Source organism: Hahella ganghwensis DSM 17046 (assembly GCF_000376785.1).
Classification (GTDB): Bacteria; Pseudomonadota; Gammaproteobacteria; order Pseudomonadales; family Oleiphilaceae; genus Hahella; species Hahella ganghwensis.
Genome location: NZ_AQXX01000133.1, coordinates 1 through 57,671, shown reverse-complemented (window position 1 = coordinate 57,671; position 57,671 = coordinate 1). Strand labels below are relative to the sequence as shown.

General features: G+C 50.2%; 51 protein-coding genes, 1 rRNA gene and 1 other RNA gene (1 of these 53 running past the window's edge). 15 read left to right on the top strand and 38 right to left on the bottom strand.

Annotation, left to right across the window (positions count from 1 at the left end; translation table 11 throughout):
- Positions 1–2,038, bottom strand: partial view of a preprotein translocase subunit SecA gene (secA, locus tag F566_RS0122640; RefSeq protein WP_020409319.1) — the 5' portion only. Its footprint begins 716 nt before the window's first position; 2,038 of the gene's 2,754 nt are visible here — the first part of the coding sequence; it begins with the start codon at positions 2,036–2,038; the stop codon falls past the left edge of the window.
- A 450-nt stretch (positions 2,039–2,488) separates the two neighbouring features.
- A complete protein-coding gene (locus F566_RS0122635; protein ID WP_020409318.1) occupies positions 2,489–3,430 on the bottom strand; it encodes a M23 family metallopeptidase in 942 nt (313 codons plus the stop codon).
- A 298-nt stretch (positions 3,431–3,728) separates the two neighbouring features.
- Here F566_RS0122635 and F566_RS33790 point away from each other — a divergent pair, with 298 nt between their 5' ends.
- Positions 3,729–4,160, top strand: a complete 432-nt coding sequence (locus tag F566_RS33790; RefSeq protein ID WP_020409317.1) for a DciA family protein — start codon at positions 3,729–3,731, stop codon at positions 4,158–4,160.
- 55 nt (positions 4,161–4,215) lie between these two features.
- Here the strand turns inward: F566_RS33790 and lpxC are convergent, their stop codons facing one another.
- The 18 genes from lpxC to rsmI form a co-directional block, all read right to left on the bottom strand.
- Entirely contained in the window at positions 4,216–5,124 is a 909-nt protein-coding gene (gene lpxC / locus F566_RS0122625; RefSeq protein WP_020409316.1) for a UDP-3-O-acyl-N-acetylglucosamine deacetylase, read from the bottom strand.
- Between the two features lie 89 nt (positions 5,125–5,213).
- Positions 5,214–6,371, bottom strand: a complete 1,158-nt coding sequence (gene ftsZ, locus F566_RS0122620; protein ID WP_020409315.1) for a cell division protein FtsZ — start codon at positions 6,369–6,371, stop codon at positions 5,214–5,216.
- 170 nt (positions 6,372–6,541) lie between these two features.
- The gene (ftsA, locus tag F566_RS0122615) at positions 6,542–7,774 is read right to left on the bottom strand and encodes a cell division protein FtsA (RefSeq protein WP_020409314.1); all 1,233 of its coding nucleotides are present in this window, start codon (positions 7,772–7,774) and stop codon (positions 6,542–6,544) included.
- A 40-nt stretch (positions 7,775–7,814) separates the two neighbouring features.
- Positions 7,815–8,645 (bottom strand): cell division protein FtsQ/DivIB, encoded by an 831-nt coding sequence (locus F566_RS0122610; protein ID WP_020409313.1) that lies wholly within the window; start codon positions 8,643–8,645, stop codon positions 7,815–7,817.
- Positions 8,646–8,651: 6 nt separating this feature from the next.
- A complete protein-coding gene (locus F566_RS0122605; protein WP_020409312.1) occupies positions 8,652–9,614 on the bottom strand; it encodes a D-alanine--D-alanine ligase in 963 nt (320 codons plus the stop codon).
- A gap of 77 nt (positions 9,615–9,691) precedes the next feature.
- Positions 9,692–11,098 (bottom strand): UDP-N-acetylmuramate--L-alanine ligase, encoded by a 1,407-nt coding sequence (murC, locus tag F566_RS0122600; protein ID WP_051085417.1) that lies wholly within the window; start codon positions 11,096–11,098, stop codon positions 9,692–9,694.
- 65 nt (positions 11,099–11,163) lie between these two features.
- Positions 11,164–12,237: an undecaprenyldiphospho-muramoylpentapeptide beta-N-acetylglucosaminyltransferase gene (murG, locus tag F566_RS0122595; RefSeq protein WP_020409310.1), complete on the bottom strand. Its 1,074-nt coding sequence runs from the start codon at positions 12,235–12,237 to the stop codon at positions 11,164–11,166.
- Positions 12,237–13,409 carry a putative lipid II flippase FtsW gene (ftsW, locus tag F566_RS0122590; protein WP_020409309.1) on the bottom strand — a complete coding sequence of 391 codons (1,173 nt, stop codon included), beginning with the start codon at positions 13,407–13,409 and terminating at the stop codon, positions 12,237–12,239. Before ftsW ends, murG begins: the two co-directional genes overlap by 1 nt.
- On the bottom strand, positions 13,406–14,746 hold the full coding sequence (gene murD / locus F566_RS0122585; RefSeq protein WP_020409308.1) for a UDP-N-acetylmuramoyl-L-alanine--D-glutamate ligase: 1,341 nt from the start codon (positions 14,744–14,746) through the stop codon (positions 13,406–13,408). Before murD ends, ftsW begins: the two co-directional genes overlap by 4 nt.
- Positions 14,747–14,799: 53 nt before the next feature.
- Entirely contained in the window at positions 14,800–15,882 is a 1,083-nt protein-coding gene (gene mraY / locus F566_RS0122580) for a phospho-N-acetylmuramoyl-pentapeptide-transferase (RefSeq protein WP_020409307.1), read from the bottom strand.
- 90 nt (positions 15,883–15,972) lie between these two features.
- Positions 15,973–17,325: a UDP-N-acetylmuramoyl-tripeptide--D-alanyl-D-alanine ligase gene (locus F566_RS0122575; RefSeq protein ID WP_157497019.1), complete on the bottom strand. Its 1,353-nt coding sequence runs from the start codon at positions 17,323–17,325 to the stop codon at positions 15,973–15,975.
- Positions 17,322–18,854: a UDP-N-acetylmuramoyl-L-alanyl-D-glutamate--2,6-diaminopimelate ligase gene (locus tag F566_RS0122570; protein ID WP_157497017.1), complete on the bottom strand. Its 1,533-nt coding sequence runs from the start codon at positions 18,852–18,854 to the stop codon at positions 17,322–17,324. Before F566_RS0122570 ends, F566_RS0122575 begins: the two co-directional genes overlap by 4 nt.
- A 2-nt stretch (positions 18,855–18,856) precedes the next feature.
- A complete protein-coding gene (locus F566_RS0122565; protein WP_020409304.1) occupies positions 18,857–20,632 on the bottom strand; it encodes a peptidoglycan D,D-transpeptidase FtsI family protein in 1,776 nt (591 codons plus the stop codon).
- The gene (ftsL, locus tag F566_RS0122560) at positions 20,629–21,024 is read right to left on the bottom strand and encodes a cell division protein FtsL (RefSeq protein ID WP_020409303.1); all 396 of its coding nucleotides are present in this window, start codon (positions 21,022–21,024) and stop codon (positions 20,629–20,631) included. Before ftsL ends, F566_RS0122565 begins: the two co-directional genes overlap by 4 nt.
- Complete coding sequence (rsmH, locus tag F566_RS0122555; protein WP_020409302.1) at positions 21,021–21,959, bottom strand: 16S rRNA (cytosine(1402)-N(4))-methyltransferase RsmH; 939 nt, start codon at positions 21,957–21,959, stop codon at positions 21,021–21,023. Before rsmH ends, ftsL begins: the two co-directional genes overlap by 4 nt.
- Positions 21,959–22,510, bottom strand: coding sequence for a division/cell wall cluster transcriptional repressor MraZ (mraZ, locus tag F566_RS0122550; protein ID WP_020409301.1), 552 nt, complete (start codon positions 22,508–22,510; stop codon positions 21,959–21,961). Before mraZ ends, rsmH begins: the two co-directional genes overlap by 1 nt.
- A 355-nt stretch (positions 22,511–22,865) precedes the next feature.
- Positions 22,866–23,239: RNase P RNA component class A (gene rnpB, locus F566_RS35735), an RNA gene on the bottom strand.
- 59 nt (positions 23,240–23,298) lie between these two features.
- Positions 23,299–24,150 carry a 16S rRNA (cytidine(1402)-2'-O)-methyltransferase gene (gene rsmI / locus F566_RS0122545; RefSeq protein ID WP_020409300.1) on the bottom strand — a complete coding sequence of 284 codons (852 nt, stop codon included), beginning with the start codon at positions 24,148–24,150 and terminating at the stop codon, positions 23,299–23,301.
- Positions 24,151–24,386: 236 nt separating this feature from the next.
- Between rsmI and F566_RS0122535 the strand changes: the two genes are divergently transcribed.
- Genes F566_RS0122535 through F566_RS0122525 form a run of 3 tightly spaced genes read left to right on the top strand, consistent with a single transcriptional unit; the run spans position 24,387 to position 27,270 of the window.
- Entirely contained in the window at positions 24,387–26,270 is a 1,884-nt protein-coding gene (locus tag F566_RS0122535; protein WP_157497015.1) for a penicillin-binding protein activator, read from the top strand.
- Positions 26,267–26,644, top strand: a complete 378-nt coding sequence (locus tag F566_RS0122530; protein ID WP_020409298.1) for a YraN family protein — start codon at positions 26,267–26,269, stop codon at positions 26,642–26,644. Before F566_RS0122535 ends, F566_RS0122530 begins: the two co-directional genes overlap by 4 nt.
- A gap of 32 nt (positions 26,645–26,676) precedes the next feature.
- The gene (locus F566_RS0122525; protein ID WP_026180242.1) at positions 26,677–27,270 is read left to right on the top strand and encodes a phosphoheptose isomerase; all 594 of its coding nucleotides are present in this window, start codon (positions 26,677–26,679) and stop codon (positions 27,268–27,270) included.
- A gap of 55 nt (positions 27,271–27,325) precedes the next feature.
- Here F566_RS0122525 and F566_RS0122520 read toward each other — a convergent pair whose 3' ends face one another.
- The 9 genes from F566_RS0122520 to prfC all read right to left on the bottom strand — a co-directional run bounded on the left by F566_RS0122520 (position 27,326) and on the right by prfC (position 34,892).
- Positions 27,326–27,739 carry a ClpXP protease specificity-enhancing factor gene (locus F566_RS0122520; protein ID WP_020409296.1) on the bottom strand — a complete coding sequence of 138 codons (414 nt, stop codon included), beginning with the start codon at positions 27,737–27,739 and terminating at the stop codon, positions 27,326–27,328.
- Positions 27,740–27,744: 5 nt separating this feature from the next.
- Positions 27,745–28,377, bottom strand: coding sequence for a stringent starvation protein SspA (sspA, locus tag F566_RS0122515; protein ID WP_020409295.1), 633 nt, complete (start codon positions 28,375–28,377; stop codon positions 27,745–27,747).
- 110 nt (positions 28,378–28,487) lie between these two features.
- The gene (locus tag F566_RS0122510; protein ID WP_020409294.1) at positions 28,488–29,243 is read right to left on the bottom strand and encodes a cytochrome c1; all 756 of its coding nucleotides are present in this window, start codon (positions 29,241–29,243) and stop codon (positions 28,488–28,490) included.
- Positions 29,243–30,475, bottom strand: a complete 1,233-nt coding sequence (locus tag F566_RS0122505) for a cytochrome b (RefSeq protein WP_020409293.1) — start codon at positions 30,473–30,475, stop codon at positions 29,243–29,245. Before F566_RS0122505 ends, F566_RS0122510 begins: the two co-directional genes overlap by 1 nt.
- Positions 30,475–31,056, bottom strand: coding sequence for a ubiquinol-cytochrome c reductase iron-sulfur subunit (petA, locus tag F566_RS0122500; protein ID WP_020409292.1), 582 nt, complete (start codon positions 31,054–31,056; stop codon positions 30,475–30,477). Before petA ends, F566_RS0122505 begins: the two co-directional genes overlap by 1 nt.
- 295 nt (positions 31,057–31,351) lie before the next feature.
- Positions 31,352–31,744, bottom strand: a complete 393-nt coding sequence (rpsI, locus tag F566_RS0122495; RefSeq protein ID WP_020409291.1) for a 30S ribosomal protein S9 — start codon at positions 31,742–31,744, stop codon at positions 31,352–31,354.
- A 12-nt stretch (positions 31,745–31,756) separates the two neighbouring features.
- A complete protein-coding gene (rplM, locus tag F566_RS0122490; protein WP_020409290.1) occupies positions 31,757–32,185 on the bottom strand; it encodes a 50S ribosomal protein L13 in 429 nt (142 codons plus the stop codon).
- A gap of 194 nt (positions 32,186–32,379) precedes the next feature.
- Positions 32,380–33,156: a TatD family hydrolase gene (locus F566_RS0122485; protein ID WP_020409289.1), complete on the bottom strand. Its 777-nt coding sequence runs from the start codon at positions 33,154–33,156 to the stop codon at positions 32,380–32,382.
- Positions 33,157–33,305: 149 nt separating this feature from the next.
- Positions 33,306–34,892 (bottom strand): peptide chain release factor 3, encoded by a 1,587-nt coding sequence (gene prfC, locus F566_RS0122480; protein WP_020409288.1) that lies wholly within the window; start codon positions 34,890–34,892, stop codon positions 33,306–33,308.
- A 418-nt stretch (positions 34,893–35,310) separates the two neighbouring features.
- On the opposite strand from prfC, the gene F566_RS33785 reads away from it, so the two are divergent.
- Positions 35,311–36,033, top strand: coding sequence for a 4'-phosphopantetheinyl transferase family protein (locus tag F566_RS33785; protein WP_020409287.1), 723 nt, complete (start codon positions 35,311–35,313; stop codon positions 36,031–36,033).
- Between the two features lie 67 nt (positions 36,034–36,100).
- Here the strand turns inward: F566_RS33785 and F566_RS0122470 are convergent, their stop codons facing one another.
- Entirely contained in the window at positions 36,101–36,781 is a 681-nt protein-coding gene (locus F566_RS0122470) for a hypothetical protein (RefSeq protein WP_020409286.1), read from the bottom strand.
- Between the two features lie 493 nt (positions 36,782–37,274).
- Here F566_RS0122470 and F566_RS0122465 point away from each other — a divergent pair, with 493 nt between their 5' ends.
- Positions 37,275–38,111 carry a MurR/RpiR family transcriptional regulator gene (locus tag F566_RS0122465; RefSeq protein ID WP_026180241.1) on the top strand — a complete coding sequence of 279 codons (837 nt, stop codon included), beginning with the start codon at positions 37,275–37,277 and terminating at the stop codon, positions 38,109–38,111.
- A 103-nt stretch (positions 38,112–38,214) separates the two neighbouring features.
- Here F566_RS0122465 and F566_RS0122460 read toward each other — a convergent pair whose 3' ends face one another.
- From F566_RS0122460 to F566_RS0122450, 3 genes are all read right to left on the bottom strand, one after another.
- Positions 38,215–39,210: an ABC transporter permease gene (locus tag F566_RS0122460; protein ID WP_020409284.1), complete on the bottom strand. Its 996-nt coding sequence runs from the start codon at positions 39,208–39,210 to the stop codon at positions 38,215–38,217.
- Between the two features lie 94 nt (positions 39,211–39,304).
- Positions 39,305–40,852 (bottom strand): sugar ABC transporter ATP-binding protein, encoded by a 1,548-nt coding sequence (locus tag F566_RS0122455; protein ID WP_020409283.1) that lies wholly within the window; start codon positions 40,850–40,852, stop codon positions 39,305–39,307.
- A 184-nt stretch (positions 40,853–41,036) separates the two neighbouring features.
- Positions 41,037–41,975, bottom strand: coding sequence for a sugar ABC transporter substrate-binding protein (locus F566_RS0122450; protein WP_020409282.1), 939 nt, complete (start codon positions 41,973–41,975; stop codon positions 41,037–41,039).
- A gap of 586 nt (positions 41,976–42,561) precedes the next feature.
- Between F566_RS0122450 and F566_RS0122440 the strand changes: the two genes are divergently transcribed.
- The 8 genes from F566_RS0122440 (at position 42,562) to iolB (ending at position 52,527) form a co-directional block, all read left to right on the top strand.
- Entirely contained in the window at positions 42,562–43,389 is an 828-nt protein-coding gene (locus F566_RS0122440; RefSeq protein ID WP_020409280.1) for a TIM barrel protein, read from the top strand.
- A gap of 93 nt (positions 43,390–43,482) precedes the next feature.
- Positions 43,483–44,187, top strand: a complete 705-nt coding sequence (locus F566_RS33780; protein ID WP_020409278.1) for a Gfo/Idh/MocA family protein — start codon at positions 43,483–43,485, stop codon at positions 44,185–44,187.
- Positions 44,188–44,505: 318 nt separating this feature from the next.
- On the top strand, positions 44,506–46,425 hold the full coding sequence (locus F566_RS0122425; RefSeq protein WP_020409277.1) for a bifunctional 5-dehydro-2-deoxygluconokinase/5-dehydro-2-deoxyphosphogluconate aldolase: 1,920 nt from the start codon (positions 44,506–44,508) through the stop codon (positions 46,423–46,425).
- Between the two features lie 51 nt (positions 46,426–46,476).
- On the top strand, positions 46,477–48,336 hold the full coding sequence (gene iolD / locus F566_RS0122420; protein WP_020409276.1) for a 3D-(3,5/4)-trihydroxycyclohexane-1,2-dione acylhydrolase (decyclizing): 1,860 nt from the start codon (positions 46,477–46,479) through the stop codon (positions 48,334–48,336).
- A 78-nt stretch (positions 48,337–48,414) separates the two neighbouring features.
- Entirely contained in the window at positions 48,415–49,314 is a 900-nt protein-coding gene (gene iolE, locus F566_RS0122415) for a myo-inosose-2 dehydratase (RefSeq protein ID WP_020409275.1), read from the top strand.
- Between the two features lie 29 nt (positions 49,315–49,343).
- On the top strand, positions 49,344–50,846 hold the full coding sequence (locus F566_RS0122410) for a CoA-acylating methylmalonate-semialdehyde dehydrogenase (RefSeq protein WP_020409274.1): 1,503 nt from the start codon (positions 49,344–49,346) through the stop codon (positions 50,844–50,846).
- Positions 50,847–51,141: 295 nt separating this feature from the next.
- The gene (locus F566_RS0122405; protein ID WP_020409273.1) at positions 51,142–51,345 is read left to right on the top strand and encodes a hypothetical protein; all 204 of its coding nucleotides are present in this window, start codon (positions 51,142–51,144) and stop codon (positions 51,343–51,345) included.
- 381 nt (positions 51,346–51,726) lie between these two features.
- A complete protein-coding gene (gene iolB / locus F566_RS0122400) occupies positions 51,727–52,527 on the top strand; it encodes a 5-deoxy-glucuronate isomerase (RefSeq protein ID WP_026180237.1) in 801 nt (266 codons plus the stop codon).
- Positions 52,528–52,595: 68 nt separating this feature from the next.
- Here iolB and F566_RS0122395 read toward each other — a convergent pair whose 3' ends face one another.
- From F566_RS0122395 to F566_RS0122380, 4 genes are read right to left on the bottom strand one after another with little or no spacing between them, the layout of a single operon-like run.
- A complete protein-coding gene (locus tag F566_RS0122395; protein ID WP_020409271.1) occupies positions 52,596–53,258 on the bottom strand; it encodes an energy-coupling factor ABC transporter permease in 663 nt (220 codons plus the stop codon).
- A 12-nt stretch (positions 53,259–53,270) separates the two neighbouring features.
- Positions 53,271–53,747 carry a ribosomal protein S18-alanine N-acetyltransferase gene (gene rimI, locus F566_RS0122390; protein WP_026180235.1) on the bottom strand — a complete coding sequence of 159 codons (477 nt, stop codon included), beginning with the start codon at positions 53,745–53,747 and terminating at the stop codon, positions 53,271–53,273.
- On the bottom strand, positions 53,740–54,498 hold the full coding sequence (locus tag F566_RS0122385) for a hypothetical protein (RefSeq protein WP_157497013.1): 759 nt from the start codon (positions 54,496–54,498) through the stop codon (positions 53,740–53,742). The genes rimI and F566_RS0122385 overlap by 8 nt, the downstream gene beginning before the upstream one ends.
- 25 nt (positions 54,499–54,523) lie before the next feature.
- Entirely contained in the window at positions 54,524–56,068 is a 1,545-nt protein-coding gene (locus F566_RS0122380) for a 2-isopropylmalate synthase (RefSeq protein ID WP_020409268.1), read from the bottom strand.
- 296 nt (positions 56,069–56,364) lie between these two features.
- On the opposite strand from F566_RS0122380, the gene F566_RS0122375 reads away from it, so the two are divergent.
- The gene (locus F566_RS0122375; protein ID WP_020409267.1) at positions 56,365–57,114 is read left to right on the top strand and encodes a type 1 glutamine amidotransferase; all 750 of its coding nucleotides are present in this window, start codon (positions 56,365–56,367) and stop codon (positions 57,112–57,114) included.
- Positions 57,115–57,449: 335 nt separating this feature from the next.
- Here F566_RS0122375 and rrf read toward each other — a convergent pair.
- Positions 57,450–57,563 (bottom strand): 5S ribosomal RNA (gene rrf / locus F566_RS0122370).
- Between the last annotated feature and the right edge of the window lie 108 nt (positions 57,564–57,671).

The window sequence follows — 57,671 nt, the reverse complement described above, 5'->3', positions numbered from 1 at the left end:
GCACTGCCGTAATCATGTCGGAGATGTCATCTCTGGCCATGACCTCATTTCGCTGCTCGTAAACCACTCGACGTTGATCGTTGGCTACGTCGTCATACTCAAGAAGCGATTTCCGAATATCGAAGTTTCGGCCTTCCACCTTACGCTGGGCTTTTTCGATCGCATTGCTCACCATACGGTGTTCAATTGCCTCACCCTTTTGCATGCCCAAAGCCTGCATGATGTTCTTGACGCGGTCAGATGCAAAGATCCGCATCAGGTTGTCTTCCAGAGACAAATAAAAGCGGGTGGACCCTGGATCTCCCTGGCGACCGGAACGGCCACGCAGCTGGTTATCGATACGGCGGGACTCGTGTCGCTCAGAACCGATCACATGCAAACCACCGGAACTGATAACCATCTCATGGCGCTTTTGCCAGTCAGCTTTAATCTTATCAATTTGTTCCTGGGTTGGATTTTCCAGGGAATGGATTTCCTCCTCCCAGTTTCCCCCCAGTACGATATCGGTACCACGACCGGCCATATTGGTAGCAATGGTCACCGCTCCCGGCTGACCGGCCTGAGCGATAACATGAGCTTCACGCTCGTGCTGCTTGGCGTTGAGAACGTTGTGATCAATGTTCTCTTTCTTAAGCATCGCAGAAAGGTATTCAGAAGCTTCAATGGACGCGGTACCCACCAGAACAGGACGATTCTGGGAAACAGTATCTTTGATATCGTCAATAACCGCCTGGAACTTCTCTTCTACTGACAGGTAAACCAGATCGTTATAGTCGATACGTTTGACCTGCTTGTTGGTTGGAATCACGACAACATCCAAGCCGTAAATCTGACGGAACTCAAACGCCTCGGTATCGGCGGTCCCGGTCATACCGGCAAGTTTCTCATAAAGACGGAAGTAATTCTGGAAAGTAGTCGATGCGAGCGTCTGGCTTTCAGCCTGGATATTGACCCCTTCTTTGGCTTCAATTGCCTGATGAAGGCCTTCACCCCAGCGCCGTCCCGGCATGGTTCTACCGGTGTGCTCATCGACGATCACAATCTGCTCATTCTGCACAATGTATTCGACATTACGCTGATAGAGATGGTGAGCCCTCAAGCCGGAGTTAATGTGGTGCAACAGTCCCAGGTTGGAAGGCGCATACAGACTGTCCCCTTCCTCCAACAGATCGTTTTGAACCAGAAGTTCCTCAACATATGCGTGGCCTGATTCAGTCAGTTCCACACCGCGACTTTTTTCGTCAATGGTAAAGTGGCCGTCTACCGCTGGTACACCTTCACTTTCTTCAATTGCTTTTTTGAGAAGCGGAATCAGCTTGTCGATTTTGCGGTACATTTCCGAACTGTCTTCAGCCGGGCCACTGATAATCAGTGGTGTACGTGCCTCATCGATCAGGATCGAGTCAACCTCATCCACGATAGCAAAGTGATGCCCTCGCTGAACTTTGTCTTCGATACTGAACGCCATGTTATCGCGCAGATAATCAAAACCAAATTCGTTATTGGTTCCGTAGGTGATATCACAGGCATAGGCGCTGCGCTTGGCTATTGGATCCTGCCCACTGACAACCACGCCGATGGACAATCCGAGATATTCGTAGAGAGGACGCATCCAGTCAGCATCACGCTGCGCCAGATAGTCGTTGACGGTAACAACGTGAACACCTTTCTCTGTCAGTGCATTGAGGTATACCGCTAGAGTTGCCACCAGGGTTTTACCCTCACCGGTCCGCATCTCCGCAATTTTCCCGTTATGCAGGGTCATACCGCCAACCAACTGCACATCGAAATGTCGCATCCCCAATACTCGTTTACCCGCTTCGCGCACGACAGCAAAGGCTTCTGGCAGTATCTGATCCAGGGATTCCCCTTTGGCCAGGCGTTCCTTGAACTCCTGGGTCTTGGCTTTAAGTGCCGATTCGTCCAGAGCACTGATCGCTTCTTCCTTTTGAGTAATGGAATTAACGACCCTACTTAGACGCTTAACTTCACGGGCGTTTTTGCTGCCGAAAATTTTCTTGGCGATGGATGCAAACATAACTGACCAAAATACCTTTTTATATGTACGCGTTCTTCTTGGGCGGAATTACGACTTGATTGCTCAGTGACAACAGGCACTGTTGGTAAGCCTGTGCAAAAGCCTCATCAAAGCCGCAGCCAACGATGGAAACAGTAAAAAAATAAGGCTTTCGCACAGACTCCCTGTCAGAGCTTCAGGATATGCCGTCGAGAGGGAGCCTAAATCCAAGCTCCGCATTCTAACCCCAACTTGTTACAGCAATAAAGGGATTAGTGCACACTTGTTACGCCAAGTAACAATATAGGCAGAGAATTAAAATTAAAAGTCTCTTTGGAAGGAAATATTGATATTGAAGAGAAAAATTTTGCCTAGTGAGCAATTTTCCCTAAGCTCGTCAGCAAACTGAAAGTAACCAGCCGGCAGAATCCGGCCAGTCACAACATAGAAGTGTGTCGAGACAGATCAATCTCAGCGACTGGCCCGATGAATAAATTTGGCTGGATCCATAGGCTTGCCGTTTTTACGAACCTCAAAGTGAACATGAGGTCCTGTAGACCGCCCGGTACTGCCCATCAACGCAAGTGCCTGCCCTTTCTGAACAACATCCCCCACAGCTACCAAAATTTCCTTGCAGTGAGCATAACGTGTAACCAGGCCTCCGCCATGATTGATCTCGACAAGTTGACCATAGCCATAGCGCTCACTGGCGTGTGTCACCACCCCTCCAGCAACCGCAACGATGTCACTACCTTCTTTACCTGCAAAATCAACACCGGCATGCCAGGCACGCTTGCCTGTGAACGGATCTGAACGGTAACCGTAATAGGAGGACAGCCACCCTTTCAGAATAGGGCGTCCGGCAACAAATTGCTCACGCTGGAATTTCTGATTTACAAACAGTTCATCCATCAAACGCAACTGCTGCTCTCTGGATTCTGCCTGTTGCTCAATCATTTCCAAAGCCGCCGTCAGCTCAGGTACGGCATAAGACTGTTCCACGCCCACTTCCTCAGGACCACCCAGGGCCGGTGTGGACACAAAATCGAATTCACCTTCATCCAAACCAGCCACATCAGTAAGCCGTTGCCCTAGCGCATCCAACCTCAGCAGGCGAGCCTGAAGCTCCCCCATACGCAAGGTCAATGCATCTATATGCTGGGAAGATCTGACTTTGTAGTCGTCAATCTGCCGGGACTGGTCTTCCAACTTCCCTTCCCAATTCTTGATGACATCACTGCTGACGAGATCTGAGGATGACGCTGAGTGCATAGACGTGCCGAAGTGATAACCCAGGTAGGCAACGCCTCCAAAAGCACTCAGGAAGAAACAAAGTATACCGAAAACGACCAGCTTACTCAGCGTGAGGGATCGCGATCGGTCGTGGCGGCGGTTAAGAACAATAATGTCCATAGCAGTTTCGTGGATTCGTAAGTGCCCTATCTGAGGCTGATTGTGAAATATCGTAAAATAACAAACGAGCGAGAGTATCCAATTTCATTATAGAAGTAAATGCGCTAATGCAATGTGGTTTATATTCAGGTTTTTGTTACAGGATGTTCTAATACTCCAGCATTTTGTGCTCAAATCCCGTAAAATCAGCCCTTAACGAGCAGCACAAAAAACAACCAGATGTCAAATATCACAAATTTAGCACCTGATGCTCTAAATGACAGTTTTGTTAACAACAAAATGGCCCAGCCGAAACGCTATGCGCAAACAGATATCTGATATTTTATCCAACTCAAGCTCAGCCCTTGGCCAACTGATTGACCGTGCAAGCTCTCTATATCAGCTTCAAAGGCGATTTTCGGGGGTACTTCCGGAAGATCTAAAGGAAACAGTGCAATTTGCGAGCGTTCAGAATGGCAGGATAACCGTTATCGTACCAAATGCCCTGTCGGCCAATCTGGTACGCATGAGACAGCACGAAATATTGAGGGATCTCCGACAGTTTAAGGAGTTTGAGTTTGTGTACCAGATACTTCCGAAGGTTAAGCCTCAAGTAGAGAAAGCCAAACCTAAAAGGCAGGTGAATCCGGTTTCAAAACAAAATGCCGAACTCCTGATGCAGGAAGCCCGGCATTGTGATGATGAGGAACTACGTAAAGTGTTGGAATCCTTGGCTTCTCATACAAAGTAAAAAGGCAGGACCCGAGACGGATCCTGCCTTTCAATTCCAACAACCGACGCCGAACTTAGGCGAGAATCGGTTTCATAAACGATATTGGAGCATCCTGAGTATCTTCCAGAGTCACAATCTCCCAAGCATCCTTTTGGGTTAACAATTCGCGGAGAAGTTTATTGTTCAGACCGTGACCGGATTTATGCCCTCGGAATTCTCCAACCAGGCTTTTACCTAGTAGGTAAAGATCACCAATTGCATCCAACACCTTATGCTTGACGAACTCATCGTCATAACGCAAGCCGTCTTCGTTCAGTATTTTGAAATCATCTACTACGATGGCATTATCCACACTGCCACCCAGCGCCAGATTCATAGCCCGCAATTTCTCAATATCGCGCATAAACCCGAATGTCCGGGCCCGACTTACTTCCTTAACAAAAGACGTACTGGAGAAGTCCACCGTTGTCTCCTGAGACCGACCTTTGAAAACCGGGTGGTCAAAGTCGATGCTGAAGGTGACTTTAAAGCCGTCAAACGGCAGGAAGGTCGCTTTCTTATCATCTTCTGTGACGGTCACTTCACGCTTGATGCGGATAAACTTCTTGGGCGCCTGCTGCTCTTCGATCCCCGCAGACTGGATCAAAAAGACAAAGGGCCCTGCGCTACCATCCATGATAGGCACTTCCGCAGCACTCAGTTCCACGAAACAGTTGTCGATACCCAGACCTGCTAACGCAGACAGTAAGTGTTCAACTGTGGCGACTTTCACTCCGTTCTTGACCAAAGTCGTCGAAAGCAGGGTTTCCCCAACATTCTCCGCTCGTGCCGGAATTTCCACGACCGGGTCAAGATCCGTTCGACAGAAAACAACACCAGTGTCCACGGGTGCCGGCTTCAAAGTGAGATAGACTTTCTCACCCGAGTGCAGCCCCACCCCCGTCGCACGGATGATGTTTTTTAAAGTGCGCTGTTTAATCATTGCGGCGATTCACCAAAACTGGACGAAATTCGGCCAAATCATACCAGAAAGCCGTTAGGGCCTCCAACCTAAATGACCGAACCGTCAAATTAATCGGCTTGACGACGCAGAAACGCTGGAATATCAAGATATTCAACGCTTTGCTCATCTCCCACTGCGCGGCGATCCACTGCAGCATTACCAACGGTAGAAGTACGCTTCCGCATAACGGTTGGACGCTCCAACTGGTGGTAATCTGTGGTGCCGTTTACCTGGCGCGAATTATCGACCACTTTCGTCGGCTTGTCATGCAAACCGCCCAAACCAGTAGCCACAACTGTGACCCGCAGCTCATCTTTCATTTCTGGATCAATAACAGTACCGACAACGACTGTCGCAGAATCCGAGGCGAACTCTTCAATGGTGTTACCCACTTCAGAGAATTCTCCCAGAGACAGATCGATACCAGCCGTAATATTGACCAGAATACCACGTGCGCCCTGCAGATTGATGTCTTCCAGCAATGGGCTGCGAACTGCACGTTCTGCGGCCTCGCGGGCACGAGTGTCACCGGAGGCAACGCCGGTTCCCATCATGGCCATTCCCATTTCTGACATCACAGTGCGAACGTCTGCAAAGTCGACGTTGATCATACCTGGACGGATGATCAGATCCGCAATCCCCTGAACAGCACCCAGCAATACATCGTTGGCTGCAGCAAAAGCATCCAGAAGGCTGGTGTTTTTGCCCATGACACTCAACAACTTCTCATTGGGAATCGTAATCAGGGAATCAACATGCTGAGACAATTCTTTCAGGCCTGCCTCAGCAATTTTCATCCGCTTTCCACCTTCAAATGGGAATGGACGAGTAACAACTGCCACCGTCAGAATCCCCATTTCACGGGCAATTTCCGCCACAACAGGCGCGCCACCAGTACCGGTTCCGCCACCCATACCAGCCGTAATGAAGACCATATCAGCACCTTTCAGTGTCTCCGCGATACGATCACGATCTTCCATGGCCGCCTGGCGACCAACTTCCGGGTTGGCTCCCGCACCAAGACCTTTAGTGATAGTGCCGCCCAGTTGAATAACATGCTTGGCGTCAACATCACGCAGTGCCTGAGCATCTGTGTTCGCACAGATAAACTCAACACCATCTACAGAACATTCCAACATATGACGAACGGCATTTCCGCCTCCGCCCCCAACTCCTACGACCTTAATGACCGCATTCTGTGGTACGTTATCGACTAGTTCAAACATCCCCTTCTCCTTTCACTCATTTCTTTGTCTGCGTTTATAGTCATACATCTTCCAGACCAGACATTGTCCCTAAAGCCTGTCCGGAGAAGCGCTGATTGACTCAGCGTTATTTGGTGGCACTTCTGATACCACCCCCGAACCTTTCCCTAAGGGATTGGCTCGTTGTTTCCCTAGAAATTCCCCATAAACCAGTTCTTGACTCTTTCGAACATGTTCACGGCTTGCTCAGTTTTGCGTGAAACTCCCAGCCCTAATTCCTGTTGTTTAAAGCCATATAGCAGCAGCCCCACCGCGGTTGAATACATCGGGTTATTCACTACGTCGCTCAGACCGGTCACTGACTGGGGTACAGCAAGGCGCACAGGTGCATGAAATATCTCTTCAGCCAGTTCCACGACCCCCTCCATACTGGAGGTTCCACCTGTCAGCACGATTCCGGCTGCAATCAGGTCTTCATATCCGCTACGCCTCAATTCAGATTGAATCAAGGTGAACAATTCCTCGTAACGAGGCTCCACGACCTCTGCCAGAGCCTGGCGACTCAGATCCCGGGCTGGACGATCACCGACTCCCGGTACCTTGATCGTTTCTTCAGCACCTGCCAGTTGCGTTAACGCACAGGCATATTTGATTTTGATTTCCTCTGCATTCTGCGTCGGAGTGCGTAGCGCCATTGCGATGTCGTTAGTCACCTGATCCCCGGCGATGGGAATCACCGCGGTATGACGAATGGCACCACCGGTAAATATGGCGATATCCGTGGTTCCACCGCCGATATCCACCACACAGACGCCGAGCTCTTTCTCGTCGTCAGTCAGTACCGCATAACTCGACGCCACTTGCTCGAGGATGATTTCATCCACCTCCAGACCACAGCGCTTTACGCACTTCTCAATGTTCTGATAGGCATTCACCGCACAGGTGACCAGATGAACCTTGGCTTCCAGGCGCACCCCGGACATTCCCAACGGCTCCTTGACCCCCTCCTGATTGTCGATCACATACTCCTGCGGAATAACGTGAAGCACTCTCTGGTCCGCAGGTATGGCCACCGCCTGTGCGGCATCCAGGACTCTGTCCAGATCCGCCTGTACCACTTCTCTCTCACGAACAGCCACAATCCCATGTGAGTTCATGCTGCGGATATGACTGCCCGCGATACCTGCATAGACTGAGTGAATCCGGCATCCCGCCATCAGCTCAGCCTCTTCAATAGCTCTCTGGATGGCCTGCACCGTGGTTTCGATATTCACCACCACTCCACGCTTCAAACCACGCGACTGATGGGAACCAATACCGACTATTTCAATATCACCTTCGTCGTTTTTCTGACCGACAATCGCAACCACCTTGGAGGTGCCTATATCCAGTCCTACGATCATATTCCCACTCAAACTCGCCATATTGTCAGACTCTGTGTTTGCTTATGTTCCAATAATTGCATCAGCTTGATTCCGGGGTATCGGTCTCTTTCCATGTCACAGCCACCCCCCTGGTGTAACGGGCGTCTACCGCAGCAATGCGCTCCCGCTCCAGGTGTAACTTCTTTACAAACAAGGTGGTGAAGCGGTTCAAACGATCTTCAACATCCTGCTTGCCCAGATTCAGCTCCCATCCGTCGGAAAATCCGATGCGCCACGCACCCCGGGATTCCATCGAGACTCTGGAGACTTCCAGCCCTATGGCATTCAACTCACTTCGCCACATATTGAACCGGTTAAACACTTCCCCAGCTTTATGCTCAGGACCCGCCAACTGAGGCAAGTCCAACATTTCCTCTTGCTGCTCCGGTCGAAAAACCTGCCCCGAAACATTGATAAATCCATCCTGGTTCCAGCGAGCAACGGCTTCTTCTTCAACCAGTTGCACCCGCAGAGTACTCGGCCACTTACGTGACACAGCTGCCACCCTGGTCCAGGGCGCCTGCTCCAGTTGCTCTCTGATCTGCACCAGATCCACTGTAAAAAAACTTTTTTGCAGATTGGCCGCCAGTACCGCTTCAACATCGGCCTTACGGGTGTGCACCAGGTCACCCGCCACTTCTATCTTTGTTATTGGCTGATCCAACCAGCCAACGCCGTAGGAAAAACCACTCAGAAGCGCCAGCCAGAAAACAAAAATGCCTACGTGTATTCCCATTTTTGCCCATGGCAGTCGGGCCAGCTTTTTCCCAATTCCTGTTCCGCCCACCGAAGGACGTTTGCTCTTTGAAGGAGCGGCACTTGCCCCCCGACGCGGGCTAACCTTGGTGTTTCTGCTCCCCTTCCGCATCATGAGCCACTAACCTCCAGCACGTTTGTCCAGAGTGGTTGACAATATGGCCACCACCATTTCCTGGAAACTGAATCCGGCCTGTCTCGCTGCCATGGGAACCAGACTGTGGTCAGTCATACCCGGTACGGTATTCACTTCCAACAACCAGGGTTTTCCGTCAGCGTCCACCATCAGATCAACGCGTCCCCAACCTTCACAACTCACCGCGCGATAAGCCTCTTCTGAGAGCTTTTTGAATGCCGCTTCAGTCGCCTCAGGCAACCCACAAGGCAGTAGGTAACGGGTGTCATTAGCAATATATTTGGCGTCGTAATCATAGAAATCATGATGTGTTTGCAACCCGATTACAGGTAACGCTGACTGCTCCAGTATGCTGACGGTGTATTCGGCTCCTGTGATCCAGGTTTCAGCAAACACGAGAGAGTCATACTTTGCCGCTTCCTGATAGGCATCTCTTAGTTCCTGTGCCGACGAGACTTTGCGCATTCCGATACTGGAACCTTCATGGGCCGGCTTCACCATGGCGCAACCATTAAGATCCCGGATAGCCGCCTCCCAATCAGTGGACTCTTGCAATACACAGTAAACAGGAGTTGCCAGTCCCATGGATTCCCAGATCTGCTTGGTCCGCAGCTTATCCATTGCCAGAGCAGAGGCCAGCACACCGCTACCGGTATAAGGTTTCCCCATCAACTCCAGAACGCCCTGCATGGTGCCGTCCTCTCCTCCACGGCCGTGCAACACAATAAATGCTCGGTCAAATTCAGCTTCGACCACACTGGAAATACCATTTACAGGATCCAGGGCAAATGCCTGCACACCCGCTGCAAGCAGCCCTTCCAGAACCGCCTTGCCGCTTTTCAGTGAGACTTCCCGTTCCGCAGAAGCTCCGCCAAACAACACGGCAACGCGTCCGAACGCATTCACGTCCAGGGAATCAACACGTTGTTTGAGTTGCTCGATAGTCATTTCCGCTTCGTCTCTTCAATTAAATTGCTCATCATCACAGCACGACCACTTCATTTACTCTGACACCTTGTTTCGGGTCAGTCGTCTTCTTCCGGAATCAACCCGGTTTCTGCGAGCTTTCCGGCGATTGCCCCAATATCCCCAGCACCCTGGGTCACCAGAAGATCTCCATCCTGCAACACTCGACTGAGCACCACACGAACGTCTTCACCCCGTTCGACAAAAATGGGATCTATACTTCCTCTCTGGCGAATTGAACGGCACAGGCTGCGCCCGTCTGCCCCCGGAATTTCCTTTTCACCGGCCGGATAGACATCCAACAACACCAGGACATCCACTTTCGACAACACCTGCACAAAATCTTCGTAGAGATCTCGCGTCCGGGTATACCGATGGGGCTGAAAGACAACGACCAGACGTTTGTCTTTCCAGCCATCGCGAATAGCGCTTATCGTTGCACCAACTTCTCGGGGGTGATGTCCATAGTCATCAACCAGCATGACCTGACCACCACTGACAATCCGGTAATCACCATAAACCTGAAACCGACGCCCAACGCCTTCGAAACGGGCCAGACCTTCAACAATCGCCTGATCTGCGATGCCTTCATCAGAGGCAACAGCAATGGTAGCCAGAGCATTCAGTACGTTATGGCGCCCCGGCATGTTCAGCCTGATATTCAGATCCGCATAACCCGCAGGGCGTTTTGCGACAAAGCGAGTTTCCTGCTCATGCTGAGTCAAATCTTCGGCACGTATATCCGCGTCTTCAGAAAAGCCATAAGTGATCACAGCCCTGCCTACACGGGGTATCACTTCTCTAACCACCGGATCGTCCACACACATGACCGCTGTCCCGTAAAAAGGCAGGTTGTGCAGAAAATCAATGAATGTCTGTTTCAGCTTTTCAAAATCACCGCCATAGGTATGCATATGATCCGCATCGATATTGGTGACAATGGATACCATAGGTGTCAGGTGCAAAAAGGAAGCGTCACTTTCGTCCGCCTCTGCCACCAGAAACCGGGAAGCTCCCATCTTGGCATTGGTTCCGGCACTGTTAAGCCGGCCACCGATCACAAATGTTGGATCCAGGCCTGCCTCAGCAAATACTGAAGCGACCAGACTGGTCGTGGTCGTCTTACCATGGGTTCCAGCAACTGCAATACCGTGCCGGTAACGCATGATTTCAGCCAGCATTTCCGCCCTGGCAATCACCGGTATCCGTTGTGCCTTGGCAGCCACCACCTCCGGATTGTCCTGCGCTACAGCGCTGGAAATCACCACGACATTGGCATTGCCGATATTCTCAGCTTTATGACCGAGCATGACATTCGCCCCCAGGCGACGCATATGCTCCGTTACCGTCGATTCCTTAATATCGGAACCACTGATGTCATACCCCTGGTTCAATAACACTTCAGCAATACCACACATCCCGGAACCGCCGATTCCGACAAAGTGAATTTGCCGGACGCGGCGCATCTCAGGCGGCTCCCATAGAACCTTGGTGGCTTCTTCTGCTGATACTGTTGTCACTTTTTCTTTACTCACGCACAAGCCTCCAGGCAATAACGTACGACATCCTGAGTTGCCTCTGGCTGTGCCAGTTCTCTGGCCTTATCGGCCATTTCCTGCAGCTTTTCGGGCTGCGCCAATAATTGGCTGATACTGTCTGCCAATTTATCCACCGTTAATTCTGCTTGTTGAAAAATGATCGCCGCGCCTGCTTGCTCCAGGTACCGGGCATTTGCGGTTTGATGATCATCTACCGCATAGGGATATGGCACCAATATGGCTCCCACTCCCACAGCGGTCAGTTCTGTCAGAGTCAAGGCTCCTGCCCGGCAAATCACCAGATCGGCCCGAGCATAGATATCCTGCATGTCAAGCAGGAAGTCGAACACCTGCGCTTCAACTTTTAACTCTCTATATAAAGCCTGACAGGCTTCCTCTTTACCGGCGCCGGCTTGATGAATGATCGCCGGACGCTGCTCTTCACCTATTTTTGCCAGTGCCGCGGGTACCATTTCGTTTAATGCCAGAGCGCCGCGACTGCCTCCCAATATCACCACCGTTGGCTCACGCTTGCCCACGCCACGCTCGACAGGTGCAGGCAGGCTTGCCAGCTCAGCTCTCACCGGATTACCCACAGTGTGCACATTTCCCTTTCCTATGAAGGCTCCCGGAAATGCCTGCAATACGGTTCTGGCCCATTTCGCCAGCCAACGGTTCGTCATCCCCGCGATCGCATTCTGCTCATGAATCACCAGGGGTGTTCTGGTCAGCATGGCCACAATTCCACCGGGACCAGCGGCAAAGCCGCCCATTCCCAGCACACAGTCCGGAAGCTCACGACGATAAACCTTGTAGGCCTGCCACAAAGCTCGTAACAGGTTCAGTGGGGCTTTCACCAGGATCAGCAAACCTTTCCCTCTGAGCCCACCGATGCTCAGTAACTGCATCGGAATATCTGTATTGCCGATAATGCGTTCTTCCATACCACCGGCTGAACCGAGCCACACCACCCTGGCACCGCGTTGCTGCAGTGCCTGAGCTGCCGCTAATGCCGGGTAAACATGTCCGCCCGTACCACCAGCCATTACCAGGAAGGTCTTTTGCATTACGCTCCCTCCTGTGACTTATTCTTTGACTTCTCTTCTGCGCCCAGTTCTGCACGGATTCGCAATAAAATCCCTACACACAGACAACTAATGATCAAGCTGCTGCCACCATAACTGATCAGCGGAAGTGTCAGCCCTTTCGTGGGAAGAAGACCTGTATTCACGCCAAGGTTAATCAACGCCTGAACACCTAAGAGCAAAGTGATGCCATAGCCCACGTATGCATTGAATAATTGTCCTGACCGTTCTGCGGATTTGGCGATTGACATGCCACGCCACAACAGCAGACCGTATAATCCCAAAGTCACCAAAACGCCAATCAGGCCCAGCTCTTCGCCGATAATGGCAAACACAAAATCCGTATGTGCCTCTGGCAAATAGAACAATTTCTGGACACTATTCCCCAATCCTACGCCGGTCAGCTCTCCGCGCCCGAAGGCAATCAGGGACTGAGTCAACTGATACCCGGAATTAAACTGATCAGCCCAAGGATCGGTATATGCCGTCAATCGTTTCAATCGATATGGCTGTGAAACCGCCAGTAAAGCCACACTGGAAACACACATAATCAGCAGAGCACCGAAGTGCTTCAGGGCTACACCACTCAGAAAGATCATGCCGACAACCGCCGCCATGATGACCACCAGAGCACCAAAGTCTGGCTCCATCAGCAGCAGAAGGGCCACGATCATCAATACCAGCAGTGGTTTGATAAACCCCCACCAGCTTCCCCTGACCTCATCCATTCTCCTTACCAGATAACTGGCCGTGTAGATCACCATACATACCTTGGCGATTTCAGAGGGTTGCACATTGATAATACCCAGACTGATCCAGCGGGTACTCCCGTTAACCGTTTTGCCAATACCGGGAATCAGTACCGCAAGAAGGACTGTCATTGCGATCGCCAGCAACACCCAGCTCTGTTCATGCCACCACCTCAGGGGTACTCGCAACATCACGAAACCGCAGAACAGCCCGATAAGAATGTAAGCGCTGTGACGCCAGAAATAGAAGAGTGCTTGTTGGTTTCGAACTTCTGCCACATCAATAGATGCGGAAGTAACCATCACCAGCCCAAAGCAAAGAAGCGCAAAAGCAGCACCAAGCAGTGGAAGGTCCACTTCCACCGCATGCTGTATCCGATGATGACTAAGCGTCATTGTTGTCATAACGCCTTCACCCATCGCTTGAATTCCTCACCCCGTTCCATGTAATTACGAAACATGTCCAGACTGGCACACGCCGGTGACAGCAGTACCAGATCCCCTTCCTGACTAATCGCTGCGGCAGCTGCAACCGCTTCTTCCAATGTGTTGACTTCATGTACGGGCATTCTGGCGGCCAAACCATCACGCAGTAACTGACGATCCTGTCCCAATACCACCGCCGCTCCCACGTGACGCTCCACACACTTAAACAGAGCATCAAAATCCTGTCCTTTGCCCTGACCGCCACAAATCAATACAAGCTGACCGCTGATTACCGGACCAAGACCTTCTAGTGCGGCAATTGTGGCTCCGACATTCGTTGCCTTGGAATCATTAATAAACTCGATGCCGTTATATTTACCGACCCACTCGCAGCGATGCTCCAGTCCGGTAAACTCCTTTAGAGTCTCCAGGCAAATCGGCAACGACAATCCTGCCGCCTGGGCCAGGGCCAGTGCAGCAAGTGCATTACTCCAGTTGTGACGCCCTTTGACTTTGAGATCATCAGCATCCAGCAACACTTCACTGCCTCTGGCCAGAAAATGCCGGTCCCCTGAACTGATCACGCCAAACTGTTTCGGCTCGGGGGGCGTCAGACTAAACCAAGTCACCTCTGCCCCTTCCATCATCGGAGGTTGGGCCAGGGTATCCTGCTTGTTCAGCACCATGTGCCGACACCCAAAGAAAACTCTCATTTTCGCCAGATGATAGGCCATCATGTCCGGATAACGGTCCATATGGTCCTGCGACAGGTTCAATACTGTCGCCGCCTTTGCACCGAGCTTTTCGGTGGTCTCCAACTGAAAGCTGGAAAGTTCTACCACATAGAGCTCAACCTCAGGCGCCAGCAGATCCAACACAGGAGTCCCAAGATTTCCGCCGATAGCAACATGAACGCCACAGGCCTTCGCCATTTCCCCAACCATAGAGGTCACGGTGCTTTTCCCGTTACTACCGGAAATGGCAATAATTGGAGCCTTGGCTTCCTGACTGAACACATCAACATCCCCACGAACGATCACCTGATCTTTCACAGCAGCGATATCCGGATGTGCCAGTGGAACACCTGGGCTTAACCAGACTTCAGATGCTTCGCCAAGCCTGTTCCGGTCCAATTTACCAGTGATCACTTCGATACCCGGCGCCAGTTGATTCAGCTCATCCAATCCTGGTGGATCATAGCGGGTATCCATTACCGAGAAAGACATTCCGCGCTCGTGCAGATAGCGGGCACAGGAAAGCCCGGTCACTCCCAAACCGACAATCACAATGTGTCGATCACGCGCAAGAATGGTCATTCAGTCTCGTCACTCTCTCAATAAATCAATGTCCACCGAATCAAATCACTGATTCAGCGAATTTTCAGTGTGGCCAGACCTATCAGGACCAGTACCACAGTGATGACCCAAAACCGGACGATTACCCGGGGTTCAGGCCAGCCTTTCAATTCAAAGTGATGATGCAAAGGCGCCATCCGAAAAATTCTTCGGCCGGTCAACTTGAACGAAGCCACCTGCAAAATCACTGAGACGGTTTCCATCACGAACACGCCGCCCATGACAAACAAAACAATTTCCTGACGCACGATAACGGCCACAACACCCAAGGCAGCTCCCAGCGCCAATGCACCAACATCCCCCATAAACACCTGCGCCGGGTAGGTATTGAACCAGAGGAAACCAAGTCCGGCACCGACCAGTGCCCCCAGGAATATAATCAGTTCCCCTGTCCCCGGCAGATAGGGAATGTGCAGGTATTCTGCAAACTTCACATGTCCACTCAGGTAAGCAAATATTGCCAATGCGCCACCAACCATCACGGTCGGCATAATGGCCAGACCATCCAAACCGTCAGTCAGGTTTACCGCATTACTGCTGCCAACAATGACGAGGTAGGTCAGTACAATAAACCCAGCGCCCAACGGTATGGCGACCTCTTTAAACAACGGCACGATCAGTGCTGTTTCGTCTACCGATTGAGCGGTCTCATAGAGCAACCAGGCGGCGGCCAGTCCAAACACGGACTGCCACAGGTATTTCCAGCGGGCAGGCAAACCTTTTGGGTTCCGCTCAACTACTTTACGCCAGTCATCCACCCACCCGATGGCGCCAAATAAAAGCGTTGTTGCCAGAGTGATCAGCACGTACCGGTTACTCAAGTCAGACCAGAGCAATGTGCTGACAGCAATAGCAACGAGAATCAGCGCCCCACCCATGGTCGGTGTTCCGGCTTTGCTGAAATGACTCTCCGGACCATCGTCACGAACTGCCTGGCCTATCTGGTAATAACTCAACTTCCTGATCATTACCGGGCCGACAACCAACGATATAACCAAGGCCGTCAACACGCCGAAAATGGCACGTAGCGTCAAATACTGGAAGACGCTGAAAATGCTGAAATACTGCGCCAGGAAATCAGCTACCCAAACTAACATCGATGGTATTTCCTATTTGTTTTGTAAAGTTCATGGCCAAAATCATTCAAGTGCCTCATCTCACCTGCGGTCATATTGGCCTCGCGGTGATTAACTTTGCCCACTCATCAGGGCCTCTACCACTTCTTCCATCCTGGCGCTGCGGGATCCTTTCAATAGCACGACATCTCCCGCACGAATGTTTCGCTTCAACTCAGCAATCACTTCCGAATTTCCGCGGCCGACAAATGTATGGTCTCCAAACCCCTGCCGATAACTTTCGGCTGAAGTACCAGTGACATAGCATTGCTCGACACCGATAGATCTGGCGTACTCTCCAACCTTCCGGTGCGCTTCATCCACTTCTTCCCCGAGCTCGCCCATATAGCCCAACACTGCAATATGGCGGCCCGGGTAGCGAACCAAGACATCCAGCGCCGCCATCATAGAAGTTGGGTTGGCGTTATAAGTGTCGTCCAATACAGTCACACCATTGGGTGCCACCTTGCGATTCATGCGTCCCTTTACTGCAGGAGCATTTTCGAGCCCCGCCACAATCTGGGATACAGAGACGCCTGCCCCCAGTGCCGCTGCTGCCGCTGCCAGCGCATTCTTGACACTGTGCTCACCAGAAAACGGCAATCGAACCTTCATCGTTCCGGATGGCGTCACCAGTTCAAATACAGAAAACTCCGCTTCCAGCTTCAACTGTCGCGCATACACATTGGCTGTTTCACACAGCCCGAAACTAATCACACGACGTTTGCCCGCCATTGCCAGCCAACATTCAAAGTTCGGGTCATCCGCATTCAGCACAGCAATACCGTCCTCCGGAAGTCCCTCAATAATTTCGCCTTTTGCCCGAACAATGTTCTCCAGGCTACCAAAGCCTTCCAAATGAGACGCCACGGCATTATTCAGGATGGCTACCTGGGGTTTCACCAAACTAACGGTATAGGCGATCTCGCCCACACCACTTGCCCCCAGCTCAAATACCGCGGCCTGATGTTCATCCGATAACCGCATCAGACTGATGGGCACACCAAAGTGATTATTCAGGTTGCCCTCTGTCTTGCAGACGGTCGCCGCCTGACCAAAAATACTGGCCAGCATTTCCTTCACGGTGGTCTTGCCAACGCTTCCGGTAATAGCCACAACAGGCCCATTAAACCGAGCCCTGTTAGCGGCCCCGACATGTCCAAGCCCTTTTGTCGTATCTGGAACGATCACCTGTGTAGTGCTCAGCGCCAGCGGACGCTCCACCATCAGTGCTTGAGCCCCCTTGGCAACGACATCTTCGACGAAATCATGGGCATCAAAACGCTCTCCGCTTAGCGCCACAAATAAGGCCCCAGCACAATCTTTTCTGGAATCTGTGACGACATCAGCAATGTCCACAACAGGCCCCTTATGCTCGCCCTGGCAGCACACTGCAATATCCTGGCTGGTCCAGGTTCCAATCACACCCAACCTCCCGCCTGACGCGGTTCATTGCCCTTACTAATGACAAGATGCTCCAGCGTCGCCTTGGCCACCTTGCTATCTGAAAATGCCTGACGCACTCCGTTCACTTCCTGATAGTCTTCATGACCTTTTCCAGCCAAAAGCACCATATCACCGGGACGAGCGTGGCGAATGGCAAATTCTATGGCCTTATCGCGAGGCTGAATGACGGCTGCGCTTTCAGGTTGCTCCAGACCTTTCAGAATATCCGCAATAATCAACTGCGGATCTTCGGTGCGGGGATTGTCATCTGTAATAACCACCCTGTCCGCCAGCGATTCGGCAATCTCCCCCATTAGTGGACGCTTACCGGGATCTCGGTCGCCTCCACACCCGAAAACACACCAGAGAGTTCCACTACAGTGTGCTCTCAATGCCTGCAGAACAACGCTCAGAGCATCCGGTGTATGCGCATAGTCAACTATCACTGAAGGGTTATCCTGAGCATCATCTGCAGGCTGTAGCCGTTCCACTCTTCCAGGTACTGCTGTGAGCTGAGCCAGCGCCTTGGCAACAGCAGACAACGGCCGTCCCAAGATCAACAGGCAGGATGCTGCCGCCAGAGCATTAGATAAATTAAAGTCACCGACCAACGGCACCTCGACTTGCACCGAGTCGCCGCCATAAGCCAGATCAAATTTTATTCCCTCGTCCTGGAAGCTGGGATTGTGCCCTTGTACTCGGGCAACTCTCTCTTTACTGGACGAATAAGTCACTGTGTTCTCTCCGACCATTTCCACAGCCCAGCGACGTCCTGTTGCATCATCAAGGTTGATAATCCTGGAAATTCCGGGCTGCATCAGCAGTCGTTTTTTCGCCTCTTCATAAGCTTCCATGGTCCCGTGATAATCCAGATGATCACGGGAAAGATTGGTAAAAACTCCAGCTTTAAACTTCACACCGGCAACACGGTACTGATCCATGGCGTGAGACGACACCTCCATCGCGACCAGCTCAATCCCCTGTTCATAGAGGCTTGCCAGGTGACGATGGACCGTCACCGCATCAGGTGTGGTATGACTGGAAGCCTGTAAAGCACCGGGTTTCCCCACACCTAAAGTGCCAATGACGGCTGCGGAAATTCCCAACGATTCAGCCATTTCCGCAATATAGTGGGTAAGAGACGATTTCCCATTGGTGCCCGTCACTCCCACAACCGTCATGCCCGCGGTTACCTGGCCGAAGAATCGATGAGCAATATGGCCGACACATGGTCGAACCTCTTCAAGCTCAATAAATATCACATTGCTTCTTTCATAGACCTGTACTTGATCGCCAGGCAAAACAATCGCACTGGCGCCACGGTCAATGGCGTCATCTATATAGTCCCGCCCCTGAGAGCTCACTCCTTCTGAAGCGACAAACAGTGCTCCTCGGGTGATTTTCCGGCTGTCCAATTGGATATCAGCTACCCAGCAGTCCAAACCCGCCGGAACACTGACCCAGCCAGTCAACAAAGCGCTAAGCTTTTTCTGTGCAGTTCCTGCCATTTTCATCCTCCCCGCTCCGCTTTCTTGGAAGCTGAAGCCATAAGCCCCGGATGAATATCCGGTGCAACATTGAGAAGACGCAGAGAATTGGCCATTACCCGTGAAAATACCGGTGCAGACACCTCACCACCGTAGTATTCACCACTTTGCGGCCCGTTCACTGCCACTACCATTGCCAAACGAGAGTTTTCCACCGGTGCGAGCCCGGCAAAGACAGAAGTGTAATCATCTTCAGCGTAACCGCCGCCCGCACTGATGTTATGAACTGTTCCAGTCTTGCCGGCGACCCGATATTCAGATACATGAGCCCTGGTTCCTGTCCCACCCTGTAGAACCACCTGCTCGAGAATATTTTTCAAAGAGGTGGCCACCTCTTCGCTCATTACTCGCTGGGACGACAGACCCTTTTGCCCGCCTTTGATCAGGCTTACCGGATGCCTTATTCCCCCGGAGGCGATTGCCATATATGCCTGCGCCAACTGCAGAGTGGTCGTCGACAATCCGTAGCCGTAGGAAAGCGTTGCCAACCTTACAGGCTTCCAATTACTGTAATTGGGAAGACTTCCCACGGCCTCACCCGGATACTCAATTCCAGTCGCCTGACCAAATCCCGCATTGAAAAATGTTTCCCAGATCGACTCCCCTCCCACTTTGAAGGCAATACGACTGGTTCCGACGTTACTACTCTTCACTACCACCTTGGTCAGAGAGAGCTTGCCGTAATTGCGATGATCCCTGATGGTGCGCCCATTCAGACGCAGATATCCGGGACTGGTGTCGACCACACTGTTTACAGAGAACTTACCGGACCCTAACGCCGCTGCAATCGAGAACGGCTTCATGGTCGAGCCCGGCTCAAACAAATCTGTTATCGCTCTGTTGCGCAATGCCGCAGCCTGAATACTGCCCCGATTATTGGGGTTGTAGGAGGGTTGATTGACCATTGCCAACACCTCTCCGGTTTTAACATCCAGTAATACCAGTGATGCCGAGTGAGCCTGATGAGCCTCTACAACAGCTTTCAATTCCCGGTATGCGAGATACTGCAATCTCAAATCGATACTCAACTGAAGGTCTTCGCCAGGGATCGCATCGCTGATAAGACTCAGATCCTGAACGACAAAACCACGACGGTCCTTCAGCACTTTTTTCTTCCCGGGGGTATCCTGTAGGTATTGGTCAAACACCAGCTCGACCCCTTCCTGCCCCTTTTCATCAATATCTGTCATGCCGACCACATGAGCCGCAACTTCACCGGCCGGGTAATAGCGTTTGAAGTCACGTTGACTGTACAGGCCCTCTAGACTGAGCTGCATCGCCGCATCCGCCAGCTCAGGAGCCATCTGACGCTGAATGTAGATAAACTCACGTTCGAAATTCTGCCCCAGGCGTTCCTTCAATTCTCCAACGTCATCACCAAGAAGTTCAGCCAAAGCACTCCAACCGGGATTGGTCAAATCCACTTGCTGAGGATTCGCCCACAACGTCACAACCGGCGCACTGACCGCCAGAGGTTCACCATGACGATCCAGAATTTTTCCGCGAGTAGCCGGAATGTCCTCAAATCTGATGGTCCGAAGGTCCCCCTGCCCACTGAGAAACTCCTGGTCAATCACCTGCAAATCCACTGCCCGCCAGGCCAACGCCGCAAAGCATCCTGCCAGTACCAAAAGCACCAGCAGAAAACGCCAATCGCCCGCGGCAGCAATTTGCTGATCCGCAGGCGATCTGCTTGAAGCTCCAGACGTGTGGAGTTTGGCGTTGGGTTGACGTTTCATCTCACGATTTCGACCTGACCTGTTCGCGGCACAGACATTCCAAACTGTTTACTGGCAATCTGTTCCACTCGGCTATGCGCACTCCAGGCGCTCTCTTCTAACAATAATTGCGTCCACTCCCGCTCATAGCGGTCCTTCTGCTGCTGCAGCCCCTGCAATTCGATAAACAACTGACGGTTAAGATGAACCGCATAAGCTGCGGCAATCCCTGAAACCACAAGGGCTAACATTAAACCCACTGTCACAATGGTTCTCCCCTTGATAAATCCAGCCATCAGGTAGCAGGTTTCCTTCCACCACTCCATCAACGACGGCCAGACAGATACTGTTTTTGCGGACGAGCTACGGCGAACCATCGGAGTTGCCTGCCCAGCATTTCTAATCAAAATCATGCGCATTTCTCCATTACCCGCATTACCGCGCTTCTGGACCTGACATTGACAGCCAATTCATCCTTGCCAGCCCGCACCTTCTTTCCTATCAACTTTGCTTTTGGGACACCGTCATCGGTTACAGGCACCCACTTGGGGAGCTGCGGCCCTCTGACTTTATCCCGCATAAACTGCTTGACCTTGCGGTCTTCCAGCGAATGAAAGCTGATGACAGCCAAGCGGCCTCCTGGCGCCAGACTGTCATAGGCATCCTCCAACCCTTTTTCCAGGTCAGCCAGTTCACTATTGATGTGAATCCGGATACCTTGAAATGCGCGCGTAGCAGGGTGCTTCCCCTTTTCCCAGCGGGGATGCGCTGCTGCCACAATTTCAGAAAGCTGCTGGGTCGTCACAATCGCCTGCTTCTCTCGTTCACGTACAATCGCTTTTGCCATGCGCCGGGAGTATCGTTCTTCACCGTACTCCCAGATCACTCTTGCAATCTCTTCTTCGGGGGCCCGGTTTACCCAATCTGCCGCCGACTCACCGCTCTCCGGATCCATCCGCATGTCCAGAGGTCCTTCCTTGTTGAAACTGAACCCTCTGCTCGCATCATCCAGTTGCGGCGATGAAACCCCCAGGTCCAACAGCACACCGTCAACGCTTTCCCATCCCTGCGCTTCGATAGCCTGTCGGATCTCCGCAAAACTGCCGCGGTAAAATAACAATCGACTATCCCTTGATTTCAGATCTTCAGCACTCTGCTGAGCCCGGGGATCCTTATCGATTCCCAACAACTTCCCATCTGTACCAAGGTGCTCCAATATCAGTCGGCTGTGTCCACCCCGGCCGAAAGTACCATCGACATACTTTCCACCTTCCTTGATGGCCAGAGCTTCGACGGCTTCCTTCAGTAGTACCGTCACATGTGCAAAATTTTCTGACGTATCTGTCATCACAATGCCAACTGCTGCATTTCGACCGGCATGTCGCCATCATCTTCAGACTCTTCCAGCCAGGCATTCCAGAGCTCTTCACTCCACAGCTCCAGCTTTTTGCCCTGCCCGATCAACCTGAGTTTTTTCTCGAGCTTGGCATGATCCCTCAGGGTAGGAGGCAGCAATACTCTTCCTGCGGAATCCAATTCAAAAGGTGTCGCATGTCCAAGCAGCAGCCTTTGCAGTCTGCGCACGGCCTTATTCATGTTAGGGAGCGCTTCGATTTGCGGACGAATTTCTTCCCAGGCAGGTTCCGGATATATCAACAGGCAAGGTTCTTCATTGTGGGCAGTCACAACGATATTCCCCTGGCATAGCGCCAGGAGATCCTCACGAACTTTCGTGGGGATCGCTATGCGACCTTTCGCATCCATATTGATGGAATGACTACCCTGAAAATAACTCATGTGTGCCGGCCGGGCTCCCAATGAAGTATCTGCCTGGGAATCTGAGGGGGAGCAAAAGACACCTTTTGCCACTTTGCGCCTTTGTTTTCCACTTTCTGGCACTAATATCCACAAATTCCCACTTCTGCACACTATAGAAAGCTAATTGGTTTTTTTCAAGACAATGAAAGAGCGGTAATGAAGTTCACTTCCCCTTGAAAGACAAAGAGTTACCGAATGAAGAGAAGTTAGAGAGAAAAGAAAGGAGACAAAATTGCTTAATTTTCATAAAGGTACAAATCTATCTTCAATAGATTTGTGACGTTTAAGAATTTTTTGATCTAAAAAACAGATAAACAGAAGCTTTTGAAGAGAGTCCAGGGAGTTTCCACCACCCGAAAAGAGTGAGCGGAGATTCAGATTTATGGGGAAATTTTCCCACTTTGACGGCCTAAGCGACCATCAAAGTGGGAAAAGTATAGTGAGTCTGCCGATAAGCCGGGTTCTGTCGTGGACAGCCATTCATCTGGGATGCACGTCACCGTGCACCTCAAGCGACCTACCCGGGTCCAGCGTGGGCCACGCCGTTGGACCCCTATTTGGTCTTGCTCCGAGTGGGGTTTTCCATGCCATGGACTGTTACCAGCCATGCGGTGCGCTCTTACCGCACCATTTCAACCTTACCGGTGTTCGAAAACACTTAGGCGGTATATTTTCTGTTGCACTTTCCGTCGGCTCGCGCCGCCCAGGCGTTACCTGGCACTTTGCCCTGTGGAGCCCGGACTTTCCTCCCTCCAGAGAATCACCTACTACGTAGGCATTTCTCTGGACAGCAGCTGCCTGGCAGACTCGGCCGCAGATTAGCCACTTCAGCGCTTATATGCAACCAAAACCAGACACCCGGTGACAAATCAGCCCTCTTTTAAAGACAACGCGCGTTTATACAAATCGTTCTTACTCAACCCAGCTACCTCCGCAACAATCGCCGCCGCCTTTTTCACTGGTAACTCCTTCAGCAGCATGATCAGGAGCCTGTCGATGTCGATATCAGTATCAGACTCCGCAGACTCTTCCGCACCAGCCACCAAAACCACAAACTCCCCACGCTGCTGATCTGTGTCTTCCTGTAATTGCTGAATCAGTGTTTTCGCTGACCCGCTTAAAAAAGTTTCAAAGGTCTTGGTAATCTCCCTTCCCAGAACCACATCCCGATCTTCAAAGATCGCACATAGATCCTCCAGAAAATCCATAATTCTGTGGGGAGACTCATAAAAAATGAGCGTACGGGTTTCTTTCTTCAGACTTTCCAGCTGCTTTCGGCGCCCACTGCCCTTTGCAGGCAAAAAGCCTTCAAAAGCAAATCTGTCACTGGGCAGCCCGGCCACCGACAGGGCTGCCACCATGGCGCAGGCTCCCGGCACTGGGATGACCTGAACCCCCTGCGCCCGCGCCTCTCTTACCAGCGGGTAACCAGGATCAGAAATCAACGGTGTTCCGGCGTCGGACACCAAAGCCACTGACTCCCCGTCGAGCAACCTTGACACCAACCCTTCCGAGCGGGAGGCCTCATTAAATGCGTGCAATGACAGCATCGGCGTACCTATACCAAAATGACGACACAGCCTTGCACTATGGCGTGTATCCTCTGCTGCAATCACATCAACTTCCTTCAGCGTCGCCAGCGCCCTGGAACTGAGGTCCTCCAGATTTCCAATAGGAGTGGCAACAACATACAACCGTCCGGGGTTTGCAGGTTTGGACATATCTTTACCTTGCTATGGGAGTAATTCGACAAATAGATCCGACTGATCTAAATTCAGCCACCGCCCAACGGTGACAGCATATTTCGAGACTTTAACTTGAACACCGGACACCATTATCGCTAACTGCGTTACGAAAACTAACAACATTGTAAGCGGGAAACCGTGAATCATTTTTGCCCGGCACCACCTCTTTGATAGAATGCCGCCAACGGCCAGCCCAGTCTACATGTGGAATCATGATGTCAAAACGATTAACTTCGCCAATGCTTATTTTTATTCATCGTCTGATCAGAAAACCCGGACACTTATCTCTGATTGCTATCGCAGCCTTGGGACTTACCCTATCCGCCTGCGGCTCGAAAGAGACCATCAAGACCGGTCCGGAAGTTTCGGAAGCCATGCCTGAAGATGAAGCCGAACAACAGTTATGGCTGGCACAACGGGCGATTTCGACAGAACGGGCCGACTACCTTCTAAATGCCCTGGAGATATATCTTTCGCGCGAAGATTATAGCAACGCCGAACGAACGGTAACTGCAATCAACACCACCACGATTTCGCAGGCACAGTATGAGCGCTACATATTACTGGCCGGCAGTCTTGCCATGACGCTCAATAAGCCAGAACTGGCAATTACCTATTTTGAAGAAGCCCCCTCTGTCGCGTTTACCACGGCACCGCTTGAAACCCAGTTGAAAGCAGCTGATTTGCGGGCCGAAGCCCTGCTGGCGGCCAATCGACCCTTAGATGCCGCCCGGCTAAGAGCGTTTAATGCAGGCCTTTACACAGGTGAAAAATACTGGGAAAACCACAACAGCATCTGGAGCGCCTTGCGCGCCACCCCGGCTCTGGAGCTGAGCCGAGCCCTGGAACAGCCGCAGGACTATGACTGGCAGGGATGGCTGGAGCTCATCAATCAAATTCGCCTCCACCAGCACAGCCTTGACCAGCAGCTGGAAGCCCTGAACCAATGGAAAGATAACTGGCCGGCTCACGCTGCTGCCCAACATCTGCCCGATGAACTTCAAATGCTGATTGAGCTCCCCAACACCCGCCCTGAAAAGATTGCCTTAATACTCCCTCTGTCCGGCCCGCTTGAAAAAGTCGGAGCGGCAATCAGAGACGGCTTCTTTGCGGCTTTCCATGCCGACGCAGAAGTCAGCGCGATCAGCACAGAAATCAATGTCATCGACAGCGAACAACACAGCTCAATTCTGGACCTCTACCTGCAATTACAAATCGAGGACTATGATCTTGTCGTCGGACCACTCCAAAAGGAACAGGTATCGGAGCTGGCACTGCTTCCGCAGATGAATCCCCCTGTGCTGGCATTGAACTATGCCGACACCTTTGGCATGTCAACCCCCGGAATGTTCCAGTATGGCCTCGCGGCAGAAGATGAAATCACACAGATTCTCAATCATCTGGACGCCATGAAAAAATCCCGGGTAGCAGCCATCTACCCCGACGCCCCCTGGGCCATGGAGCTGATTGACGCCCTAAGGGAGAAAGAGCAAAACAATGAGGCATTTCAGCTTCTGACGTATCAGTACACGCAGGAAGACAGCCTTTCAAACGGCATATCAGCGCTATTGGATATAGAAGACAGCGACCAGCGCTACAATGAACTCAGAAACCTGATGGGGAAACTGGAATTTGAACCACGGCGACGCCAGGACATTGACGCCGCCATACTCATCGCTACGCCCACGATTGCACGACAGATAAAGCCCCTGCTAGCCTTCCACTACGCTTCAGATATCCCTGTGTATGCGACATCTCAAATCTATGCAGGATTTCAGCAAAGGGATAAAGACCACGATCTGGATAACGTCCGATTTACAGAGATACCCTGGCTGCTAAGTCAGACCATCCCTCTTCGGAGCGAAATCAAATATCTGGCTGGCATAAACCGGTATGAACGGCTGTACGCTATGGGCATTGACGCCTATCGCCTAGCTCCTCGACTGGCCTTGATGGAAAGATTTCCAAGCAGCCAGCTTCAGGGTATGACAGGCAATCTTGCCATTAACGAACACAACCAGATTCGTCGGCAACTTGAATGGGCAACATTTGAAAAAGGACAGGTAAAGACCCTGCTGACTCTGACTACACCATGAATCTTTTTCAATCGGTCCGAAACACAACAAGCCTCGGGCAATCTGTCGAAAAACAGGCGGCCCGATATCTAAGGCAGAAAGGACTCGCCATTGTCAGACAGAACTATCGCTGCAAGGGTGGCGAAATTGATATCATTGCCCGTGAGAAAGAGACGCTGGTATTCGTGGAAGTCAGGCATCGCAAGTCAAATCGCTTCGGCACACCCGCAGAAACTGTAACCCACCGAAAACAGCAGAGAATTATACTGGCCGCCCGAAACTATCTACTGACCCTCAAGAACCAACCGGCATGCCGATTTGATGTTATTGAGAGCTGGCCCGAACAATCGACCAATGTTAACTTTAACTGGATCAAAGATGCGTTTGGCTGCTAATGGCAGTCGTACCACATAGAGAGCGAGAGAGCATGAATAGCATAGAAAGAATCAACCACCTCTTTGAACAGAGCATTAAAACCAAACAATTGGCTGCAGAGGTTTTACCTCCACTCATTGATGCTGCCGGTCAATTGATGGTATCCGCACTCCTGGAGGAGAAAAAAATACTATGCTGCGGAAACGGCGGCTCCGCCGGAGACTCGCAACACTTTTCCTCTGAGCTTCTAAATCGCTTTGAAAGAGAGCGTCCCAGCCTTCCCGCTATCGCTTTGACAACAGACACATCCACCCTGACCTCTATTGCCAATGACTACAGCTACAATGAGGTGTTCTCCAAACAGATCAGAGCCCTCGGAAATGCAGGCGATATTCTTCTGGCCATCTCCACCAGCGGCAACTCTGCCAATGTCATTCAGGGCATCCAGGCAGCACATGATCGAGAAATGAAAGTTGTCGCTCTGACAGGAAAAGACGGGGGTAACATGACCTCATTATTGTCACAGGACGACATAGAGATCCGGGTTCCGTCAACATCTACAGCCCGTATACAGGAGGTTCATCTCTTGGCCATCCACAGTCTTTGCGACTACATTGACCGCTCTCTATTTGGGCCAACGGACTAATTAGAACCGACCAAGCACAAATAAACATAAAAAAACGGGCATTAAGCCCGTTTTTTTATTTCACAATCTTCAAGCTTGGCTTGCCGCCCCCAGGTTTTGGAGCCTCTTTCTTCTGAGCCTCCCCATCCGGCGATGAGCCTTCAGGATCCGGAGCTCCGCCCGGCTCAGAACCAAAGACCATTCCCTGACCATTCTCCTTTGCATAAATAGCCAACACGGAGACGATCGGCACAGTCACCTGCCGAGGAACACCACCAAACCGCGCGCTGAACTCCAGATATTCATTATCTATGGAGAGACCTCTGACCGCATGGGGACTTATGTTCAGGACTATCTGACCATTACTGACAAAATCCCGAGGAACATCCACCGAGGGGAGAGATGCATCAACCACCACATATGGCGTCAGTTGACTGTCAAGAATCCATTCATTCAATGCACGCAGCAAATAGGGGCGACTAGACTTCATAACAATTAGGAATTCATCTCCTGTTCAAGCTCAGACAAGCTGGCTTTAAAACTTTCACGGCTAAACAGGCGCTCCATGTATTTCAACAGAGGCTTCACCTGCTTTTCAGGCAATTCAATCCCCATGACCTGAAGACGCCAAAGAACGGGAGCCACGCAACAATCCACGATAGTGAACTCTTCATTCATGAAATAAGGCTTCTCAGAGAATATCGGTGCTGCCGCAATCAAGCTCTCACGCAGCTCTTTACGAGCCGCCTCAACTTTAGAGGCACTTTCCTTCCCTTCAAGAATAACGTCCGCCAGGCTGCACCAATCTCTCTGAATACGATGGATCAACAGACGGCTTTGCGCCCTGGCCACCGGATATACAGGCAACAGAGGAGGATGAGGAAAACGCTCGTCGAGGTACTCCATCATGATGTTCGGCTCATATAAAGCCAACTCACGATCTACAAGCGTAGGCAGAGAGTTATATGGGTTAAGATCCGCAATCTCTTCAGGCTTGTTATCCGGATCGACATCAATTACTTCAACTGCCACACCTTTCTCCGCCAACACGATTCTTACACGGTGGCTATAGTGGCTTTGAGCATCAGAAAAAAACGTCATTGATGACCGCTTGGTCACGACTCCCATAGATCTACCTCAGTCAAAAATTAAACACTGCTCTATAAACAGAAAAATCCAGCATTGGCGTCCCAATGCTGGAGCGAGTCTTAAAAAGGGTACTTATTATACACGAAAGACTAGTGCACGTCTTTCCAATACTCCCTGTTGAGCAAATAGGCAAATACAAACAGCACAAACAGGAACATCAGTACAAATGGTGCAATATAGTTGGCCTGCAACTTTGAGGGCTCACCTACATAGACAAGGAAATTTACCAGATCCCGCATCGCATCGTTGTATTCGGACGGGGTCATACTACCTTCCACAGCATACGACTGACATCCTGACACACCAATTTCCTGACCGCTCATAGGATCAATACCCGGTTTGCCTCCCGTGTGTGGCTTTTCCGCACACAACCCTTGAAGGTCGATCAACACGTGTGGCATCCCCACATCTTTGAACACTGCGTTATTCACCCCCCAAGGACGAGACTCATCCTTATAGAAAGTACGCAGATAGGTATACAACCATTCAGGGCCACGCAATCTGGCCACCAGGCTCAGATCGGGAGGAGGCGCACCAAACCAGCCTGCGGCCATCTTTGACTGCATCGGAATATCCATGAGCTCTCCAATCTTCGCATCACCAAAGATCAGGTTATCAACATAAAGCTCATGAGGAATACCGATATCATCAGCCACACGCTCGTACCGAGCATACTTCATGGAGTGACACCCCATGCAGTAGTTCGTAAACAAAGCCGCTCCAGACTGCAGAGATGCCTTGTCATAGATATCAACGTCAACGTGGTCCAAAGCCACTTTGTCCGACGCAGCCAGACCTTGAGCAGCAAACAGGGACAATAGCAGTGTGAATAAAACTCTTTTCATTAGTGCGTCACCCTCTCTGGAACCGGCTTGGTTTTCTCCATCCTGGTGTAGAACGGCATCAGAATAAAGTAAGCGAAGTACAGAGTCGTACAGACCGGCGCTAACCAATATGGCTGATCGTTTGGCGGAAGTGCACCGCAAATCCCCAAAATAACGAAACAGACGGCAAATATCAGCAACCAGATTCTGCTGAACCACCCTTTGTAGCGCATTGAACGCACAGGACTCTTATCAAGCCATGGAAGAACAAAAAGAATCGCGATTGCACCACCCATGACAACCACTCCCCAGAACTTCGCATCCAATCCCAGGAACGGAATAGTTACCGCCCTCAACATCGCATAGAAAGGAGTAAAGTACCATACAGGGGCAATATGCTCTGGCGTCTTGAGCGGGTTCGCAGGTTCAAAATTCGGCTTTTCCAGGAAGTAACCGTTCATTTCCGGGAAATAGAAGACAACCGTGCAGAATACAAACAGGAACACCACAACAGCAGCAATATCGTGAACCGTATAGTAAGGATGGAATGGAATACCATCACGAGGAATACCGTTTTCATCCTTGTTCTTCTTGATATCAACCCCATCAGGGTTGTTCGAGCCCACTTCATGCAGAGCCAGTACATGAAGCACCACAAGGCCAAGCAGAACAATTGGCAGCGCCACCACATGCAACGCAAAGAATCGGTTCAGGGTAATACCGGAAATCAGATAATCACCACGAATCCACTGCGCCAAATCTTCACCAACGACAGGTATAGCACCAAACAGGGATACGATAACCTGAGCCCCCCAGTATGACATCTGTCCCCAAGGCAAGAGATAGCCCATAAAGGCTTCCGCCATAAGAACCAGATAAATTGCCATCCCGAAAATCCAGATCAGTTCACGGGGCTTTTGATAAGAACCGTACATTAAGCCACGAAACATGTGGAGATAGACAACCACAAAGAAGGCAGAAGCACCGGTTGAATGCAGATAACGCAACAACCACCCGTACTCAACGTCCCTCATTATATATTCGATTGAGGCAAAGGCGCCTTCGGCACTTGGATTGTAGCTCATGGTCAGCCAAATACCGGTCAACAGCTGGTTTACCAAAACCACCATTGACAGAACCCCGAAGTAATACCAGAAGTTAAAGTTCTTCGGAGCATAGTATTTGCTCATGTGTTTTTCGAAGGCTTCGACGACCGGCAAACGCTCATCGATCCACTGAACTAGTTTTTGCATCAGGCGCTCTCCTCATCCAAGCCGATAGTCAGATTGAGACCTTCTGTATACATGTGGGGAGGAACCACAAGATTCGTAGGTGCAGGTACGCCCTTCAGTACGCGCCCGGCCATATCAAACTTACTCCCGTGGCACGGACAGAAAAATCCACCAAAGGCCTCATCAGGGATTACCTCAGGCACATACTGGGGCGAACAGCCCAAGTGTGTGCAGATTCCCACCAGAACCAAATACTCTTCCTTTATGGAACGATAAGAGTTCTTGGCATATTCCGGCTGCTGAGGCTTTTCCGAAGCAGGGTCCTGCAGACCATCTTCATGCTTGGACAGTTCAGCTAACATTTCCGGAGTACGGCGGACAATCCAGACCGGCTTACCACGCCATTCAACTGTCATTTGCTGACCCGATTCAAGCTTACCGATATTCACCTTGACAGGTGCACCGGCAGCTTTCGCTTTCGCGCTCGGGTTCCAGGAGGCTACAAAAGGTGTAATAGCGCCGACGGCTCCCACACCGCCAACCACCGAAGTAGCTCCTACAAGAAAACGACGGCGGCTCTTGTTCACGTCGCCTTGACTCATATTAGGTTTCTCCCATCAGGCAGCAATTTACCTCACCCACACTTTTATCCGCTTGGAGCGCTTACGCTCTCCTAACAGCCCAAAAAATCAAGTGATTTTGCTTGTCATTCTTCCGGCATAAAATCCGGCTGACATACTAATGAAAATACCTATTGGATACAAGGAGAGATGCCCCACAAGCCCCCACAAAAGCGCCTTTTTGAAGCGTTTTGGAGCCAAATCAATTTTAAGCAACATTATCTTCAGACATAAAAAAACCCGGAAATATCCGGGTTTCTTTTGAGCTTCCAGCGAATTAACGCTTGGAGAACTGAGGACGCTTACGCGCTTTGCGCAGACCCACTTTCTTACGCTCAACTTCACGCGCATCACGAGTAACATACCCGGCTTTACGCAGCGCAGAGCGATTAGCTTCATCATATTCGATCAGGGCACGAGTAATACCGTGACGAATCGCACCAGCCTGACCAGATGGACCACCACCTTTAACCGTTACCAGCACGTCAAACTTTTCAACAACTTCCAGCAGCTCCAGCGGCTGACGAACCACCATACGGGCAGTTTCACGACCAAAGTAATCATCCAGAGGACTGGAGTTTACAGTAATCTGACCATTACCAGGACGCAAGAACACACGAGCGGTAGAAGTCTTACGACGGCCGGTACCATAATATTGAGTAACAGACATTGCCTACCTTCCTTACAGTTTCAGTTCAATGGGTTGCTGAGCAGTATGAGGATGCTCTGAAGAAGCATACACTTTCAACTTGCGCAGCATGGCACGACCCAGAGGATTGTTAGGAAGCATGCCTTTTACCGCAGTTTCAATCACGCGCTCAGGGGCATGATCAATCAATTTCTCAAAGGACATTTCTTTCAGACCACCGGGATAACCAGTGTGACGATAGTACATTTTGTCCTGTGCCTTACGGCCGGTTACACGCACTTTCTCTGCGTTAACTACCACAATGTAGTCACCAGTGTCGACGTGAGGAGTGTACTCGGCTTTGTGCTTGCCCCTCAGACGACGGGCGATTTCAGTTGACAGACGACCCAAAGTCTTGTCGGTCGCGTCTACAACGTACCAGTCACGCTTTACGGTTTCTGGCTTTGCGCTGATCGTTTTCATTTAATTTCCCGCCTTACCATCTATATTAGTTACAGGCTATTACTTACATCGAACTTCAGGTTGGATGACAGAAGTTCATTCTGGACAACACTTTCAATCTCCAGCTTCGGGGCGTTGCTGAAAATTTACTCCATGTTAAATCCGGGCGCAGGATTATACTGTGGCCACAAAGGAAATGCCAGCTTTATTGGCAACTAACAGCTATCACTCAACGAAAACAGCTTAAGGGTGTTCTGTATCAACTGTTTACGCAATTGATGTCGCCCTTCCGAACGAATTTTTTCCAGGGAATGAAACACCTCGGACAAATACTCAGGTGAGTTACGCTTACCTTGCCTACCACATAGAGGCATATCTGGCGCATCCGTTTCAAGCACAAGAGATTCAGTAGGCAACGAAGCTATTGTCTTCCGTGTTTTTTGAGCGCGCTCATAGGTGATCACGCCCCCAACCCCAATCCGCATTCCGATATTCCAGAAAGCAATAGCCTGCTGATAACTGCCGGAAAAACCATGGACGACACCATCAGTGACTGCAGATTGGCGAAGAATAGAAGCCACCTGATCATTTGCCTTACGGGAATGGACGATTACAGGAAGGGAAAATTCTTCAGCAATGCGGACCTGCCGCTCAAAAAACTTCTGTTGCCTGCCATAATCCACATCAATCATTCGATCAAGGCCAGTTTCGCCAATTGCGACTATCCTTGAACGCTCGCTTTTGACGAGGTCTCGCAATTCGTCCAGCGCACTATATTCCACGTTTCCCAGAAAATAGGGATGCAGCCCCAGCGCTATACGGACACATGGATATCGTTCAGCCAGAGCCAAAACATTCGGCCAGCTCTCAGGCGTCGTGGAAGGCACCACCAAAAGCCCTACACCGCTGGCCGTAGTGCGGGCAACCACCTGATCTCGGTCCTCATCGAAGGCAGAAAAATCCAGGTGGCAGTGACTATCTATATATTCCACACTCTAAATTCCACTTTACCCTGCATGTTCAATGTCGTGGTACAGAGACGGCACAACAACCGCCCCATGCTCTGACTCAGCTCAGGGCATACACCTAACATACATCAGCCTTCAGTATCAGGACTACAGGCAAAGCTTCACCAGAACGATTAATGTTCTCTGGTTTTGCGGAAGGTAACATCCGGGTGACGCTCTTGCGCCAGCTGCAGATTCACCTGGGTCGGAGCCAGATAGGTCAGATTATCCCCCCCATCCAATGCCAGGTTTTCAGACACCTTTCGCTTGAATTCTTCTAGCTTCTTCACGTCAGATGAATCCACCCAGCGCGCAGTTGTCACATTCACCGACTCGTACATTGCATCCACTTTATACTCGGATTTCAGCCTGTGTACGACCACATCGAACTGAAGCATCCCCACCGCGCCAACGATCAGATCGTTGTTATTCAGAGGACGGAACACCTGTACAGCACCCTCTTCACTCAACTGGATCAAGCCCTTCTGAAGCTGCTTTGACTTCAACGGATCCTTGAGCCGGATGCGACGGAACAGCTCCGGTGCAAAGTTGGGAATACCGCTGAACTTCAAATCCTCACCTTCCGTAAAGGTATCACCGATCTGAATGGTGCCATGATTATGCAGGCCAATAATATCACCGGCAAAGGCCTCTTCCGCACGAGTACGGTCACCTGCCATAAAAGTAAGAGCGTCAGCAATACGAACATCTTTACCAATGCGAACATGGCGCATTTTCATATTTTGCTGATAGCGACCTGAGCACACCCGTAAAAACGCGATGCGATCCCGATGCAGAGGATCCATATTCGCCTGAATCTTGAACACGAACCCGGAAAACTTCTCTTCTGTCGATTCCACCCTGCGTCTATCGGTTTCCCGCCCTTGTGGCGCCGGCGCCCAGTCCACCAGACCATCCAAGACATGATCAACACCAAAGTTACCCAACGCCGTCCCGAAAAACACAGGCGTCATGGTACCCGCCAGAAACTCTTCCCGGTCAAATTCGTGTGATGCGGCTTGAACCAGCTCGACTTCTTCACGCAGGATTGCAGCGTCATGACCAAGCGCTTCGTCAAGCTCCGGATTATCTAACCCTTTAATAATTCGCCCATCCTGTACCGTGTGGCCTTTACCGGTCTGGTTCATGATGACTTCATCACGCAGGATGTGGTACACCCCCTTGAAGCCTTTCCCCATACCAATCGGCCAGGTAATGGGCGCGCAGTTGATCTTTAAAACATCCTCGACTTCATCAAGCAGTTCTACCGGATCCCGGATATCCCGGTCCAGCTTGTTCATAAAGGTGATAATGGGGGTGTCTCGCAAACGAGTAACATCCATCAGCTTGATGGTTCGATCTTCAACACCTTTAGCGCTGTCAATCACCATTAGACACGAGTCGACGGCCGTCAGGGTACGATAGGTATCTTCCGAAAAATCCTCGTGCCCTGGTGTATCCAGCAGATTCACAAGTGCATCATGGTAAGGGAACTGCATAACCGAAGTAGTAACGGATATCCCCCGCTCCTTCTCCATCTCCATCCAATCGGACTTTGCGAACTGACCAGATTTCTTGCCCTTTACAGTACCCGCTTTCTGTAAGGCGCCACCGTGAAGCAGTACTTTTTCAGTAATCGTCGTTTTACCGGCATCAGGGTGAGAGATGATAGCAAACGTGCGTCGCTTGGTAATTTCGTTGGATAGATTGCTATCAGCCATACCGCTTTTCCTAATTTGTACTCTACGTTGAACTCATTGGAATAAAAATGGCCCTTCTGAACACAAAAGGCGCGGTATTGTATCCGAATGAAGACCTTCTATAAATCTAAGCACCATAATTTTTACTTGTCAGCACGTTGAACAGAGCCCATTGAGGAAAAAATCTGAAATAGCCAGCTGAAACATATCAAATGAAATAATATCGCCAAGCAATGGCAGCTATGTAAACAGACATGAGCTTCTACACAAGAACTTAACCACCTTCATTCATGAAACCGGTCCAAGGTCTTTAATCTTTTAAATACGAGATCGTATATTTAGGCTTACCTATTATTTAGACTTTCCTATAGGCTGATACCATTTCATGCGAGAAAGGCAACACTAATCGCTTCATTATGATGGATAATATTAAAAAACCATGTGCAAGCAGAACCATCCATTCCTGCTAAAAGAGAATCACTCTTTCACTCATGATAACCAGATACAAACGGTCCATATTCACTATGATCGCACACAATTCTCTGACGAGCTGTTCGAACACTTCAATATATTGCAGCCCAAAGAACTAAATAGATCGGTCATCCAGAGGAAATCCGAGTTCCTTGCGGGTAGGTATGCCGCCTCCAAAGCGCTCAATGCCTTAGGCGTTCCGCACAGCCCACTGGGGATAGGACAACATCGTAACCCTATATGGCCCAGCCCGGTCATTGGCTCAATTACTCACACCCAAGAGGTTGCGATATGCAGCGCATCAAAACAGCCAGCAATGGAGTTTCTTGGAATAGACATGGAATATTGGTTTTCAGAAGATCAGGTCATGGCACTAAAGGCCAGCATCATCAACCTTGACGAGGAACGCCTGCTTCGCCATGAAAGCATCCCCTTTGAAAAGGCCGTTACCATAGCGTTTTCGGCCAAAGAAAGTCTTTTCAAGGCACTATACCCGAGAGTCAGAAGTTACTTCGGATTCAGTGCAGCCAGACTAACCGAACTGAATCCCACCGAAAGTCGTTTTACTTTAATACTCAACGAAGATTTACCTGGCGACATTTATCGGAAAGGCAATCGGGTTAATGGATATTTTTGTTTATCAGATCGTTGGGTGGAAACTATGGTGACAGGCCCACTAGTCCGGAGCTGACGTCACCACATTAATCTGTGAGATTGCCCCGGATAAGGGCGACACCGGCAGAGTCATCAGAACAGTATCAAGCGACCCTTGAACCGGTTTCTCTCTGGAACCATTGCAGAATGTCGGACTCTTTAACATCTACTTTTTTGGCAGGAGCGTTATTTCCTTTTTTCCCTGCAATCTGCAAACGCTGCTCAGCATAGACTGGCCCAAGCACGGAGACAGGGACATCATGTCCTTCATCATTCATGAGTCGCCTAAGCTGCTTGAAGATATCCACGGGCGGTGGATTCTCACTCTTTTCCTCACAATCCCGCTGGCGAATACCAAAAATTTGTCCCCAATGCTCCACCGCCTGCTCCCAGGCCTCGGTAAAAGTGAGCTCGGTGGATACTTCAAAAAACTTTACCGGGACTTCTGCACCATAACCAACCCGGAATCCACAGGACCATCGCCCCCCGCGGTTCAGAATGTCAGCCGTCAGACCTTTCATTCCTACACGCCTGGCAGGCTTGGTGCGTGGATCATCATACCGAATGAAATTTAAATATTGCTGCACGGCATGACGCTTCATTAGTTGCAGATCAATAATGCGGGCTCTAAGCTCCTGGTATTCACACCAAACGTGTTCTTTCACTGTAGATGGAGACTGATCACTGAAGAATCGCTGATGCTGTTTACCATTAATGGAAACTGAGACTTTCCAGCCGCTGAATCCGCTGGGATGCTCTCCTGGCAAGTATCGCGTAACGCTCATGGTTGACTAAATTCTCTTACTGCTTTGTTCGGTTAATTTGTTATTTACTTCTGGGAACCACTAAGAATGCTTAGACGGAAAAAGGCCCTATGAGTTTCAGAACTTTTTTATAAAATCTAATGGTTTCTGTCTCACACGGATCCGGTGAAAACCTCCCCCTGAACGGGGCAGCTGTACATAAGATAACCTTTTCTTTGGCATATACCAACTATAACCTCAATCACCACAAACGATATCGCCGTCCAAGGCATCAAAATGTAAGCCTCCACACCCTCAAGCGCTTGTATCCTATTTCACGCCGATGTATCTCGATATATGGCCTTATAGGTCCCATTCTACAGACAACGGAACATAATCACAGCATTGGAACATGGTGGAATATTTATTCCAGAGCAATAATAAATGTTGGATAATGGTCAGCATGTGCATAACGCTGCTGATGAACTATCACAAACATCAGGACAGAGGTCATTCAAACAATAACGGAAATTTTATGTCTCACACCGAACTACCGAGCAATCTTGAAGAATTGGAAAACACCATTGCTGAACGTTATAACGACCTGAGTAAGCGTCTCCAGCAGGTAGCCCGTTATCTGATGGAAAACCCTCGAGGTGTGGCATTGGATACCGTGGCATCCATCGCGGAAAAAGCAGAAGTTACCCCCTCGACGTTGATCCGGTTTGCGAACGCTCTGGGCTTTCAGGGATTCAGCGAGATGCAGCGCCTGTTTCGCAGCAAACTGATAGAGGCCGCTCCGAGTTATAGCGATCGGATTCGCCTGGCACAACAGGAACAGGGAAACCCGGAATCCCCTTCCCCAGTACAACTGCTGCAGGAATTCGCCACATCCAATACGATTGCATTGGATCACTTGAAACAAGCTGTTGAAAACGAATCCCTGGAGAAAGCCATTTCGATCCTTGAGAACGCCAGATCCACTCACATTGTCGGCGTTCGTCGAGCTTTCGTCGTTGCATCCTATTTTGCCTACTCCCTTCGGCATGTTGATCAGCGCGCTTATCTGGTGGATGGTATTGGTGGTATGTTCAAAGAACAGGCAGAAGCCATTGATCATGGTGATGCCGTCATTGCAATCAGCTTCTCACCTTATGGCCAGGAAACATTGGATGTCGCGGAAATCGCCCTTAACAAAGACGTGCCATTGATTGTTATTACAGACAGTCCACTGAGCCCACTGGCACGCCAGGCTACCGTTTGCCTTGTCGTACAGGAAGCTCAGGTGAGAAACTTCCGGTCTCTGACATCTTCTCTATGCCTGGCTCAGACGTTGTCAATAGGATTGGCTTACAGACTGCAAAACCAATAGCATTTTCACCTAAGGTTGATCATCAAAAAAACCGCCTCCGGAATCGAGGGCGGTTTTTTAATAAACCCAAAAACCTGACTGGGCGCATATTTCGAGTTATGTTTCAGGTCTTTTTGCTACGTTTCCCCTGACGATATTGATCGACAACGACTGCCGCTACGATGATGCAACCTTTGATAATATCCTGGTAATAAGCATCCACCCGAAGGAACGTAAATCCGGATAACATTACGCCAAGAATCAAAGCGCCGATCACAGTACCAGTTATACGACCCCGGCCACCAGAAAGTGACACACCACCAATGACGGCAGCAGCAATGGCATCCAATTCATACATCAGCCCCATACCTGCCTGAGCCGTTTTTATACGTGCGATAGCGACCATCGCAGCCAGTCCCGTGAGCAGACCGGCGATCATGTACACCTTGATCAGATGAGTATCAATATTAATACCGGATACCCGTGCCGCTTGCGGATTGGCTCCAATGGCGTAGGTAAACTTTCCGAAACGGGTATACCGCATTACGACGTGAAATATTGCTGCAACAAGGAGAAATACGACAACGGGCATCCAGCGATCCAATCCGTTACCCAGCATGGCGAAACTTTCGGTAAAACCGGATACCGGACTTCCATCGGTGTACCAACGGGCGATACCACGCGCAGTGACCATCATGCCCAATGTCGCGATAAAAGGAGGGATCTTTGTTTTGGTAATCAACCAGCCATTGATGAAGCCAGCCAAAGCCCCCACCAACAATCCGATCATGAGAGGAACAATAAACGGCATATCCACCAGAGACGGATGCACGATCTTCGGCCAGTTGGAAGACTGCGCAAAGGTTGCTGCCACCATGGCACACATCGCGACAACGGACCCTGAGGAAAGATCAATGCCGCCGGTAATGATCACTTGGGTAACCCCCACCGCAATGATGCCAATCACGGAAACCTGCAAAATAATGATCTGGAGCCGACTGACATTCGTCAGAAAACTTTGTCCGACGATAAACCAGCCCAGAATTTCAAAAAAAGCTGCAATCCCGATCAATACCAGGAAGATACTCACTTCCTGAGGTAAGCGCTTCTTGCTCGCCATGATCGGAACCCCTCCTGGTGCTGTCGCTGTACTAGTACTCATAATAACCTCGCAATACTTTCCCGAATCTGTATTTTTCTAAGGGGCAGTTGCTCTATTGGGCGGCCAGATCCATGATCCTGACCTGGTCAGCCTCTTCCCTATCAAGAATCCCAGTGGCACGCCCTTCATGCATGACCAGCACCCTGTCACTCATTCCCAGCACTTCCGGCATTTCCGAGGAGATCATCACAACTGCGACCCCTTTGTGTGCCAATTGGGTAATCAGACTGTGTATCTCCGACTTGGCCCCGACATCAATTCCCCGGGTCGGTTCATCCAGAATCAGTATCTTTGGATTCGTCAACAGCCATCGTGCAATTAAAACTTTCTGCTGGTTTCCTCCGGACAGGTTCTCAATACATTCCTGTAAATCCGGCGTCTTGATTCTCAGCTTCCTGCTCATCTCCTGGCTTGCCGTCTCCAGCTCAAGCTCGGAAACAAAACCTCCTCGTACAAACTGCTCATGCAGCACGGCGACCTGAATGTTTTCCTGGATATCCAGCGGGAGAAAACATCCGGTATCCTTGCGGTCTTCTGTCAGAAACGCCATACCCAGCTTGATCGCATCATTGGGAGATTCAATATTAACTTCCCGGTTATTGATCTTGATGGTGCCACTATCTGCTGGCGTTACACCGAAGAGCGCTTCCGCCACATTGGAACGGCCTGACCCCACCAACCCCGCAATCCCAAGAATCTCACCAGCTCTGACATCAAAAGAAATGTCTTTAAATACCCCATTTAATGTCAGATGTTTTACCGATAGCACAACGTCGCCTAAGGCAACGTCTTCTTTGGGAAACATCTGGGTAATTTCACGGCCGACCATCATGCGGATAATGTCATCACGGGTAACGTCAGTTGAGGCATGGGTTCCGATATATCGGCCATCACGAAATACGGAAAATTCATCCGCAATTTCAAACAGTTCACTCATCTTATGAGTGATATAGACAATGCCGATGCCCTGCTTTTTCAGGTCACGGATAATGTCGAAAAGGTGGGCGACTTCTTTTTCCGTGATCGCAGAGGTAGGCTCGTCCATGATCAGGACATCAGAGTTAAAGGAAACAGCTTTGGCGATTTCTACCATCTGGCGGTTTGCCACCGACAGATCACGGACTTCCATATCCGGATCCAGATTAATATTGAGCCGGTTGAAAAGTTCGTTAGTCTTGCGTCTCATTTCATCGTGATCAACAAAACCAAATCGGGTTTTAGGCTCACGGCGTATCCAGATATTTTCTGCGACCGTCATATAATCCATCAACAGCAACTCCTGATGGATCATGGCTATGCCGGCTTCCTGGGCAGTTAGTGGAGTAGGTAATTCAAGTGTTTGACCACGGAGGCGAATTTCACCTTCATCGGGCTGATAGATGCCGGCAATGATTTTCATCAATGTGGATTTTCCCGCGCCATTTTCGCCCATAAGGGCATGCACAGTACCGGGACGTACTCTCAGAGAAACATCGTCCAGGGCCACGACTCCAGGAAACTCCTTACGGGCATTGACCACTTCAAGGACATATTCTTCGTCCTGCGGCTTAGGAACTGCGTCGCTCAACTCCAACGCCTCCATCTGTGATGCGCTACTCATAACGCAATCCCTCCGTCAGTTTGTTGTAATTCTTGTGATTCGGACAGTTGTTCGGGCTCTTATTCAAGTTTCTGTCGGGCAGCAGTATCACGATAGAACAACTGATCGATCTACTTGTCCCGACAGATTCATACCCGAGGTTGTTATCAATCCTGCGGTCTGCTCAGACCCAATGGAGACCTGTCTACTTCATGTAATTACCCAGGTTATCCGGCGTCACCAGCTCAAATGGAACCCAGACTTTCTGATCCACATCATCCCCTTTGGCTAACTGTACCGCGGCTTTGATAGATCCTTCACCCTGGCCGACTGCACTCTGGTATACAGTGACGTCAAGGTCGCCATTTTTCATCGCCTGCAGGGCATCCGGTGTGGCATCAATGCCGGCAACAACAACAGAGTCCATAGACCGGCCGGCGGCTTTCAATGCCTGAATTGCTCCAATTGCCATCTCATCGTTATTGGATATCACGGCATCAAATTCGATACCAGCCGCTAACCAGTTCGTCATAAGATCATTCCCTTTCGTCCGGGACCACTCTGCCGTTTGCTCAGCGACGACTTCCATACCCGAGCAGTCAGGAGTTGCAATCACATCATGGATATCTTTGGTGCGCTGGATCGCGGCCTGATTGGATAACTCTCCCATCAGGACAACGACCTTCCCCTTGCCCTTAAGGAGTCGACAAACTTCCTGAGTCTGGAAGGTGCCTGAGTCAATTTCGTTGGACGCAACAAATGCTTGATTATCCGGCAGCATGTCGACATTAATCGGTTGGCGATTGACATAGATGAGAGGAATTCCCGCTGCATCAGCATCATCACTCATAGAAACAGTGGCATCGGTGTCTACTGGATTTACGATAATGGCATCGACACCGGAGGCAATGAAATTCTGGATCTGGTTGAGCTGAGTGCCCACTTCGTTCTTGGCGTCTTCAATCTGTACGTCCACACCTTCCTGGGAGGCCGCACTCTGAATACCATTTCGCAAGGCAGTCAGAAAGTTGTCATCAAATAGAGCCATGGATACACCCACCTTTAATTCCTTGGCTAATACAGCTCCGGAAATTAAAGACGCGGCAAACGCAGTTGAGGCGAGAGTTAGAGTCAGTTTCTTCATTTTATTTTTGTCTCCTCGAATATCAGTGACTACCTGAGGTATCACTTTTCTTATTAGTGAGGGCCGGTTTTATACAGCTTCCAGCCTCGATAAACGGGTCACACAGTCAAGGGTGATAACCATGCAGGGAACCTCTCCTATACCATTTCAGACTCAATCAGTGCCTGGCCCGGTTGTCTCAACGACAACGTCCTTTTTGATCAGGCTGAATCTAAAACCACTTCCATTTTTCCAACTTTTATCGAAATGGAATATACGTTCCATATTGCGTTTCATCATCAACCGTGTCAACCCCTTCCTTATCACTTGATGGAATATTTATTCCGCTTTTACATAAGTTTTGACTATCAGGCGTCTGACAGGTCTTTAGAGGCCCTCAACCGGAAGCCTAATTGGCCGTCCCTTCCCTCTGTTTATAAAACGCTATTGCCAGCTTGATATATTTGACCTATAGCGTTCATCAAATCGAATCAAAAAATAAATATTCCCAGCATTGTGTTTTTGGAATTTGAATTCTAATCTATTCCAAAATTGAAACGATCTCGTGATAACGGGCAACAAAAATAAATTATCCATAGGCTCCTCAATGTCTCAGCTCTCGGTAAATTTTGCCCTTAACCATATGACCTGTCCCCAGATGAGTGCAGAAGAGCTAATCGGATCGGCAGCCAGACTTGGCATCAAAGCAGTTGAGCTGCGCAATGACCTCGGTGAAAACAGTCTGACGGAACGATCCAGAGCCAGATCAATTGCTGAGTTAGCCAAACAGAAGGGAATCGAAATCCTAAGTATCAATGCGCTCTATCCATTCAATCTATGGAATGAGGAAAGAGCGGAGCAGGCAGAAAAGCTTGCCATGCTGGCAGCCGCCTGCGGTGCACGGGGACTTGTCCTCTGCCCACTGGTGGACGCACATTTCAGTGCCAGCGACGAGGAAAAGTCCATTGGTTTGACAAAGGCACTGAAAGCCCTGAATGCCATTTTAGCCGCACACCAACTCAAGGGATTCGTGGAACCTCTGGGTTTCCCAGCCTCCTCACTGCGGACCAAACGTCAGGTGGTTGATACGATCAAAGAGCGCAGCCTGGAAAACAGGTTTCTTCTGGTTCACGACACTTTTCATCATCAAGGCGCAGGTGAAAATGAAGTATTTGCCACACACACCGGCCTGGTTCATATATCAGGCGTAGAAGATGAAGCCATTGGATTCTCTGACATGCAGGATGCCCACCGACTGTTGGTAGGCCCCAAAGACCGCCTGAACACTGTGGGCCAGATCAGGCAACTACTGTCATCCGGCTATGACCAATTTATTTCATTTGAATCTTTTGCCAAAGAAATCCGGGATCTCGACGACCCTATGGCAGCAGTGGAACAAAGCATCCGTTATATTCAGCAAAAAATAGCGGGCTAATCCAATGGTGATTCAGCCCAATCACAGGCATATCGACATCGTGGCGACCGTGATGGTCAAACCCAACTTTAAGAACATAGAAGAGGAAGATTGATGACTGTAAGAATAGGCGTTATAGGGACCGGAGCTATCGGAGAAGATCATGCAAGGCGCATCACCAATACTCTTACCGGGGGCGAAGTTGTTGCCGTAAATGACGTCAATACCGATCAGGCTCGGGCTGTCGTGGATAATCTGAAGCTGAATGCCAGGGTATATGACAGCGGACATGATCTGATCAAGGCAGACGATGTGGACGCTGTTCTGGTCACTTCCTGGGGCCCCACCCATGAAGAGTTCGTAGTTGCTGCGATTCAAGCTGGCAAGTATGTTTTTTGCGAGAAACCATTAGCCACGACAGCCCAGGGATGTCAGAACATCGTGGATGCTGAAATCGCTGCCGGAAAACGCCTGGTACAAGTAGGCTTTATGCGTCCTTTCGACAGTGGCTATCGATTGCTGAAAAAAGCCATCGACGCCGGCGAAATCGGCACACCTCTTATGATTCATGCCGCCCACCGAAACCCTACCGTACCTGAAACCTATATTACCCCAATGGCCATTCACGATACCCTGATCCATGAGCTGGATGTCTTCAGATGGCTGCTTGAAGATGACTACAAAACCGCTCAGATTGAAGGTATTGCTACCGACAGTCCCATATGGCCTGACTTTCGAGCGGCTTACCGGGTCAATGTCATTATGGACGCAGTCGAGCAATCCCATGCAAAGCATTGCTGGGTACCAATCACCGCGTGATCAAAAACAACTGTCGGTTGGCAATGACTCATTGGCCACTGCCAACCGGTATAACTGTTTCTCATTTATTTCGAAATATTTATTCCAAGAGACATTTTTCCCAAAGTATCCAAAGCGCTGAAACTTCCATATAAAACAGGCGCTTTATCGGTATAGGTTATATATGAAACCTAGTTTCCAACCATTGTTTTTTTGGAATTTTTATTCTATTATTTTTAAAAATGAAATGTCAGCACCGGCTCTTTCGCCGACAGCCGACCAGATCATCTCTAGCTTTGAGGTTCTCTCCTTCCAAAGCAGTACACAGGATGAAATTGTATGACCAACAACAAACCACTGGATCTGATCTGCCTTGGACGTGCCGCCGTCGATTTATACGGAGAACAGATCGGCAGCCGCCTCGAGGATATGAGCAGCTTTGCCAAGTACCTTGGTGGCTCTTCCGGCAACATTGCTTATGGCGCAGCCCGCATGGGACTGAAATCCGCCATGTTGACCCGGGTGGGCGATGAGCATATGGGACGGTTTGTTCGTGAGGAGCTGGCCAGAGCCGGTGTAGACACCAGTCATGTGGTAACAGACCCCCACCGATTGACAGGTCTGGTGATTCTGGGCATCAAAGACAGAGAGACATTTCCCCTGATCTTTTACCGTCATGACTGCGCCGACATGGCGATCGACCCCAGCGATTTCAGTCCGGGGTTTATAGGTTCCAGCAAAGCCCTGCTAATCACCGGGACTCACTTTTCGACTGAACAGACTTATACCACCAGCAAAACTGCCATTGAATATGCCAAGTCCGCTGGAACGAAAGTCATACTCGACATCGATTATCGGCCCGTCCTTTGGGGACTGACCGGCTTGGGCGATGGCGAAACCCGATTTATTTCCAACGAAGGTGTCACCAGACATCTTCAAACAATCATTCCTGAGCTGGATTTGATTGTGGGAACTGAAGAGGAAATTCATATTGCTGGCGGAAGTACAGATACGATTGCCGCTCTGAAGACAATCCGCAGTCTGACATCGGCCACCATTGTTCTGAAGCTTGGCGCACAGGGTTGCACAGTGCTCGACGGTAAAATTCCGGACACGGAAAACGAATTCGAAGTGCATAGCGGTGTTCGCGTGGATGTGCTCAATGTTCTCGGTGCTGGCGATGCCTTCATGAGCGGCTTCCTTCGTGGCTGGCTGCGCGAGGAATCTCATGCAAAAAGCTGTGCCTATGCCAACGCCTGTGGCGCCCTGGTGGTTTCCCGCCATGGTTGTGCTCCGGCAATTCCAAGTGCTGAAGAACTGGATGATTACCTGTCCCGGGCGGAAAGTATCAGGTTCCCGGACAAAGATGCGCGACTTAACTATCTGCATCGTGTAACGACCCAACGCTCGAATCAGAGCTGGCAGGATCTCTGCATTCTGGCATTCGACCACCGAAAACAGTTATTCGATATGGCCCGAGAAGTCGGCGCTGATCCGGAGAGAATCAAATACCTGAAACAACTCCTGGTTAAAGCTACGAAACAGGGTGCCAGCATGATCGGCAGCAGTCAGGTAGGTGTTTTGATCGATGACACTTACGGACAGGACGCATTAAATGACGTCACGGGACAAGGCTGGTGGATCGGACGTCCGGTAGAGCAGCCCAGCTCAAGGGCTATCGAGTTTGAAGGTGGGCAGTCCATTGCCGCCAAACTCCAGAACTGGCCCAAGGAACACATTGTTAAATGCCTGATATTTTACCATCCGGATGATGAAATAAGTCTCCGACTGACCCAGGAGCGTCGGGTCATCAAGCTCTTTCAGGCTTGCTGTCAGACCGGGCATGAATTTCTGCTGGAACTGATTCCTCCCAGGGATATGCCTTTAAGTGACGATGTTTACATCAATGCCATGAAACGCTTCCTGAATTTGGGGGTATTCCCTGACTGGTGGAAACTCCCGCCACAATCAAAAACAGGATGGCAGCGGATCACTGATCTCATTAATGATCGTTCCCCCCATTGCCGGGGAGTCGTCATGCTGGGCCTTGATGCGCCTGCAGAAGAATTGCAAAAAGGATTCTCAGACAGCGCAGGATTCAGTGTCTGCAAAGGTTTCGCTGTCGGGAGAACCATATTCAGCGAACCCAGCCGCCAATGGTTACGAAGGGAGATTGGAGACAAAGAGTTTATCGATGCCATCGTCTCCAACTATCTGGAACTGGTTTCTTACTGGAAAGCCCGCAACAGTGACAACTAGACAAAAGAGTGGCATCCCTCCGGCAGGTGACAATAAGAGGATTCAAAAACGATGCAAACAATAAGAACCATCAGACTCACCATGGCTCAGGCGGTCATTCGCTTCCTGACCGCCCAGAAAGTAGAAATCGACGGCGATATCAAACCGATGTTTGCGGGTGTCTGGGCTATTTTCGGGCACGGCAATGTCGCTGGACTTGGTGAAGCGCTCTATCAGGTCCGAGACACACTCCCGACTTACCGGGCTCATAATGAACAAGGCATGGCCCATGCGGCAATTGCCTACAGCAAAACGCTGAACCGAAAGCAGATGATGGCATGCACAGCTTCGGCAGGCCCAGGCTCCACCAACATGATCACGGCGGCAGCTGTCGCTCACGTTAACCGGCTCCCGGTATTATTTCTGCCTGGCGACACTTTCGCCACTCGCATGCCGGACCCTGTCCTTCAGCAAGTGGAAAGTTTTCAGGATTATACACTAACATCTAACGACTGCTTCAAACCGGTCAGCCGCTTTTTTGACCGGATCACGCGCCCGGAGCAATTGCTGACATCCTTACCTCAGGCCATGCGCGTTCTGACCGACCCCGTAGAATGTGGCCCAGTGACTCTGGCTATGCCCCAGGACGTCCAGACCATGGCCTACGACTATCCTGAGCATTTATTTAACGAAAAAATTCATCGGCTACGCCGCCAGGCCCCTGACTCGAATGAACTGGCTGACGCCATCGATCTAATCCGGCAAGCCAGAAAGCCATTGGTCGTTGCAGGTGGCGGCCTACACTATTCCGGTGCTTTATCGGAATTGGATGATTTTGTGCGCCGTTTTAATCTTCCGGCTGGAGAGACCCAGGCCGGCAAGGGAGCTCTGCCCTGGGATCATCCTCAGAATATGGGAAGTATTGGCGTCACTGGGGCAACATCGACTAACACCCTCGCGACAGAAGCCGACCTGATTATAGCCATCGGTACCCGCCTGGGAGATTTCACTTCCGGTTCACGAGCGATGATCAACCCGGATGCCAGACTACTTTGCCTTAATGTCACCTCCTTCGATGCGATCAAGCATAAGGGTCAGGCCCTTGTGGGTGATGCTAAATTGTCACTCCCCCTGCTGACATCCTCTTTGGATGGCTGGCAACCAGACGGTCAGTGGATCGAAAAAGCAGCACAACTGCGTGAGCAATGGATCAAGACCGTCGATATCGCCACCACCGATCGCGGAAGCAACCTGCCAACAGATGCCGAAGTCGTCGGGGCAGTCAACCGCGCTGCCGGAGAGCGGGATATAGTGGTCTGCGCAGCTGGTGGATTGCCGGGAGAGCTACAAAAACTATGGCGTACCCGCTTCGACAAGGGCTACCACATGGAGTACGGCTATTCCTGTATGGGCTATGAATTGGCTGGCGGCCTGGGTACCAAGATGGCGATGCCGGATTCCGAAGTCTTTGTGATGGTGGGAGACGGTTCCTACCTTATGCTGAATTCCGAAATAGCCACTTCAATCATGCTGGGGCACAAACTCATCATCGTGGTGTTGGACAACCGGGGTTTCGGGTGCATTCACCGATTACAACAATTTTGCGGAGGGCCAGGCTTCAATAACCTTCTCGAAGATTGTTTAAGCGCAGAAGACGGAGCCCCCCGCACAGACTTTGCCGCTCACGCTGCTGCACTGGGCGCCCGATCCGAGCAAGTGACCTGTGTCCGGGAACTGGAACAGGCGTTAGCACGGGCAAAAGCCTCAGATAAAACTTACGTTATTGCCCTGAACACAGATGCCCTGAGCACCACTGAAGAAGGTGGTTCCTGGTGGGACGTTGCCATTCCCGAAGTCTCGCCCCGAGACGAGGTCGCAGAGGCAAGAAGGCGTTATGACACATTTAAGGCAAGACAGTTTAAAAATATGTAACGACTTACTGACCTTTGAACTTCAGATGAACTCGACATCGATGATTTGGAAGCGCTGATCGCTTACTGGAGAAAAGTAATGAGTGTAAAACTGGGCATCAATCCCCTGACCTGGACTAATGACGACCTGCCTGAACTCGGCGGTGAAACGCCACTGGAACAATGCCTGAGTGAGGGACGACAAGCGGGTTTCAGCGGATTTGAGTTAGGTCATAAATTTCCACGCAAACCGGAAGTACTCGGCCCGATCCTCCAGCATCACCAACTGAGCCTCGTATCAGGTTGGTACAGCGCTGAACTGCTGACCAGGAGCGTTGATGAGGAAATCAAAGCCATTCAGGATCACTTAGTTCTTCTGAGGGAGCTTGGCGCAAAGGTGATGGTATTCTGCGAAGTCACCGGTTGCGTCCACGGACAACGTAACACCCCGATATCACATTCTCCCCGAATGAACGACAGCCAATGGGAAGAGTTTACCAAACGCCTGACTCAAGTGGCCGATTACACTCTGGGGCAAGGCGTTCAAATTGTCTATCACCACCATATGGGTACCATTGTGGAAACGGAAGAGGATATTGATCGCCTGATGGCCCTCACAGGAGACTCTGTGGGACTGCTACTGGATACAGGTCATCTGGCCTATGCAGGAGGAGACCCTCTGGCCATTCAGCAAAGACACGCTGACAGGATCAATCATGTACATTGCAAAGACATCCGCCGTTCAGTCTTGGCGGACGCCCGTAACCGGAATCTCAGTTTTCTCGATTCCGTCCTGAACGGTGTCTTTACTGTGCCTGGAGATGGATGCGTGGACTACCTGCCAATATTCAAAGGACTGAAAGCATCAGGCTATGAGGGCTGGCTGGTTGTGGAAGCAGAGCAGGACCCGGCCATAGCCCATCCATTAACATACGCCACCATGGGACACGATAATCTCGTACGCCTATGCGAAGACGCCGGCTTTACCCTCTCTCACTAGCCGCCGGTAAAAAATACAGGAAATCTAACATGAAAACTCTCGGTAATTTTATTCATAACGAACCGAAAGCCAGTGAAAGCAATCGTTACTCTCCAATTTTTAATCCGGCAACCGGTCAACAAAACCTTCAGGTTGTTTTATCCAGTGCCGAGGAGACCCGCCAGGCAATCACCATTGCCGAAGAAGCATTGAAAAGCTGGAGCAAAGTTACACCACTGAACCGTGCCCGCATCTTATTCAAATTCAAATCGCTGGTGGAAGATCACGCTGATGAACTGGCGGAATTGATTACCAAAGAACACGGCAAAGTCTTTTCCGATGCCAAAGGTGAATTGACCCGGGGTCTGGAAGTGGTGGAATTTGCCTGTGGTATTCCCCATCTCTTGAAAGGCGAACATAGCCTGAATGTGGGACGGGGGGTAGACAGTTACAGCAAAATGCAGCCAGTTGGCGTTTGTGCCGGGATCAGCCCTTTCAATTTTCCGGCCATGGTTCCCATGTGGATGTTTCCCATCGCGATTGCCTGCGGCAATACCTTCGTGATGAAACCTTCCGAAAAAGACCCTAGTGCCACCTATCGTCTGGCAGAGCTACTGGCAGACGCCGGTCTTCCACCAGGAGTATTTAATATCATTAACGGCGATAAGGAAGCGGTTGACGTTCTACTGACAGACGATCGCATCAGTGCCGTCAGTTTCGTTGGATCCACCCCTGTCGCCGAATACATCTATAAAACCGCCAGTGCCCATGGTAAACGGGTCCAGGCATTGGGTGGCGCGAAAAACCACATGGTCATCATGCCTGATGCAGATCCAACACAGGTTGTTAACTCACTAATGGGAGCAGCCTACGGTTCAGCTGGCGAGCGCTGCATGGCGATCTCTGTGGCAGTCTGCGTCGGCGACGAGGTTGCCAACCATCTGATCAGCCAGCTTATCAAGGAAATTGATGCCATGCGGGTCGGCCCGGGTATCGGACTGTCGGAAGAAGCGCATATGGGCCCGCTAATCAGCAAGGAGCATGCAGCAAAAGTACGCAGCTACATCGACTCCGGTGTAGAGGAAGGCGCATCTTTGATTGTCGATGGCAGACAATTTCAGTACCCGGGACATGAAGGTGGATACTTTGTCGGCCCAACGTTGTTTGATAACGTCAAACAGGGGATGCGTATCTACGACGAAGAAATCTTCGGTCCGGTGCTATCTATTGTCCGGGTCAACACTTACGAAGAAGCAGTCAATCTGATCAACAACCACGAATACGGCAATGGTACTGCCATATTCACCCGTGACGGAGACAGTGCCCGCCAGTTTTGTGAAGATATCCAGGTGGGTATGGTAGGAGTCAACGTCCCTATTCCGGTTCCAATGGCATTCCACAGCTTCGGAGGCTGGAAACGCTCACTGTTTGGTCCTCTGCATATGCATGGTCCGGATGGTGTGCGCTTCTACACCAAGATGAAAACCATCACCGCCCGCTGGCCAACCGGACAACGAGCCGGCGCTGAGTTCTCCATGCCTACCATGAAATAGGCGAGTTCAGCTTGCTCCAATCAGCACACTCCCCCCGAGAGGAATTGGCCATCGAAATTCCCAAACCTCACGGGGGTCATCTGCACTTTCAGGTGATATTCGCTATCGCGCCCAGACCTTTTGTTCATCATTTACCACAGAATAAAACCGAAATATCGAATACCCTTACCCGGATGATTCCTGATAATTTCTACGATTAGAGAACTGCATATATAGATGAAGAGATGCTGAATCAATCAGGAGTTTCTAAATTCCTGCATCCTATAGCGGAAAAATTGAGTGATAGAGCAACAGTATGAAAGAAAATGATCTGGCCTTTTTCCAACCCTTATGGCGTCGGGTTGCAATAACCGTCTTCTGTGCTTTCTGGGCGATGTTGGAATGGCTGACCCAAGCACCTTTCTGGGGCATGATTGCCACAGGTATGACAGCCTATTGTTACTGGACTTTGTTTCACACCTTTACTCCCCTGAATGACCATCCGGATGAGAGTCCCTGATCGCAAGAAAGAATTTAAACTGAACTACCAGATACAAAAAAGCCGGGAATCAGGCGCCAAATCCCGGCACTATCCGTCAAGTTAGGGTGCCTCTGAAAAACGTTGGCTAGGCCTCAGTGCAGGGCAAAAGACAGCAACTCCTTCCACAAGCCTATCTCCCCTCTTAGCCGTTTATATCCGAAAACGTAGATAATTCGATTGTTTAACCACACCCAGAATCTTGCTCACGCCATCAATTGTTGGAAAATTTAAACTTTCTCAAATTCAAAGTGGAATATTTATTCCTTATACTTTAAATTAGGGAAATAGATTCCAATGACATTTCCTGGCACCGATGACTCTAAGTACAGCTGGGAAAAACAGCAATTGCGAGGGAGCCCCATGTCAAACCTGCTTGTCCGCCCGACACAACCAGACGAACAAGGGCGAATTATTGAAATTACTCCCGCCACAGCCGGCTGGCAATATGTTGGATTTGAGGTCTACCAACTTCAACCTGGCCAGGTACTGGAACAAGAGACCGGTGACCAGGAAGTTTGCCTCGTACTTGTGGGTGGTAAAGCGAACATCAGCACTGGTGATCAGTTATGGAAGAACATTGGACACCGAATGGACCCGTTCGAAAAGACACCACCTTATGCTGCTTATATTCCTGATAACAGCCAGTTTCGCGTCGAGGCGACGACACCTTTGGAGCTTGCCGTCTGCAAAGCGCCGGGATTCGGCAACCACAAAGCACGGCTGATTGAACCGGATGAGCGCAAATGTTCGACCCGGGGACAAGGAACCAATACGCGTTTTATTCAGGACATCTTGCCTGACTGCGAAGACGCAGACAGTTTATTGGTGGTGGAGGTATATACACCCGGGGGCAACTGGTCGAGTTATCCCCCTCACAAACACTCGGAGGATAATCTCCCGCACGAGTCGTTTCTGGAAGAAATCTACTATCACCGCCTCAACCCGTGCCAGGGCTTTGCCTTTCAACGGGTCTACACAGATGACCGATCCCTGGATGAAACTATGAGTGTGGAGAATCAGAACGTGGTCTTGGTCCCGAAAGGCTATCACCCTGTAGGAGCTCCTCACGGCTATGACCTGTACTACCTTAACGTGATGGCAGGCCCGAAAAGAGCCTGGAAATTTCATAACGATCCTGCCCATGAGTGGATGTTGAAATAGCTCTCGGTCATCCACTCTTATCAAACTGCTCTGCAGCAGTGATTGGAAGGGCTCTCCCCCTTCCTTTTTTACTTATACCTGCTCTGGTCAAAGGTTCCGAGCCATTGAGGAAAATAAACCATAACGCCGGTCACCAACATCCCGTTAATCACACCTTCCGGCAGCATGATTAAAGGCAGATAAGTCAGAAGCAGTCCGTGGTCCGATGACCAATTCTCCTCACCAATCAACCAACATGAAGTTACGCCCAATGTGATTGAAACTGCGATAGTGAGTGCAGCACCAAAAAAAGCATTGATAAAGATATAAGCAAAGAAGCTGCGAAAATTTGCACAACGCTCGATGTTGATACAGAGCATCGTGATCAGCACGGGCAGTAATACTGCTAATACAACATTCCAAGGCAACATCATCCATGAAGTCCTTCCCAATATCGCCAAGACCAGCATGGCTGCAGTGCCTGCCAGAAAAGCCAGATTCCCTCTTAACATCAGAGTGACAAAAGTCATTCCCAGAAAATGAAAGGCAGGACCAAAATCAATTTCATAGCGAATCAGCCACAGTAATGACAGCAGCAGTATAGAAGCCAGGAATCGATGCTGAAGGTCGCTGTGACGAACCAGATAAGCGATAACGCCAACCCTGAGTATTGCCGCCAGAAGCAGTATCAGCGCTCCCCAACCAGCCAATACCCATGCGTTGATCCCTTCCAACTCCACCAGACATTCCATTTGAAATGACCTTCAGGCGCGAGCGATATTCGAATCGATTTCTCTGGCCATGACGATAGCGTCCTCACGCTCATGACCGGCAGGGTAGTAAGCTTTGCGCAGACCAATCTGAGTAAAACCATGCTTCTTATACAAAGCCACGGCAACCTCGTTACTGATCCTGACTTCAAGAAATAGCTTACATACCTCAAGTTGTCTTAATCGGCTGATCAGAAATTCTAGAATGACATGGGATAACCCATTCCCCTGCCAGTTCTTTCCTATACACAGATTCAATAGATGTCCTTCATCAAGGACATGCGAAATAATACCATGGCCAATGATCTCATCATCCAGCAAGGCAACCCAGCATTCCGAAATACCACCCAGGCATTCCCTTAGAACGGCTTCTGACCAAGGGTGAGAATAGGCACTGCGTTCATTGTTAAGAACCTTGGTAAGATCCGCTTCATCCATATAGCGGAATATCATTTGGGTAGGGTCAGTCATTGTCACCATTGGTTTTTTGGCTTAGAAGTGAACGTAAAGAGTTCCATATATCCCTTTTCAGAATCGGTTGATCAAGCACCTGACGCAATCCCGGTTGCTCAACGACATTCCCCTGCTGACGAAACTTCTCTGGAACCTGACCAAAAAACACGATAGGGAAGTTTGAATTGTGATTTTCCGCTGCAAGCCACCGACACAGTGCTAACGACTTATTCTCAGAGGTATGGCCAGGCAACCCGGGATGTGGAAGAGGCGGCCATTGAAAGGTTTGCAGATTTGGGGGATTGCCTTTTACACATGCCGTGACAATATTCTTCAGTAGCGTCACTTCGGGCATAACCGGCTCAGGTAGATCAGGCCCATCAATCTCTGCCACAAAGGATATGCCGCTGGACATATATCCCACATAACAAACAGCTTTCTCATCTCTCTCTGAATCATCCGCCTGAACGTCCTCCGATGATAGCGGGGCTGTTTTTTCTACAGTTTTTTCCACCGGTTCAGGTGCAATATCCGCAATATTTGGCCTCTGGGCAGAAAACGATTCAAAAGACGGTTTATGCTTCTGCTGTTGCTTTAGTCCCGTGCTTGCGGAGGAAGGTGAAGAGACTGCCAGATTTTCGCTGACGACCTCTTCTGGTTCAGCGAATTCGAAACGGGGGGAACAGGCTGCACCGGGCATAAGCTCCCGAGCATACCACTGGGTCACACCAAATTGTGCCAGGTATCGCTGCCTATCTTGCTCTAACACGTTATAACGCTCCCGCACCTGGCACTCACACATCCCCCTGGGGATGATGTCTGGTATGCTCCCGGGAAATTAGATTCAAAGCATTTACATATGCCTTTGCCGATGCGATCACAATGTCTGTGTCTGCACCGACACCATTCACTATACGGCCGCCTCGTTCGAGACGTACCGTTACTTCACCTTGAGAATCTGTACCGCTGGTGATTGCATTGACTGAATATAGCTGCAAGCTGGCGCCGGACTCCGCCATAGATTCGATCGCACGAAAAGCAGCATCTACCGGACCACTACCTTCACTACTGACAGTGTGTTCAACCCCCTCAACTTCCAGCGTTAGCTTGGCCACTGGAGTCACCCCAGTTTCACTTGCAACAGACATACAAACCAGCTTGAACTTACCTTCAATGTCCGAACCGGCCCCGGCGCTTACCAGTGCCTGAAGATCTTCATCAAATATTTCATGCTTTTTGTCTGCCAATTCTTTGAATCGCGTAAATGCCTCATTCAGCTCCGACTCAGTTTCAAAGACATGCCCCAGTTCCTGCAATCGAGTTCGGAAGGCGTTGCGCCCCGAATGTTTACCTAAGACCAGGCTGTTAGTGTGCCAACCTACATCTTCTGCCCGCATGATTTCGTAGGTTTCGCGATGTTTCAAAACACCATCCTGGTGGATGCCTGACTCATGGGCGAAGGCATTAGCACCTACAATAGCTTTATTAGGCTGCACAGGAAATCCGGTTATCGTGGAGACAAGCCTGGAAGTCGGGACAATATGTTGGGTCTCTATCTGAGTATCGATACAGAACAAGTCCTTTCTGGTCCGGACAGCCATCACAATCTCTTCCAGAGAAGCATTACCCGCCCGCTCCCCTAGTCCATTGATAGTACACTCCACCTGCCTGGCACCATGTGAAACCGCCGCCAGGGAGTTGGCGACCGCAAGACCCAGATCATTATGGCAATGTACTGAGAAAATCGCTTTGTCGGCATTCGGAATTCTTTCAATCAACGTTCGAATGGTGTCGCCGAACTGTTCAGGAATGGCATAGCCTACAGTATCGGGAATATTGATCGTGCCGGCCCCGGCATCAATAGCGGCCTCGATAATCCTGCACAGAAAATCAATTTCTGAGCGACCGGCATCTTCACAGGAAAACTCCACATTGTCAGTATAGCCCCGCGCTCTCTTGACCGCTCTGACAGCCTGTTCGACCACCTGATCCGGCTCCATCTGGAGCTTGTACTTCATGTGAATGGGAGATGTGGCAATAAACGTATGTATACGCGCTGACTTTGCCGGCTTCAGGGCTTCGGCCGCGCGATCAATATCCTTATCCAAGGCTCTTGCCAGACTGCAGACAGTTGAGTCTTTGACAGATCCTGCTATTGCCTTTACAGAGTCAAAATCACCCGGACTCGCTATTGCAAAACCAGCTTCGATAACATCCACCTTCATTCGCTCCAGGGCCTTGGCAATCCTCAGCTTTTCAGCTTTAGTCATAGAAGCCCCTGGGCTTTGTTCTCCATCACGTAAAGTAGTGTCGAAAATTACCAGATGATTGGTAGACATCATTGTTATCCTGACTGACTCGTTGACTGTAGTACTCGTGGAAGGAATATACTGCTTCTCTTTCTAGCAGCATTTTACCAGCGTGGGATCGTTTCAAGGTAGCAGCATTTCACTTTCATATCTCTGATGTGTATGAACGCATCAAGCAAGCTCCGGAGATAACGTCACTGCATGACCTAATTTTGGCATGCAAACAACTATAACTATTGCCTGAACACTTGCCAAGCGCAGCAAGTCGTTACAAGCTAATAGAATCATTCCCCCCTATCTATCGCGATAATTAAAAAGGGCCAGCCATGACTAAAGGCAGAGATAAGTTAAAACTTCTTCTGCTACAGATCCGAGAATCTCCGAAAGTTCGCCGAGAGGAACTGGAAAGCTTTGCCAGGTATTGCCGACTAAACATCAACCAGATTGATGTTCTCAACGTTTTCGACACTCCTGACTTCTCATTAAACAGCAATGCTGGTTATGATGCGCTACTTGTGGGGGGAGCCAGCGACGCCAATGTTCTTCACCCTGAAAAGTACCGCTTTGTTCCTCGAGCACAGGAACTGCTAATGAGATGTGTCGACGTGAAACAACCAGTGTTTGCGTCCTGCTTTGGCTATCAGCTTGCCGTACTGGCCCTTGGAGGAGAAATTATCCACGATGGGGACATCTACGAGATGGGAACTATTCCAATCTCGCTAACAGAAGACGCAGGTAGAGACTTGGTTTTCCAAGGGGTTCCTGACGGCTTCATGGCGGTCTCAGTTCACAAACAGAAATCCGTGACTGTACCACCCAATACAATTTCGCTGGCTCACACCGCTGTATGCAATCATTCTTTTAAAGTGATTAATAGTCCATTCTGGGCTTTTCAGTTTCATCCCGAAGTAGACAAACGAATTCTAATTGAACGTCTCACCTTCTATAAAGAACACTACACCAACGATGATGGCCATCTGGACAGTGTTCTCTCTGTCGCCCAGGAAACCCCGGAAGCCAATGACCTCTGCGCTCGATTCATCGATCATGTTCTGCTCGGCCTTGATCCGTCTTAAAGGCGCTTTCAGGCGGCTACACATATCCTCTTAGGCCACGGACAGGCAGTTTAATATCCTTCCAGACAATAAAGTGTATCCGGACAGGGCCAGGGGGAGAGGTTGGGGGTTTCATCCCACCAATAAAAAAGGCCCATCCGCTAGGATGAGCCTTCTCTATGTATTAGAAGCCTGACGACGACCCGGGGCTACGCAGAGCTTCACCCGCCTGACCGGGATCTTATCAAACTGTTGATAAGCCCTTTTCCCGCCCAGGCACTCCCGTAGGTCTTGGTTTTCATATCCCCAATAAAAAAGGCCCATCCGCTAGGATGAGCCTTCTTTATGTATTAGAAGCCTGACGACGACCTACTCTTGCATGGACGAACCACACTACCATCGGCGCTGAACTGTTTCACTTCTGAGTTCGGAAAGGGATCAGGTGGTTCCAGCTCGCTATGATCATCAGGCGAAACTGCTAAGCCTTGGCTTGTTCGTTTCGCAACCCTGCTTTCTTACCTTCGCAAGGCCACTGATAAAATCGGCATTCGATCACTCGTAACAATCGGATAAGCAAG

Coding starts and splice junctions, on each gene's coding strand:
- F566_RS0122635 (WP_020409318.1), bottom strand. CDS start 3,430: ATGGACATTATTGTTCTTAACCGCCGCCACGACCGATCGCGATCCCTC.
- F566_RS33790 (WP_020409317.1), top strand. CDS start 3,729: ATGCGCAAACAGATATCTGATATTTTATCCAACTCAAGCTCAGCCCTT.
- lpxC (WP_020409316.1), bottom strand. CDS start 5,124: ATGATTAAACAGCGCACTTTAAAAAACATCATCCGTGCGACGGGGGTG.
- ftsZ (WP_020409315.1), bottom strand. CDS start 6,371: ATGTTTGAACTAGTCGATAACGTACCACAGAATGCGGTCATTAAGGTC.
- ftsA (WP_020409314.1), bottom strand. CDS start 7,774: ATGGCGAGTTTGAGTGGGAATATGATCGTAGGACTGGATATAGGCACC.
- F566_RS0122610 (WP_020409313.1), bottom strand. CDS start 8,645: ATGATGCGGAAGGGGAGCAGAAACACCAAGGTTAGCCCGCGTCGGGGG.
- F566_RS0122605 (WP_020409312.1), bottom strand. CDS start 9,614: ATGACTATCGAGCAACTCAAACAACGTGTTGATTCCCTGGACGTGAAT.
- murC (WP_051085417.1), bottom strand. CDS start 11,098: ATGCGCCGCGTCCGGCAAATTCACTTTGTCGGAATCGGCGGTTCCGGG.
- murG (WP_020409310.1), bottom strand. CDS start 12,237: ATGCAAAAGACCTTCCTGGTAATGGCTGGTGGTACGGGCGGACATGTT.
- ftsW (WP_020409309.1), bottom strand. CDS start 13,409: ATGACAACAATGACGCTTAGTCATCATCGGATACAGCATGCGGTGGAA.
- murD (WP_020409308.1), bottom strand. CDS start 14,746: ATGACCATTCTTGCGCGTGATCGACACATTGTGATTGTCGGTTTGGGA.
- mraY (WP_020409307.1), bottom strand. CDS start 15,882: ATGTTAGTTTGGGTAGCTGATTTCCTGGCGCAGTATTTCAGCATTTTC.
- F566_RS0122570 (WP_157497017.1), bottom strand. CDS start 18,854: ATGGCAGGAACTGCACAGAAAAAGCTTAGCGCTTTGTTGACTGGCTGG.
- F566_RS0122565 (WP_020409304.1), bottom strand. CDS start 20,632: ATGAAACGTCAACCCAACGCCAAACTCCACACGTCTGGAGCTTCAAGC.
- ftsL (WP_020409303.1), bottom strand. CDS start 21,024: ATGATTTTGATTAGAAATGCTGGGCAGGCAACTCCGATGGTTCGCCGT.
- rsmH (WP_020409302.1), bottom strand. CDS start 21,959: ATGACAGATACGTCAGAAAATTTTGCACATGTGACGGTACTACTGAAG.
- rsmI (WP_020409300.1), bottom strand. CDS start 24,150: ATGTCCAAACCTGCAAACCCCGGACGGTTGTATGTTGTTGCCACTCCT.
- F566_RS0122535 (WP_157497015.1), top strand. CDS start 24,387: ATGATGTCAAAACGATTAACTTCGCCAATGCTTATTTTTATTCATCGT.
- F566_RS0122530 (WP_020409298.1), top strand. CDS start 26,267: ATGAATCTTTTTCAATCGGTCCGAAACACAACAAGCCTCGGGCAATCT.
- F566_RS0122525 (WP_026180242.1), top strand. CDS start 26,677: ATGAATAGCATAGAAAGAATCAACCACCTCTTTGAACAGAGCATTAAA.
- F566_RS0122520 (WP_020409296.1), bottom strand. CDS start 27,739: ATGAAGTCTAGTCGCCCCTATTTGCTGCGTGCATTGAATGAATGGATT.
- sspA (WP_020409295.1), bottom strand. CDS start 28,377: ATGGGAGTCGTGACCAAGCGGTCATCAATGACGTTTTTTTCTGATGCT.
- F566_RS0122510 (WP_020409294.1), bottom strand. CDS start 29,243: ATGAAAAGAGTTTTATTCACACTGCTATTGTCCCTGTTTGCTGCTCAA.
- F566_RS0122505 (WP_020409293.1), bottom strand. CDS start 30,475: ATGCAAAAACTAGTTCAGTGGATCGATGAGCGTTTGCCGGTCGTCGAA.
- petA (WP_020409292.1), bottom strand. CDS start 31,056: ATGAGTCAAGGCGACGTGAACAAGAGCCGCCGTCGTTTTCTTGTAGGA.
- rpsI (WP_020409291.1), bottom strand. CDS start 31,744: ATGTCTGTTACTCAATATTATGGTACCGGCCGTCGTAAGACTTCTACC.
- rplM (WP_020409290.1), bottom strand. CDS start 32,185: ATGAAAACGATCAGCGCAAAGCCAGAAACCGTAAAGCGTGACTGGTAC.
- prfC (WP_020409288.1), bottom strand. CDS start 34,892: ATGGCTGATAGCAATCTATCCAACGAAATTACCAAGCGACGCACGTTT.
- F566_RS33785 (WP_020409287.1), top strand. CDS start 35,311: ATGTGCAAGCAGAACCATCCATTCCTGCTAAAAGAGAATCACTCTTTC.
- F566_RS0122470 (WP_020409286.1), bottom strand. CDS start 36,781: ATGAGCGTTACGCGATACTTGCCAGGAGAGCATCCCAGCGGATTCAGC.
- F566_RS0122465 (WP_026180241.1), top strand. CDS start 37,275: ATGTCTCACACCGAACTACCGAGCAATCTTGAAGAATTGGAAAACACC.
- F566_RS0122460 (WP_020409284.1), bottom strand. CDS start 39,210: ATGGCGAGCAAGAAGCGCTTACCTCAGGAAGTGAGTATCTTCCTGGTA.
- F566_RS0122455 (WP_020409283.1), bottom strand. CDS start 40,852: ATGAGTAGCGCATCACAGATGGAGGCGTTGGAGTTGAGCGACGCAGTT.
- F566_RS0122450 (WP_020409282.1), bottom strand. CDS start 41,975: ATGAAGAAACTGACTCTAACTCTCGCCTCAACTGCGTTTGCCGCGTCT.
- F566_RS0122440 (WP_020409280.1), top strand. CDS start 42,562: ATGTCTCAGCTCTCGGTAAATTTTGCCCTTAACCATATGACCTGTCCC.
- F566_RS33780 (WP_020409278.1), top strand. CDS start 43,483: ATGACTGTAAGAATAGGCGTTATAGGGACCGGAGCTATCGGAGAAGAT.
- F566_RS0122425 (WP_020409277.1), top strand. CDS start 44,506: ATGACCAACAACAAACCACTGGATCTGATCTGCCTTGGACGTGCCGCC.
- iolD (WP_020409276.1), top strand. CDS start 46,477: ATGCAAACAATAAGAACCATCAGACTCACCATGGCTCAGGCGGTCATT.
- iolE (WP_020409275.1), top strand. CDS start 48,415: ATGAGTGTAAAACTGGGCATCAATCCCCTGACCTGGACTAATGACGAC.
- F566_RS0122410 (WP_020409274.1), top strand. CDS start 49,344: ATGAAAACTCTCGGTAATTTTATTCATAACGAACCGAAAGCCAGTGAA.
- F566_RS0122405 (WP_020409273.1), top strand. CDS start 51,142: ATGAAAGAAAATGATCTGGCCTTTTTCCAACCCTTATGGCGTCGGGTT.
- iolB (WP_026180237.1), top strand. CDS start 51,727: ATGTCAAACCTGCTTGTCCGCCCGACACAACCAGACGAACAAGGGCGA.
- F566_RS0122395 (WP_020409271.1), bottom strand. CDS start 53,258: ATGGAATGTCTGGTGGAGTTGGAAGGGATCAACGCATGGGTATTGGCT.
- rimI (WP_026180235.1), bottom strand. CDS start 53,747: ATGACTGACCCTACCCAAATGATATTCCGCTATATGGATGAAGCGGAT.
- F566_RS0122380 (WP_020409268.1), bottom strand. CDS start 56,068: ATGTCTACCAATCATCTGGTAATTTTCGACACTACTTTACGTGATGGA.
- F566_RS0122375 (WP_020409267.1), top strand. CDS start 56,365: ATGACTAAAGGCAGAGATAAGTTAAAACTTCTTCTGCTACAGATCCGA.